Source organism: Streptomyces sp. NPDC041205, from assembly GCF_055591765.1.
Window position 1 is genome coordinate 115,344 of the sequence record NZ_JBVIZH010000013.1, and the last position, 55,987, is coordinate 171,330.

The window sequence follows — 55,987 nt, forward strand, 5'->3', positions numbered from 1 at the left end:
CGTGGGCGTCAGCCCGGAGCGGGCGACGAGCTCCGTGACGAAGGCGCGGCCCTGAGGGTCGGTGTGCAGGAGCGCGGCGAGGGTGCGGGCACGCTCCCCGGGCGCGAGGTAGCGCGTGAGGGGCTCGCGCCAGATGGCGCCCAGCAGTTCCTTGTACTGGTAGGGCACTTCCGGGAGCGAGTCGTAGACGGGGTGTTCCACGGCGACGGCGGCGACCTCTCCGAGGAGGATCACCCGGCACTCGTCTCGCAGGAACGGATCTCCGTCGCGCAGGGCGTGCACCCAGGAGGTGACGGCCGAGGCGGCGACCGTCCGCTCGGTGGGCAGACCTCGCCACACCAGGGTGTTGAGCACCGACAGCGGGAGTTTGATCGTGTGCCGGTCGGGGCGGGTGGTGTTCAGGAATGTCCGGATCGACTGCTGGGGCAGGCGCAGATCGCCGTCGCTGGGGAGCGGGACGATGGTTCCGGCGGCGACGGACGGGGCGAACAGGGGCAGCACGACGTCGTCCCACTGCCAAGGGTGCACGGGCAGATAGAGGTACTCCCGCGGGTCGAGGCCGCGTGCGCCGAGTATGGCCGCGTAGGTCTCGCGTGTCCCGGCGTCGAGCTCGCGCGCGTAGAGATCGTCCGCGGTGTCCAGGCCCGGCACGCCCCGGTAGGTGGCGATGCTGTTGTGCACGGCGATCCACGGGATGGCCGAGTCGTTGCGGGCCTCGGGTGCCCAGCGTGCGGTGTCCGTCGCGGAGAAGCCGATGCGGCCCTTGTTGAGGACGAGCCAGGGGTGACCGGTCTGATGGCCTTCGAGCTCCGCGTAGCCGAGGTCGGCGAGCTGCCCGGCGCTGAGCGCTCCGTGGTCGAGGCGGGTGTCGGCGCTCAGCGTCGCGGTCAGTTCGCGGATGAGGTGGCCGAGGGTGGCGCCGTCGAGGTCCAGGGTGCGGCGGGCGACGGTCAGGAAGTGCAGGGGGTCGGTGCAGGGGGTCGGGCTGCCGGTGCCGTCGGTGAGCGTCAGGCTCGCCGGGTCCACTCGCCAGCAGCCGTAGGCGCCGCGGCGGGCGCGGAAGCTGAGACGGGGGCGGGGCTCGCCGGGTGTGGCGGGTTCGTCGAGAAGCAGGGTGTACGTGTCCGTGGCGGGCCCTTCACCGTCCGTGACACCTCCTTCGCCCTCTGCGGCGGCTCCCCGGCTCCCCGTGACGCCCTCGCCGCCACCGACATCGACGCCCCGGCCATCGGAGCCCACTGCCCCCGCGGGGACCGGGCTCAGGATCTCTTCGTACGCGAACTCACTGATGATCTTGCCCAGAAGGCGGCGCCCGGCTTCCTCCCAGCGTTCCGCGGTCAGCTCGGGCGGGTCGTAGAGGGCGGTGGGGTCGTTGGGTGTCGCGGGGTCGGAAGGATTCGGCACGGGGACTCCTCGGGGAGGGGACCGGATCGGGTCGAGCGGTGTATCAGAAGTGAGCGGATCGCAAAGGGGCGGGCTGAGCGGGTCACAGCACGGCGCGCAGAGCCCGGTCACGGACCATGAGCGCCGCTCGTTTGTCGGGGAGGTCCACCTCGGCGGCGAAACGGAAGCCGGCGCTGAGAAAGGCGGAGACGGAGGGGGTGTTGCGCAGGTCTGGTTCGGCTACGACACGTGCGCAGGAGGGGCGGTGATCGAGTACGAGATCGGCGACGGCCCGCAGCAAGGTGCTGCCGAGGCCTCGGCCGCGGTCGGCGACACCGCCGACGAGGAGGTGGATTCCGGTGTCGTGAGGGCGTGCGGGGTAGTGGCGGGCCAGTGGGTCCAGGTCGGCGCGGTAGATCTCCCAGTAGCTCATGGGGGTGCCGTCGAGCACGCCGAGGCAGGGCACGCTGCGTCCGTCGCCGTCGAGTTGGGGGCGCAGGTGGGCCTCCGTGACGGATGCGGGTCCGGCCAGTTCCCAGAAGGCTGCCACGGCGGGGTCGTTCATCCACCTGCTGATCAGCGCCAGATCGCGTTCGATGCGCACGGGGACGAGTTGGAAGACGCCCGCGTCGGTGGTGACCGGACTCCAGGCGGCCACGTCGTCGAGCAGGTCGCCGTGGGCCGGGTCAGGCTCGGCGGCTGCCGTGTGGTCCGAGCCCGCCGTGGCTTCGGAGGTGAGGTGCGCCGTGTGCCCCCCGCAGTCGGCGATCAGCGCGACGAGTTCGTCGGGCAGCCGCAGGTCCAGGGTGTCGTCGCAGTCCGGGGTGCCCGCGGTGGCGGGATCTGTTCCGGCGTCGGTGCTCGCGTCGGTGGGAGGCACGGCGTCGCTCCTCTCGGAGGGAATGGATTCGGCAGGAGTGGGGCCTGGTCCTCAGGAAGGGGTGATGGTCATCGGCGGGGGAAGGGGGCGTGGCCCTTGGTGGCGCAAACGAAGTGGTCTTGGCCGGTGGAGAGTTGGTGGATCGGGGCGGGGTTCGGGGCGGAGCGGGTCACGTGTGGAGGGGATTCGAGATGGTGACGTAGACGGATTGGGTGTCGACGGGGCCGACGAGTTCGTCGAGTCCGTGCAGGCGGGTCAGGAGGTTGGCCTTGCACCGCAGCACGGGTGAGTCGAGCAGCCGGGCGGGCAGTGGGGTGCGGAGTCGGCCGGGGCCCGAGGCGGCGTCGAGGAGGAAGCGGCGGAACGCGGCGAGCAACAGCCGTTCGTCGGCGAGGCGTTCGGCGCCCAGGGCACCGATGAGGCCGAGGACGTTGTTGATGCCGAGGTAGTAGGCGAAGCGCTCGTCGGTCACCTCGTCGGAGACGAAGGTGTCGCTGTGCCGACCGATGCCGGGCAGCCGCTTGTCCAACTCGGCGCGGCGGGATTCGCGGAAGTAGTAGCCCTGGTTGTCACGGTAGCGACCGCCGGTGGGCCAGCCGTCGGGGTCGAGCAGCAGCAGGGTGTTCTGCTGGTGCGCCTCCAGGGCGACGCCCGCTTCGCTGTCCAGCCAGAGTACGGGGCGTACGACGTTCTGGAGGTAGCGCAGGAACCACTCTGTGGCGACGGCTCCTCGCGGGCGGCCGGTGTGTCCGGCGAGCCGGGTGATGATCGCGGCGAGCCTGGAGTGCATCGGCGGCCGTTCCTGGCCGGTGGGCTGGGCGGGTGGCCTGGGGGAGACGAGTCCGGCGATGCAGGTCGCGTCGTCGCTGGGGCGGAAGGGGTTGTGCCGGATCATCACGTCGAGTCCGGCGACGGCTTCTCCGTCGGCCCCGGTGACGGCGAGCCAGGCCGGGTCGCGGATCACGTCGAACCCGGGGTGGGCGGCCTGCCACTGCTCGGCGAGGCCGCTGCGCAGCAGCCGGTGGACCTCGACGCCGCGGTGGAGTTCTTTGCGGAGGTTCTCACGACGGGAGTTGGTGATGCGCAGGGCCAGCGACAGCTTCAGCATGGCCGGGGCGCCGGAGCGGTAGAGGGTGCGGACGGAGGAGGTGGGGTGCCAGGGTGCGCCGTGGGGACCGAGGTCCTTGAGGAGTCCGGCGTCCAGCAGGGCGGCGGTCTCGGGGCGATGGCGGAGTTCACGGATCTGCCACGGATGCGCGGGCAGCACGGCGTGGTCGTCCGGCAGCGGCAGGCCGGGGCCCGCGAGGCGGGCGGCGAGCTGGTCGGCCGGGATGGTGCGGCCGCGTTCGGTCCAGGCCGAGTCCATGGCGAGCACGGAGCGGTCGACGGCGAGCCAGTGCAGCGGGAAGGCGCCGCGCAACTCCGGTGAGTAGAGCCGGGATTCGGTGTCGGAGAGCCCCTCGCGGCTCTTCGGGGTCGGGTGCAGGGGGTGGCCGAGGAGCAGGGACTGTTCAGCGGCCAGGAACAGGTCGGGGATGTCGCCCGGGTTGTTCCTGCGGTCGGCGATGAAGTCGGCGGTGCGGCGGACGGAGTCGGCGACGCGGGCTACCAGGTCGGCGCCGTCGGCTGCTTCGCGGGGCTCGGTGGCTTCCCGGGGTTTGGTGACTTCCCCGGCCTCGGCGGCTTCGGTTTCGGTGGCTTCTTGAGGGGCTCCGACTGCCAGGTCCGTCGGCTGCGGTTGTGGCTGCGGCTGCTCCTGGTCGGGCTGCGTCTGGAGGCTTGGGTCAGCGAAGTCGCCCCGCTGGTCGCCGGGTTGGGCTTCGGCCGTGCGGGCTGTTTCGCGGCTCAGGAGGGCGGCGACGGTGACGGCGTCGACCGGTGGTGCGGTTGCGGGGCCGTCCTCCAGGCACGGGGGGCCGAAGCGGTGCCAGCCGGTCGCGGACCAGTAGTCCACGGGGACGAGGAGGGCGGTGCCGCTGGCTTCCAGGGGAATGCGCAGGGAACCGTGTTCCGGGGCGGCCATGTCGTTCTCCCGCACCCAGCAGCGCAGCAGGTTCTCGACGGCTGCGGCCTGGGCCGCGGTGTGCGGGTCGGGGTGGTCGAGGAGGTCGGTGGTGCCGTGGCGCAGTCGCTCGGCCTCCTGGCTCCTGCCTTTCTGCCGCGGGACCGTACCGGCCTCCGCCGTCTGCGGGGACTGCGCCGACTGTGTGCCGCATGCTCCCGGTGGGTGCGGTTGGGGACGGCCGTCGGGTGCGGGGGTGGCGTTCAAGAGGGTTCCTTGTGTGGTTGATCGGGCTCCGTTTGGCGACGGGCGGTGGTTGGGCGGGACGGGTCGCGCAGGGGGCGCGAGGGTGGGACGGTGACGGCCGCGCCAGGGGGGGTGATGGTGGGGCTGCGGCTGTCGTCAGATCGGTCGGTTCTTGCCCGGCTCGGTCAGGGGACGTGAGTCGCGGTGGTCATGGATGGTCCGATGCGAGTCTGCCGTCGGGGGTGCGGCGGTGGGAACGCTCCGCCGCGGTGAGGGCATCGGCGAGTCGGTCGAGGACCGCGGTCGCCTGTTCGTCCGTGATGGTGAGGGGAGGCAGGAGTCGCACGACGCTGGAGTGCCGTCCGCCGAGTTCGACGATGAGCCCGCGGCGCAGGCACTCGCGCTGTACGGCGGTGGCCAGTTCGGGGGCGGGTGGGTGCGGGCGGGTGTCGGGAAGGTCGTGCAGCCGGTGGTGCTGAAGGTGATTGTGCCGGTGCGGGTGTTGGTGTGGGTACTGGGGGGCGGCTGGCGGCGTGGCGGGCGCGGTCGTGGGGGGTGCGGAGGAGTGCGGGGTGTACCGGGCGGACGAGGCGTAGGGGGAAGGGTCCGCCGAGGATCCCAAGTGCTGGCCGGGGGAAGCGGGTTGGGCGCGTTCCGGGTCCACGAGTTCGGCGCCCAGCATCAGGCCGCGCCCGCGGACGTCGCCGACGCAGGGGTGGTCGGCGGCGAGGGAGCGCAGGGCCTCGAGCATGCGGGCGCCGAGGGTGGCGGCGCGTTCGGCGAGGCGGTTCTCTCGTACGTAGGCGAGGGTGGCGGCGCCGGCGGCCATGGCGAGTTGGTTGCCGCGGAAGGTGCCCGCGTGGGCGCCGGGGGGCCAGACGTCGAGGTCGTCGCGGTAGACCACGACGGCGAGGGGCAGGCTGCCGCCGATCGCCTTGGACAGGACGAGGACGTCGGGGACGATGCCGCTGTGCTCGACGGCCCAGAAGGCGCCGGTGCGGCCGACGCCGGTCTGCACCTCGTCGGCGATGAGGGGGATCCCGCGTGCCGCGGTGATGTCGCGCATCCGGCGGAGCCAGGCGTCGGGGGCGGGGAGGACGCCGCCCTCGCCCTGGACCGGTTCGAGGATCATGGCGGCGGGGGCGGGGACGCCGGACTTGGTGTCGTCGAGGAGGTTCTCGGTCCAGCGGGCGGCGAGTTCGGCTCCGTTCGGGCCGCCGATACCGAAGGGGCAGCGGTAGTCCTGGGGGTAGGGCAGGCGGGCGACGCGGACGTCACGGGCGCCGCCGGAGGCTTCGAGGGCTCCTGCGGTCATGCCGTGGTAGGCGCCGGTGAAGGCGAGCAGGCCCTCGCGGCCGGTGGCCGTGCGGGTGAGTTTGAGGGCCGCTTCCACCGCGTCGGTGCCGGCGGGGCCGCAGAACTGGATGCGGGCGCGGTCGGCGAGGGCGGGCGGGAGGGTGCGGAACAGCTCGGTGGTGAAGGCGTCCTTGACGGGTGTGGCCAGGTCGAGGACGTGGAGTGGGGCTCCGGAGTCGAGGACGTTGCGGATGGCTTCGAGGACGACGGGGTGGTTGTGGCCGAGGGCGAGCGTGCCCGCGCCGGAGAGACAGTCCAGGTAGCGCTGTCCGTCGGCGCCCTCGATGGTCATGCCGCGGGCGCGCACGGGCACGATCGGCAGGGCGCGTGCGTAGGTGCGCGCGGCGGATTCCCGGGCGGACTGGCGGCGCAGGATGCCTTCGTGCGCGCCCCTTCCGGGGGCGCCCGGCTGGTGCGTGCCGGATTGGTGCGCGCCCTCCCCCTGCACACTCTCTTCGTACGCGACGCCCTCGTGCGCGGACCTCTCATACGCGGAGCCTTCGTGCATGCAGCCTGCGGGCACGGCACCTTCCCTCTCGGCGCCCTCACTCTCAGCGCCTTCCCGCACACCCCCTAGGCGCGTGCCACCGTCGCCCGCAGCGCCGCCACCCCCAGCGCCCTCCCCAGCAGTTCCACGCTCCGCGGCCCCCGCCGCGCTTTCGCGCCCCGCGGGCACCACCGCGGAAGCAGGCTCGGTCACGGCCACGGCTGTTCGTCCTCCCGCTGGGACTTGACGCGGGGGCCGCCGATTTCGGTCGGGCCCGCGAGCGAGTTGGCGCGGGGGCTGAACGCGCGCGGCGTGTCCCCCGTACGTACCAACGACGGCAGGCGCGCGGGATCACGGGTGCACCGAAGATCCTTGCCGTGACGGAACCGTTGCCGTCTCGTGGGCCGTCCCCAACGGCACCGGCATAGTGTGGGGTGCCGTTCATCAGCACCAAGGTGTTCCGCACCCCGGGCGAATCCGGACGTTCAGCACCACGAACGACCGGGCGCCCGCCAGCACAGGCATCCGGGCGCCCCACAGTGGGCGCACCGTGATGGCCGACGCCGTACGGAAGGACGTACGGCACCACGATGTACGGCATTTGGAACGATTTCGAGGCCCAGGGGGATTCTCACCATGCGACCCATACGTCCGCTCTTCAGCTCCCGCAGCGGGAGGAGCGCGCGCGGCAGGACCCCCGTGGCGGCCGCCGTCGCGCTTGGCGCGGCGCTCGTTCTGACCGCGACCGCCTGCGGCCCGAGTGACGACAACGCGGGCGACTCGTCCGCGTCGCAGCCCGGCGACAAGGGCGACGACAAGATCCAGATTCCGGGCGACATCCAGGACCGGCTCAAGGAGCACGGCATCGACCTGGGCAAGTGGAAGGACGGCGCCTGGAAGAACTGGGACAAGGACGACTGGCTGCGCGAGGCGGGCGACTTCGTCAACCCGATCATCGAGGACCTCTGGGACCCGGACCGCATGCGGGACGCGGACAAGAACCCGGACCGCGGCGTCGACGAGGGTGACATCTCCGGCGACCAGGGCGTGACGGACCCGACGCCGGAGCCCGTCGAGGCGGCGGCCGTGAAGACGCCGTACCACGACCAGGTCCCCGCGGCCGGCAAGCTCTTCTTCGACGGCCCCGAGGGCTCGATGGTCTGCTCGGCCACGGTCGTCAAGGACCCGAAGAACCCGGGCAAGTCCAACATGGTGTGGACCGCCGGTCACTGCGTCCACGCGGGCGCCAAGGGCGGCTGGTACCGCAACATCGCCTTCGTCCCGTCGTACAACGACAGCGGCACGCCCACCGCGGAGCTGCAGGGCAAGCCCAAGGAAGAGGTCGCTCCGTACGGCGTCTGGTGGGGCGACTGGGCGCAGACCTCCGACCAGTGGATCGAGCAGGGCGGCCCGACGGGCGGCAAGGGCGCTCCGTACGACTTCGCGGTGATCCATGTGACGCCGGAGAAGGGCAGCGAGGGCAAGTCCCTGGAGGAGACGGTCGGCACCGCTCTGCCGGTGGACTTCGACGCCCCGGCGGTGCCGAAGATCAAGGACATGACGGCGACCGGCTACCCGGCGGCGTCGCCGTTCGACGGCCAGAAGCAGTTCCAGTGCGCGGACAAGCCGGGCCGTCTCTCCCTCAGCAAGCCCGACCCGACGATGTACCGGATCGGCTGCACCATGACCGGCGGTTCGTCCGGTGGCGGCTGGGTCACGGAGGGCCAGGACGGCAAGCCCGCCCTGGTGTCCAACACGTCGATCGGCCCGGTGACGGCGGGCTGGCTCGCGGGTCCGCGCCTCGGTGACGAGGCCAAGGGCATCTACAACGCGGTCAGCAAGAAGTTCGCGGGGCGGTAAGGCAGTACCCGGTGCCGAACCGAGCCGGAAGGCAGCCGGGCGGCACCCCGGCATGGGCGGAAGCCAGCAAGACGGCACCCCGGCCCAGCCGGAAGGCAGCAAGGCAGTGCCGCGGAGCCGAAAGGCACGCCGCGCGGTGAGTTCGCCCACAGCACCCGCTGTCGGGCGAACTCACCGCCACCGAGTCCGCCTCGCTCCCCGAGGCCGACCCCACCCGCTTCGTCCGCGTACGAGCGGCGGGGCGGCGAAACCTTCACCACCCCGCCGCCGTTCGTCCCCAATTCCACAGGCATAGTGGGAGCTCACGTCGGCCCGGGCGGCGGACGCCACGCCCACGCCTGACACGCACATGGCAAATACACGTTCCTACGGGGGTTACAGCTACATGCGTTCCATTCGTGCGCCCTTCGCGCGCAGCCGCGGCCGCCGCGCCGCGCTCGCCGTCACCGGGCTCGCCGCGACCCTGGCGCTCACCGCCACGGCCTGCGGCCCGAGCGACGACAAGGCGAGCGACAAGTCGGACAGCGGCTCGGCGCAGGAGGCGGACAAGGGTCCCGACTCCGGTGCCGGTCTGCCCGGCGACCTCGCCGACCGGCTCAAGGAGCACGGCATCGATCCTGACAAGTGGAAGGACGGTGCCTGGAAGAACTGGAGCAAGGACGACTGGCTGCGCGAGGCCAAGGACTTCGTCAACCCGGTCATCGACGGGCTCTGGAAGCCCGAGCGGATGCAGAAGGCCAAGGACCCGAACAAGACGATCGCGTCGAAGGACGCGACCGCCGACCAGGGCGCGACCGACCCCGACCCCGCGCCGGTGCAGGCGAAGCCCGAGAAGACGCCGTACCACGACAACGCGGCGCCGGTCGGCAAGATCTTCTTCGACTCCCCCAAGGGTTCGATGGTCTGCTCCGGCACGGTCGTGAAGGACCCGCGCAACCCGGGCAAGTCCAACCTCGTGTGGACGGCGGGCCACTGCGTGCACGCCGGTTCCGAGGGCGGCTGGTACCGCAACATCACCTTCGTGCCCTCGTACAACGACCTGGGCAAGTCCGAGGCGGCCCTGAGCAACGCGGCGCCGCAGGAGATCGCGCCGTACGGCCAGTGGTGGGCGGACTGGGTCTCGACGTCCGGTGAGTGGATCGACCAGGGTGCCGCTTCGGGTGGCGCCGGCGCTCCGTACGACTACGCCGTGATGCATGTGAAGCCGCAGGAGGGCACCAAGTCCCTCGAGGAGACCGTCGGCAACGCGCTGGAGGTCGACTTCACGACTCCGTCAGCGCAGAGCGTGGCGTCCATGGGCGCCTGGGGCTACCCGGCCGCGCCGCCGTACAACGGCCTGATCATGCACAAGTGCATCGACAAGCCCGGCCGTCTGTCGCTGGACCCGGCGACGCCGACGATGTACCGCATCGGCTGCACCATGACCGGTGGTTCGTCCGGCGGTGGCTGGTTCCGGGTGGTGGGCGGCAAGTCCCAGCTCGTCTCCAACACGTCGATCGGCCCGGCCGACAACACCTGGCTCGCCGGTCCGCAGCTGGGCAGCGGCGCGAAGCAGGTCTTCGACACGATGAGCGAGAAGTACGGCTCGCAGTGACCTGCCGGGCCCGGGTCCCGGTGCCCGTCGGCGGCAAGGTCCTGGTGACCCGTCGGCGGCCAAGGTCCCGGTGACTCTTCGGCACTCAAGGTCCCGGTGACCTGGAGCTTTCACGGTGAAGGCCCCGCCCCCCTACGAGAGGGGGCGGGGCCTTCACCGTGTGGTGCGCGTACGAGTCCCGCGTCAGCGCGCGGAACCGCCGCGTCCGGTCAGTGCGCCGCGGGAACGTACGGCGCGAGTTCCGCCGCGAGTTCCTCGTGCACCCGTGCCTTGAGCAGCGTGCCCTCGGGAGTGTGTTCCTCGGAGAGCACTTCGCCGTCGGCGTGCGTGCGCGACACGAGGTTGCCGTGGGTGTACGGCACGAGGGCCTCGATCTCGACCTCGGGCCGCGGCAGTTCGGCGTCGATGAGCGCGAGCAGTTCCTCGATACCGGCCCCGGTGCGCGCGGACACGGCGATCGCGTGCTTCTGCTGGCGCAGCAGCCGCTGGAGGACCAGCGGGTCGGCCGCGTCCGCCTTGTTGATCACCACGATCTCCGGCACGTCCGTCGCGCCCACGTCCCGGATGACCTCGCGCACGGCGGCGAGCTGCTCCTCCGGCGCGGGGTGCGAGCCGTCCACCACGTGCAGGATCAGGTCGGACTCGCCGACCTCCTCCATGGTGGAGCGGAACGCCTCCACGAGGTGGTGCGGCAGGTGCCGGACGAAGCCGACCGTGTCGGCCAGGGTGTACAGCCGGCCGCTGGGCGTCTCCGCCCTGCGGACCGTCGGGTCGAGGGTGGCGAACAGGGCGTTCTCCACCAGCACACCCGCGCCGGTGAGGCGGTTGAGCAGGGAGGACTTGCCCGCGTTCGTGTACCCGGCGATGGCGACCGAGGGCACCTTGTTGCGCTTGCGCTCCTGGCGCTTGATGTCGCGGCCCGTCTTCATCTCCGCGATCTCCCGGCGCATCTTCGCCATCTTCTCGCGGATCCGTCGCCGGTCCGTCTCGATCTTGGTCTCACCGGGACCGCGGGTGGCCATGCCGCCACCGCCGCCGCCACCCATCTGACGGGAGAGTGACTGACCCCAGCCGCGGAGCCTCGGCAGCATGTACTGCATCTGCGCGAGGGCGACCTGCGCCTTGCCCTCTCGGGACTTGGCGTGCTGGGCGAAGATGTCGAGGATCAGGGCGGTCCGGTCGACCACCTTGACCTTGACGACGTCTTCGAGGTGGATGAGCTGGCCGGGGCTGAGCTCACCGTCGCACACGACGGTGTCCGCTCCGGTCTCGAGGACGATGTCACGCAGCTCCAGGGCCTTGCCGGAGCCGATGTACGTCGCCGGGTCGGGCTTGTCGCGGCGCTGGACGACGCCGTCGAGCACGAGCGCGCCCGCGGTCTCCGCGAGAGCGGCCAGCTCGGCGAGGGAGTTCTCCGCGTCGTGAACCGTTCCGGAGGTCCAGACGCCCACGAGGACGACGCGCTCCAGGCGGAGCTGTCGGTACTCGACCTCGGTGACGTCCTCGAGCTCGGTGGAGAGGCCGGCGACGCGGCGCAGGGCCGCGCGCTCGGAGCGGTCGAACTGCTCGCCGTCCCGCTCTCCGTCGATCTCGTGGCTCCAGGCGACGTCCTCTTCCATCAGGGCATCGGCCCGAAGACCTTCGGGGTAGTTCTGCGCGAAGCTCTGTGCGTCCTGGGAAGGGGAAGAAGAGGAGGTCATTGGGTCCTTTACGTCGATGGGAATCCGATACGGAGAGCGCCTGGGGGCATCCTTCACCCTGCCGCACCGCGTGTGCAGCTCGCACCGCGTGCCACAGCGCCACCCGTCATGTTCGACAACGCTCACGGCCCCCCGGAGATTCCCCGGAGCAGCCGGGTCCGCCCCTGAGATGTCCCCGAGGGGATCTCCCGGACGGGCCGCGCCGTCGACCTGAAGATGGTCGCACGGTACGACCCGTCTCGTCACCCGAGTATTCGTGCCGGGTTCCGGCCCTCCCGGAACGAGGCCCCGGTCCTACTTCTTGTCGGACGCGGCCTTCTTCTCCGGCGGCATCGACGTCCAGTCGGGGTGCCCGGGCATCGGCGGCGTCTTCGCCCCGTACAGCCAGGCGTCGAAGAACGCGTCGAGGTCGCGGCCGGAGACCTCGGAGGCGAGCCGCACGAAGTCGGCGGTGGTCGCGTTCGCGTCGCGGTAGGTGTGCACCCAGGCCCGCTCCACGGCCTCGAAGGCGGGCCGCCCGATCTCCTGGCGCAGCGCGTAGAGCACCAGCGCGCTGCCGTCGTACACGACGGGCCGGAAGATGCTGATCTTCTCCCCCGGCCGGGGCCCCTTGGGCGCGGCCGGAGGGCCGCCCGCCGCGCGCCAGCTGTCGGAGAGCCGGTAGGCGTACCGCATCCGCTTCTCCAGGGGCTGGCGCGCCTTCTCCTGTGCGTACAGGGCCTCGTACCAGCTGGCGTGCCCCTCGTTCAGCCACAGGTCGGACCAGGTGCCGGGACTCACGCTGTCGCCGAACCACTGGTGCGCCAGCTCGTGCACCATGATCGATTCCACGTACCACTCGGGGAACTCGGGCCGTGTGAACAGTTCCTTCTCGAAGAGTGACAGCGTCTGCGTCTCCAGCTCGAAGCCGGTACGGGCGTCGGCGACGAGCACCCCGTACGTCTCGAACGGATAGCGGCCGACCTTGTCCTCCATCCAGGAGATCTGGTCGGGGGTCTTCTTCAGCCAGGGTTCCAGCGCCTTGCGGTCCTTCGTGGGCACGACGTCCCGTACGGGGAGGCGGTAGGGGCCGGTGCGGTGCAGCACGGTGGAGCGGCCGATGGACACCTGGGCCAGTTCGGTCGCCATCGGGTGCCGGGTGCGGTACGCCCACGTGGTGGTGTCCGCGCGGCGTTCCTCGGCCAGGGGCAGGCCGTTGGCGACGGCGGTGAGGCCCTTGGGGGCGGTGACACGGAAGGTGAACTGTGCCTTGTCGGCGGGGTGGTCGTTGCACGGGAACACACGGTGCGCGACGTCCGCCTGGTTGGCCATCGCGAGCCCGTCGCTGGTGCGCACCCAGCCGCCCTCGACGTCGCCGGACACCGGGTCGCTGGTGTGCCGCACGGCGATCCGCAGGCGCTCGCCGGGCTGCACGCGCGCGTGGGGCGTGACGACCAGGTCCTCGCCGGCGGCGCTGAAGTCGGCGGGGGCGCCGTTCACCTCGACGGAGCGGACCTTGCCGTGGGTGAAGTCGAGGTTGACGCGTTCCAGCGGGGCCGTCACCCGCGCGTCGATCTTCGTGAGCGCGTCCAGGGGCTTGCTGTTGTCCCCGTGATAGGTGAAAGCGATGTCGTACGACGTCACGTCGTACCCGGGGTTGCCGAGGTGGGGGAAGAGCCGGTCGCCGATGCCGAGCGGGGCTGCGGGCTGCGGGGCGCTCGCGGCGAGCAGGGCGGCGGAGGTGGTGGCGGCGAGGACGGCGACGGCGATCCGGACCGTCTTCGGCCGGGACGCCTTGGTGCGCGGGGTGAGGAGCATGAACTACGGCTACCAGCGCATGCCTTCCGCGTCGGGACGGCACGCGACGGGCCCACCCGAACGAGTCGGCGCCGTTTCACCGAGGAGCGCCGTCGGGCTCACCGAAGAGCGCCGCCAGGCTCAGCGGGGAGCGCGGCGCCAGGTCCCCGAGGAGCGGCCTCAGGGCGCCGCTGCCGCCCGGTGCTGCGCGCGGGCCACGTCGTACACCCCGGGCACATTGCGCATGGCGCGCATCAGGCCCGGAAGGTGCGCGGCGTCGGGGAGTTGGAGCGTGTACGTGTGGCGTACGCGCTGTTGACTCGGTGGTTCGACGGTCGCCGAGATGATCGCGGCGCCTTCGAGGGCGATGGCTTCGGTGAGGTCGGCCAGGAGGTGCGCCCGGCCGAACGACTCGGCGACCAGGGTGACCCGGCACTCCGTGGCGTCCCCCCAGCGCACGCCGACCTCCGGGCGCCCCACCTGTGTCATGCGCGCCACCGCGGGACAGGTGACGCGGTGGACGGTGACGACGCCGCCGCGTACCGCGAATCCGGTGATCTCGTCGGGCGGGACCGGAGTGCAACAGCCCGCGAGCCGTACGGTGGCGCCCTCGCGGTCGGCGACGACGTTCTCCGCCACCGGGCGCAGGGCCGCGGAGACCTGCGGCCGCGGTGCGGCGGCAGGCACCGTCACGGGGGCCGGGGGCGCCGGGTCGGCCTGCGCGGGCGGGACGGGGGCGGGCGCCGGGTGCGTGGTGAGCCAGCGCCGGATGGCGATGCGCGCGGCGGGCGTGCGCGCGTGGTCGAGCCAGTCGCGTGAGGGCCCCGACGTCAGGTCCTGGCCCATGAGCAACTGCACGGTGTCGCCGTCGCGCAGGACCGTGCTGAGCGTGGCCAGGCGGCCGTTGACGCGCGCGCCGATGCAGGCGTGGGCGTCCTCGCCGTACTGTGCGTAGGCGGCGTCGACGCAGCTGGCGCCCGCGGGCAGGCCGAGCGTGCCGCCGTCGGTGCGGTAGACGGCGATCTCGCGGTCCTGGGCCAGGTCCTCGCGGAGCGTCGACCAGAAGGTGTCGGGGTCGGGTGCGGCCTGCTGCCAGTCGAGGAGGCGGGAGAGCCAGCCGGGGCGGGTGGGGTCGGCGCGCTCGCCGTCGGCCGGCTGCTCCTCGGACGGCCCGGCGTAGGGGTTGTGCAGGGCGACGACGCCCGCTTCGGCGACCCGGTGCATCTGGTGGGTGCGGATGAGGACTTCGGCGACTTCGCCGTCGCCGCGGGCCACGGCCGTGTGCAGCGACTGGTACAGGTTGAACTTCGGTACGGCGATGAAGTCCTTGAACTCCGAGACGACCGGCGTGAAGCAGGTGTGCAGCTCGCCGAGGACTCCGTAGCAGTCGGCGTCCTCGTTCACGAGGACGAGCAGGCGGCCGAAGTCGGCGGGGCGCAGCTCGCCGCGTTTGCGGTGCGCGCGGTGCACGGACACGAAGTGGCGTGGCCGGATGAGGACTTCGGCGGCGATGCCGGCCTCACGCAGGACGCCGCGCACCTCTTCGGAGATGTCGGCCAGCGGGTCGGTCCCGGCCTTCGTCTTCGCCGAGATCAGCTCCTTGACCTCGGCGTACTCCTCGGGGTGGAGGATCGCGAAGACGAGGTCCTCCAGCTCCGTCTTCAGGGCCTGCACGCCGAGGCGTTCGGCGAGCGGGATGAGGACGTCGCGGGTGACCTTGGCGATGCGGGCCTGCTTCTCGGGGCGCATCACGCCGAGCGTGCGCATGTTGTGCAGGCGGTCGGCCAGTTTGATCGCCATGACGCGGACGTCGTTGCCGGTGGCGACCAGCATCTTGCGGAAGGTCTCCGGTTCGGCGGCGGCTCCGTAGTCGACCTTTTCGAGTTTGGTGACGCCGTCGACCAGGTAGCAGACGTCGTCGCCGAACTCCGCGCGCACCTGATCGAGTGTCACATCCGTGTCCTCGACGGTGTCGTGGAGCAGGGACGCGGTCAATGTGGTGGTCTCGGCGCCCAGTTGGGCCAGGATCAGCGTGACGGCGAGCGGGTGTGTGATGTACGGCTCACCGCTCTTGCGCATCTGGCCGCGGTGCGAGGACTCCGCGAGGACGTAGGCACGGCGCAGGGGCTCCAGGTCGGCGTCCGGGTGGTGGCCGCGGTGAGCCTCGGCCACATGGCCGATGGCGTCCGGGAGGCGGTCCCTCGTGGCGGGGCCAAGGAGTGCGGCGCGGCCGAGTCTGCGCAGGTCGAGGCGGGGGCGGGAGCGCCTTCGCTGGGTCGAGGGCGTCGTCGGGCCGGGCGTCGCGGGATTCGTCGCCTCCGCACTCATGGGCACCTCCGGCAGCTCCGACCGGCGGTGAGCGGACGGCAGCCTGCTCCGTCCGGGCCGGTGCTTGATGCTATCGAGCCCAACACGTGGTGCTGACCCGCTCTCGCCGAGCGTGAAACGGATCACCCATTCGAGCGACAGTTCTGTGGAGTGTCGTTTCGACCGGGACGAGCGCGGTTTCGACCGCGGCGCGGGCGCGCGGCCGGGCGGGCCGCCCGTGGTCGCGTGTGCGCCGTGCGGCCGAGCGCGCCATTCAGGCCGCCGCTACGGCCGCCGCCAGCCAGTCGGCGTCGATCTCGCCCTCGGCCACGATCACGGCGGGGCCCGTCTTCTCGATCTCGCCGTCCGGCCGCTCGGTGATGACCAGGCGCCCGCCGAGCACATCCACGGTGTACGCCACGGGGGCGCCGGTCACGGCGGGGTCCAGGCCGTCCCTGCGCGCCGCCGCGACGGCCACCGCGCAGGCGCCCGTACCGCACGAGCGGGTCTCGCCCGCGCCGCGCTCGTACACGCGCATGGCGACGTGGCGCGGGCCGCGGTCGACCACGAACTCCACGTTCACACCGTGCGGGTAGGCCGTGGCCGGGCTGAAGGGCGGCGGGTCCAGGAGGCGGCCCGCGTGCGCCAGGTCGGCGACGAAGGCGACCGCGTGCGGGTTGCCCATGTTCACGTTGCGCGCGGGCCACTGGTGCTCGCCCACGGAGATCGTGACGTCGCCTTCGGGGAGCACGGCCTTGCCCATGGCGACGGTGATGTCGCCGGGGGCGCCGTCCTCGGCGGGCTTGGCGATGTGCACGCGCTTGACGCCGCCGCGGGTCGCGACGGCCAGGTCACCCTCGCCGACGAGCCCGGCGCGCTCGAGGTAGCGGGCGAAGACGCGCACGCCGTTGCCGCACATCTCGGCGACCGAGCCGTCGCCGTTGCGGTAGTCCATGAACCACTCGGCCTCGTCGGCCAGGTGCCGCGCGTCCGGGTGGGCGGCGGAGCGCACGACGTGCAGCAGGCCGTCGCCGCCGATGCCCGCTCGGCGGTCGCACAGGGCGGCGACGGCGGCCGGGGACAGCTCGATGGCGTTGGCGGCGTCGGGGACGATCACGAAGTCGTTCTCGGTCCCGTGCCCCTTGAGGAAGGCGATCGGCGTGCTCATCCCTCGATCGTACGGGGTGGGTACGACAGCCTGTCGGGTGCCGCCCACGTGGGGGGGCGGCGTCCTGGGTGCGGCGTCAGGCGCCGATCCTGTCGAGGGGGTGGCCGAACCGTGCCGCGTATGACCAGCTGCCCCGCAGGCGCGGCGCGCCTCCAGTCACCCCACAAGCCTGGGCCGTCGGGGGACGTCAGCGAAGCCGGGCCACCCGCCACACCGCGAGCACCGCGACGACCCCGACGACCAGCGTGTACGCGGACACCACGCGCCAGTCCGGCCTGCGCCCGGAGCCGCGCTCCGGCAGCCCCGGCCAGGTGTGACCCACGCGGCGGGCGGCCATCATGCCCCAGCCCGCGGCGCAGGAGCTGATGAGCAGCCCCAGCATCGCGACGACGGCGCCGCCGTCGCCGAACTCGAAGGCAAGCGGGAAGGCGAACATCAGGGAGCCGACGGCGGCGAGGATCACGATCGGCGCGAGCTGCCAGATGCGCAGCCTGCGCTGCGGCCGCAGCTCGACCTCGACCTCGGGCTCCGTCGCCAGCTCCTCTTCGGTGGGGCCGTCGTCGGTCATGCCGCTCGCGGTGGTCCCGGGGCTGTCCGGTCCGTCCGGGCTGAGCCGCGCGCCGTTGTGCGCGGTGTGCTCCGCACCGTCGTGTGCGGTGTGCCGCTCGCCGTCATGTGCGGTGTCACGAGGGCCGGCCTCCATCGCCACGCGCCCTCCCACTTCGGACTCCACTGGTCGATCGATGGTCGATGATGGCACGCCGTCAGCTGCCTCGATGACCGGCGGAGCGTCCCGATGCCATCACGTGATCAGGCTGTGACCGCTCGTTCGACCAACGCCATTGCACTCCCCGGGAGTTCCCCGCGGTCGGCGACGGCGCCGCTCAGCCAGTGCACGCGTGGATCACGCCGGAACCAGGAGTCCTGTCGGCGCGCGAAGCGTTTCGTGGCGCGCACGGTCTCGGCGCGCGCCTCGTCCTCGGTGCACTCACCGGCGAGCGCCCCGAGCACTTGTTGGTAGCCGAGCGCGCGCGACGCCGTGCGCCCCTCGCGCAGCCCTTGCGCCTCCAGCGTGCGCACTTCGTCCACAAGTCCCGCCTCCCACATGCGGTCCACGCGCGTGGCGATGCGCAGGTCGAGCTCGGGGCGGGCCACATCGACGCCGATCTGCACGGTGTCGTACACGGACTCGTGGCCGGGGAGGTTGGCGGTGAACGGCTTGCCCGTGATCTCGATGACCTCGAGGGCGCGCACGATCCGGCGCCCGTTGCCGGGCAGGATCGCGCGGGCCGCGTCCGGGTCGGCGGCGGCGAGGCGGGCGTGCAGCACGCCGGGGCCGCGCTCCTCCAGCTCCTCCTCCAGGCGGGCGCGGACGGCGGGGTCGGTGCCGGGGAACTCCAGTTGGTCGACCGCCCCGCGCACGTACAGGCCGGAGCCGCCGACCAGGATCGGCCAGCGGCCCTCGCCGAGCAGCCGGTCGATCTCCGCGCGCGCGAGCTTCTGGTACTCGGCCACGCTCGCCGCCTCCGTCACGTCCCAGACGTCCAGGAGGTGGTGCGGCACCCCGTCGCGCTCGGCGGGCGTCAGCTTGGCGGTGCCGATGTCCATCCCCCGATACAGCTGCATCGAGTCGGCGTTGACGACTTCGCCGCCGAGACGCTGGGCGAGGTGGACGCCCAGATCGGACTTTCCGGCCGCGGTGGGCCCGACGACGGCGATGACCCGCGGGGCGGGAGGTGCACTTCTCACCGCCCCAGTCTCGCAAATCGCTCGACGGGTGCCCGAACGAGCTACGTGACGGCACGGCTCCGGGTTCGTTGCCTGTTGCGAGGTTCCGGCCGCCGGTTTCGAGGATCGGTGACCCGGGCGACGCAATCGGACGCACCGGGTGGCGCGGGATTTCGCCCACACGAGTAACGTATGGAGTAGATATGGGCGTTTTTAGTCGATTTCGCCGGAAGAGCAAGGACACGGACGAGGTATCGACCACCGAAGCGGCGGCCGCCACCCTGACGGCCGAGGCGGAGGACGCCGAGGCCTCCTCCGAGGCCAAGGCCGAGGACAAAGCTGAGGAAGGCACCGAGGCCGCCGCGTCCGCCACGGGCAAGGACAAGTCCGAGACGAAGGCCGCCGCCGAGGACGAGACGGAGGAATCGGCCGAGGCGGCTGCCGCTGAGGGCGTGGAGATCCCGAAGCAGCAGTCCGCGCAGGAGGCGGCCGACAACGAGGCCGGTGAGAGCGCCCGCAAGTGACTCCCCCGCGAAGGAAGGCGAATCCGTGGGCTTCCTGAACCAGCTGAAGGACAGACTCGCCCCTGCCAAGGACAAGGTCTCGGGCCTCGCGCAGCAGCACGGGGACAAGATCGACCAAGGCCTGCACAAGGCCGCCGACGTGGTCGATCGCAGGACCAAGGGCAAGTACAGCGACAAGATCCAGGCGGGGACGGGCAAGGCCAAGGACGCCCTGGACCGCCTCGCCGGGACGGACGGCGGCAAGGGCGGGGGCGGCGGCGCCACTCCCCCCGGCGACGCCCCGCCTCCGTCACCGCCGACGCCCCCTTCGGCTTCCTGAGCGGCTCTGCACAACCGGCGGACGGCCGTGAAGCGCGACTGGCTTCACGGCCGTCGGCGTGTCCGGGGGCGGCTTCCTGGGGGCGGCGTCGCCCTACGACCAGGCCGCCACCAGATAGCCCACCCCGTACGGCGCGTCGTCGAAGAGCAGCTCGCCGCGCAGGCCCGCGCCCTCGGCCGCGCCCGCGAGCACCTGCCAGGGCGCCCGGCCCGCGGCCTTCAGCTCCTGCGCCAGCTCCGCGTCCAGCGCCCTGAGCGCCGCCGCGTCCGCCGCGGCCAGCGCCCGCGCCACGTCCGCGTCGAACCCGGCGGCCCGCTCGTCCAGATAGCCGGGCGCCTTGAGCGTGCGGCACGCGCTGGCGTCGCCCATCACCAGCAACGCCACCCGGTCCGCGCGCGCGGCGATCTCCCCTCCCACTTGGATACACCGCTCGGGCGCGAGAGGTTCCCCCACGCCGAGGCCTTCGAGCGGGGCGGCCGACCACTCCGTACGTCCGAGCAGCCAACCGGCGACGGCCAACGACACCGGAAGCCGACGCTCCGCGGCCTCGCCCGTGCCGTCGCTGTCGTCCACGGGGGCCCCTCCGAGGCGCACGTCCAGGTCCACACCGAAGCCCCGGAACGAACCGCGCGTCCCCTGGGGGTGCGGTCCACGCTCCTGCTGCTCCGCGGGGCCCACGACGACGAGCCGGTCGGGCCGTGACGCGGCGAGCACCCCGATCGCGTCTGTGCACGCCACCCGCGCGGCATCCAGTTCCGGCGCCGCGCCCGCGGCGACCTCGGGCACGAGCAGGGGCGGACAAGGGCAGACGGCTGCGGCGACAAGCATGATCCGCAGCGTACAGACACGGCCGACGGACGCGGCGGACAGGAGGCAGCCGACGCGGCTCTCCGGCGGGGCCGCCAAAGGGGCACCTCGTGGGGAACGCGGCTCCCCGGGGGCCACCAGAGAGGCACCCTCCGTAGTGAACGCGGCACTCCGTAGAAGCCGCCTTGCGCCCCGGCCCGCCCCGGGAGAGCCGTGTGCGTCAGTCGATGCCGCAGCCGCCCGTGGCCGCCGGGAGCGGCTCGGGGACGCCCACCTTGGGGAGGCCGAGCAGCACTCCGGAGGGCTTCGGGGCGTCGGCCGTGTTGCGCTTCTCCCAGGCGTCGCCCGCGCGGGTGCGCCGGACGTCGAGCACGGCGCCCTCGGCGAGCAGGTGGTGCGGCGCCGCGTACGTGACCTCGACCGTCACCACGTCACCGGGGCGCACCTCGGTGTCGGGCTTGGTGAAGTGCACCAGGCGGTTGTCGGGGGCGCGGCCGGACAGCCGGTGCGTGGCGCCGTCCTTGCGGCCCTCGCCCTCGGCGACCATCAGCTCCAGGGTGCGGCCGACCTGCTTCTTGTTCTCGGACCAGGAGATCTCCTCCTGGAGGGCCACCAGGCGTTCGTAGCGCGCCTGGACGACCTCCTTGGGGATCTGGTCGTCCATCTCGGCGGCGGGCGTCCCGGGGCGCTTGGAGTACTGGAAGGTGAAGGCGTTGGCGAAGCGGGCCTCGCGGACCACGTGCATGGTCTGCTCGAAGTCCTCCTCGGTCTCACCGGGGAAGCCCACGATGATGTCCGTGGAGATCGCCGCGTCCGGCATGGCGGCGCGGACCTTCTCGATGATCCCCAGGTAGCGGTCCTGGCGGTAGGAGCGGCGCATCGCCTTCAGGACGGGGTCCGATCCGGACTGCAGCGGCATGTGCAGCTGGGGCATCACGTTCGGCGTCTCGGCCATCGCGGCGATCACGTCGTCCGTGAAGTCGCGCGGGTGCGGGGAGGTGAAGCGCACCCGCTCCAGGCCCTCGATCCGCCCGCAGGCGCGCAGCAGCTTGCTGAAGGCCTCGCGGTCGCCGATGTCGGAGCCGTACGCGTTCACGTTCTGGCCGAGCAGCGTGATCTCCGAGACGCCCTCGCCGACGAGCGCCTCGATCTCGGCGAGGATGTCGCCGGTCCTGCGGTCCTTCTCCTTGCCCCGCAGGGCGGGCACGATGCAGAAGGTGCAGGTGTTGTTGCACCCCACGGAGATCGACACCCATGCCGCGTACGCGCTCTCGCGGCGCGTGGGCAGGGTCGACGGGAACGCCTCCAGGGACTCGGCGATCTCGACCTGTGCCTCTTCCTGCACGCGGGCGCGCTCCAGGAGGACCGGCAGCTTGCCGATGTTGTGCGTGCCGAAGACCACGTCCACCCAGGGCGCCTTCTTGACGATGGTGTCGCGGTCCTTCTGGGCCAGGCAGCCGCCGACGGCGATCTGCATGCCGGGGCGCTGGGTCTTGCGGGGAGCGAGGCGGCCGAGGTTGCCGTACAGGCGGTTGTCGGCGTTCTCACGGACCGCGCACGTGTTGAAGACCACCACGTCCGCGTCGCCGTCGGAGCCCTCCGGAGCGCGCACGTAACCGGCGTTCTCCAGGAGGCCGGAGAGGCGTTCGGAGTCGTGGACGTTCATCTGGCACCCGTAGGTGCGGATCTCGTAGCTTCGCGCGACGGCCGCTTCGTCCACTGCTTCGTCCACTGCTCCGGTCCGGACACTGCTGCTGGTCATCCCTCAAGGGTACGGGGGCAGCGACAGTGGGCTCTCACCACCTGGTCCCCGCCTCGCCCCGCCCAATTCGGGTGCGGTCCGCGGGGCGGTCCCCATAGCTTCGGCTCATGAGTTCTTCCTTCGTCCCCGACGACTTCGCCGTCCCCTTGGAGCTGGTCACCCCGGAGTTCCGCCTGGAACCCCTGGGTGCCCAGCACAACACCGAGGACCTCGCCGCCTGGACCGGCAGCATCGAGCACATCCGTGCCACCCCGGGCTTCCAGGGCCGGAGCTGGCCCCCGGTGGCCGGGATGACGCCGGAGGAGAACCTTCGCGACCTGTGCGAGCACGCGGAGGACTTCGCCCGGCGCGGCGGGTTCACGTACACCGTGATCGAGACGGCGAGCGGCGAGGTCATCGGGTGCCTCTACATCTATCCGCCCCATGTCGACGACTCGCGTACCGACGCCTCCGGAGCCGACGATTTCGACGCCGACGTCCGGTCCTGGGTCCGGGCCGACCGGGCCGGTCTCGACGCCCCCCTGTACGCGGCCGTGAGCGCGTGGCTGGCCGCGCGGTGGCCCTTCGGGAGGGTCAACTACGCGGCCCGCTGACCTCGCGCCGCTACACGACCCCGGTCACCGTCACCTTGACCCGCGCGGAAGCCGCATGCGGCGCCTGCTCTTCCAGGGCCGCCACGACCGCCGAGCGCACCGCGCGGGTCACGTCCAGGGCGCGGTGCCCCCGGCTCAACACCACATACACCTCGATGTCCAGCCCCTGGGAGCCCTTCCTGCGCTCCACGCGCACTCCGGACACCCCGCCTGCCCCGGACGTGCCACGGCCCGCTCCCAGGCCCACGGAGGTGCGCAGGAGCTCGGCGAGGCCGGGGCGCAGGAAAGCCACGCCACGGGTGGCGAGGACGGCGGTGCCGACGACGTCCGCGAGTGCGCCCGGAGCCTGCTGTTGCGTCATCCCTGCCGCCCTTCGATGCCCGCGCCCCGGTCCGTGCCCCGGCCCGCGTCCGTGCCCGCGTGTGTGCCCGCGTGTGTGTCGACGTCCGTGTCCGCGTCTTCGAGCAGGTCGGCGATCACCACGTCGACCGCCGCGACCCGCATGCCCAGCTCGCGATCCGCGGCCGCGACGATCCGGGCGCGCACCTCGTCCGCGACGAGCTGCAGGTTCCAGGAGAGGCCCACCTGCACTTCGATACGGACCCTGGCCGGTCCGCGCGGCAGCCGCCCCGGGGGCGGGGCCGAGGCCGGGCGGCCGGTGTCCTGGGGGTCGGCCTCTATGCGGCAGCTGCCCGCGCGGACGCCCGGCAGGGAGTCCACGGCGGCCCGGAACGTCCGCGCGGCCGCCGCCTCCACGATCCACGCGTCCTCGTCGGCCTCCCCCAGCGGGAGGGTGCGTCCCGGCCGCAGTTCGAGGCGTACGACGTCCATGACGCGGCCGGCGAGCGCGGCGGTGTCCCACACGCGCTCCTGGGGCTCGTCGTCGCGTGCCCGGGCGACGACGTCCTCGAGGGACCGCAGCGCCCGCAGCGCGTCGGCACAGTACGGGCAGACGGCCGTGTGCGGATCCGGCTCGCCCGTCTCCGCCCGCTCCCACACCTGCGCGAGTTCCCGGCCACAGGGCAGGATCTCCTCCTCGGGCACGTCCTCGAACGACGTCTCGCCCGGTGCCCCGCCTTCGTTCATCGCCATCCGGCCATCGCCTCCGTCAGATAGCGCCGGGCCCTGAAGACGCGGCCTCGGACCGCCTCCTGGCTGATGCCGACCGACTCGGCGATGGACTCGTAGGGCACGCCGTCGAGTTCCCTGAGGACCCAGCACACCCGCTGCTCCGGTGAGAGCCCCTCTATCGCCCGTGACAGGTCCTGAACGGCGGCGTGCGCCTCGGCGGCCCGCGGCGGGGACACCTGGTGCTCTGGAGCCTGCGGCTCCGGAACGCTGTCCAGGGCCGTCACCGGCTGCCGCGAACGCAGCACGTTGAGACAGCGGTTGGTGACGATCCGGTGCATCCAGGTGCCGAACCGGGCGTCCCCGCGGAACTCCGGAAGCTTGCGCCAGGCGCTCACGAAGGCCTCCTGCACGGCGTCCTCCGCCTCTGTCGGGCTGCCGAGCAGCCGTGTGGCCAGGCGCAGCAGGACGGGCGCGTGCCGGTGCACGAGCGCCTCGAAGGCCTCGTCGTCACCTTCGGCGGCGCGCACCACCAGCAGCGCGTCCTCATGCGGCAACGACGCATCCGTATCCTCCGGCGCTCTGCCCCGGTCCCCGGGCACACGCGGCTCCTCTCGCTTCGGTCGTCCTCTTACGACACACGACAAGCCGCCCGCGTTACGCGGCGCAGGCACGTTACCCGTCCGGGGAAGAAATTCCCGAGAGGCGCGTAACGGATCCGGGGCACCCGTGTCAGTGGAGGTGAAGGGCGCGACACGAAGTGGTCCGGCGCGGCGAGCGTCGTACGACACGGAACGCGCGACGGGGGCAGCACACCAACACGGTCGGCACGGCGTGCACGGCCGGTGAAGACCCGCACGACCAACGAGACCAACGACTAGGAGATGCCGATATGGCGACACAGGAGCTCACCTCGAAGTCGGCCACTTCCAGCAGCACGGAGAAGGACCTCGTCGGCGGCACGAAGAGCACCGAGGGAGCCACCACCCTCACGGGCCGCACCGGCGCGAGCGAGCCGGCGGCGACGCGCGGCAAGACCTCGATCGCGGATGTCGTGGTCGTCAAGATCGCCGGCATGGCGACGCGCGAGATCCCCGGAGTGCACGACATGGGCGGCGGCCTGTCCCGCACCATCGGCGCCGTGCGCGACCGTGTGCCCGGCGGGCGCCCGAACGTGGGCCGCGGCGTGAAGGTCGAGGTCGGCGAGCGTCAGACGGCGATCGACCTCGACATCGTCGTCGAGTACGGCGTGCCCATCACGGACGTCGCCCACGACGTGCGCGAGAACGTCATCGCGGCCGTGGAGCGCATCACCGGCCTGGAGGTCGTCGAGGTCAACGTCGCGATCAACGACGTGCATCTGCCCGACGACGACCGTGACTCCGCCGCGGAGACCCGCGTGGAGTAGGGCGCGACCCCGTGCCCGGCGGCTCCGATGTCCCTTCTGCGGTGTGAGGTGAGTGGTGAACAAAGCCCTGGTGGGCCTGTTTTCGGGGATGGCACTGGGATTCGCCGGATGGTTCGGCGGCTTCGGGGCTTTCCTGCTGGTCGCCGCGCTCGGCGCGGTGGGCTTCGTCCTGGGACGCCTCGTGGACGACGGGACCGACATCCGGGAGTTCCTGTCCGGGCGTGACCGGGAGCGGCGATGAGCACCCCCGCCGCGGAGCGCGGCGCGACCACCGTCGCGGACCGCGCGGTGCGCCGGATCGCGGAACGCGCCGCCACGGAGGCACTGGGTCCGGGCGAGGTCCGGGTCAGCCGGGGCTCGGCGGCCGTGCGCGGCCGCCGGGCCCGGGTGGGTGTCACCGTGGCGGTGCCCTACCCGGGCGTGCTGGACGACACGGGCGAGAGTGTCCGCTCGCACGTCACCGACCGCACTGCCCACCTGACCGGTCTCTCCGTGGACTCGGCCCGCGTCCACGTAAGGGAGTTGTCCCTGCGGGGGCGCCCTACGGAGGGGGAGCGCCCTACGGAGAAGGTCGATCACACGGAGGGTGCTGGGTACGCCGAGGGCACTGGGTACGCCGTAGGCCCCGCAGACTCCGGGGGCGTCGAAGCGACGTCTACGGAGGCGACGGTCGCGCGCGGCGGGCGGCGCCCGTGGTCCGAACGCCGTCTGCCGGTGGCCGTGTTGGCCCTGGCTGCGGCCGTCGCCTCCGGGGTGCTGCTGTACGACGTGGTGGCGGTGCACGCGGCGGACCGGTCGCCCGCGCGGTGGCGGGTGCGGCTCGTGGACTGGCTGGCCACGCACGGACCGGACGGCGGTACGGCGGTGAACATCGCCGCCGCGGCAGCCGTGTTCGCCCTCGGCGTGTGCCTGCTGGTCCTGGCGATCACTCCGGGGCAGCGACGGCGTCTCCCGATGGCGCCGCCGCTGCCAGGGGTGCACGCGGTGCTCGAACGCGGTGCGGCCGCGGCCCTGTTGCGGGACGCCATGGTCCAGGTTCCCGGCGTCACGCGGGCGCGGGTGCGGGTCGGGCGCCGCCGGGCGCGGGCGCGCGTGGGGCTGGGGTTCGGCGACCCCGCCACGGCCCGCCAGGAGGTCCTGAGGGCGGCCCGGGCGGCCTTGGCGGAGTGCGGGCTCAGCAGGCCGCCCCGGCTGCGTGTACGGCTGCGTACGGAGCCCACGTGGCGCGAACCGGCGCCGCCGCCCGCCCCGGACCCGGGCCCGCCCGGGACGACGCCACAGACCGCCGCCCAGGAGCCCACGCCGGGGAGCGACCCCTCATGAGCGCGCTCCGGCGAGGCGTGAACCGCGCGACGCTGCTGTGCGCCGCGGCGGTGCTGCTCGGTTCGGGGGCCGCTCTGGCCACCACGGCGACCCCCGTCCGGGACCGGCTGCCGTCCGGCTGGCCGCGCCTGGGCACCGACCGCGTGTGGCTGGACGGCGCCGCGCTCGGGCGCTGGCGCGACCACGGCTGGTGGCCGCCCGTCGTGATCGCGGCCCTGGCCGTAGCCCTGTTGCTGTTCCTGTGCTGGGCCGCCCTGGAGTTCCGCGCGGGGCGCCTGCGGGTGCTCACCCTGGGGCGGGACGGGGTCACCCTCGCCGGCCCGGCGCTGGCGGCGGCGATGGCCGAGCGCGTCCAGGCGGTCGACGGTGTGGCCCGCGCCCACGTACGGCTCCTCGGCCGCCCCCACCGGCTGCGGGCTCGCATCACGCTGGTCCTCGCGGCCGACGGCTCGCCGCGCGCGGTCCTGCGCCGGCTGGCCGAGCAGGCCGTGGCGGAGGCCCGCGCGGCGGCGGCACCGCGCACCCTGGAGGCGGAGGTGCGGATCGGCGTCCGGATGCACAGGCCGCGCCGCCGCATCCGCTGAACGGCGTCCCGCGCTCGAAGGACACCATCTCCGCAGCGCTCACGCCATCTCGAAAACCGCCCTTCCGTAAGGGCGTTCAGGGGTGCTGCGGCGCGAGTGTGAGATGGACGCTCGCATTCCGCGACTAGATTGCCTCCAGGCGCATCAGCGGCCGCGCGCGTCACGGCCCCCACCCCGCCGCAACCTCACAACGTCACACGTAAAACGTCACGCCAGGAGGCGATCACGTGACCGCGAGCCCTTCTCCGCAGGAGCCGTCCCCGCAGGACTCGGCCGACGCGGCCGACGCCGTACGGAACCGGATCAACACCGCGCAGCCGCACACGGCCCGCATCTGGAACTACTGGCTCGGCGGCAAGGACAACTACGCGGTCGACCGTGAGGCGGGCGACAGCATCCGTGAACTCCACCCGGGAATCGGCGACTACGCGCGCGCGGACCGGCTCTTCCTCGGCCGCGCGGTACGGCACTTGGTGGCCGACTGCGGCGTACGCCAGTTCCTCGACATCGGCACCGGACTGCCGACCGCGGACAACACCCACGAGGTGGCCCAGCGGATCGCCCCGGAGTCACGCATCGTCTACGTAGACAACGATCCGCTGGTCCTCACCCACGCGCGCGCCCTGCTGACGAGTTCCCCCGAGGGCCGGACGGACTACCTGGACGCCGACATGCGTGACGTCGAGTCCGTCCTGGAACACGCCTCCCAGACGCTGGACTTCAGCCGTCCGGTCGCGTTGATGCTCCTGGGAGTCGTGATCTTCATCGAGGACGACAAGGAGGCCCAGGGTCTCGTGCGCCGCATCATGGACGCGCTGCCCTCAGGGAGCCATCTCGTCCTCTCGCACACGATCACCAGCCCGGCGATGCCGGACGTCGACGCGGCCGTGGCCTTCTGGAACGAACACGGCACGCCGAAGCTGACGCAGCGCACTCCGGAGCAGGTCGCCAGGTTCTTCGACGGCCTCGAACTGCTGGAGCCCGGCGTGGTCTCCTGCTCGCGGTGGCGTCCGGAGCCGACGGAGCTCGGCGAGCCGGACGAGGTGGCGATGTTCGGCGGTGTGGCCCGCAAGCACTAGAACGCGCGGCGCGCGGGTCACAGGTGACGGGCCGCCCGGGCCGACGCACCGCACGGGTCACGGCAGCGGGACCCAGGCCGTCCGCCCCTGGGCGTCCCGCTCGGCCCGGCCGAACACCACGTCCGCGAAGTGGATGCCGAAGCCCAGCGTGCCGGGCTTGCCCAACTCGTCGACAAGGCGATGGCGCTGCTCGGCGGACTCCACCGGGTCGAGGTCGACCACCGCCGACCACTCCGGGTGGGCGATCTGGACCGGGCTGTGCAGGGCGTCACCGAACGCGAGGAGCCGTTCGCGGTTCGACGTGATCTCGAAGACCAGGTGGCCCGCGGTGTGACCGGGCGTCATGAGGGCGCGCACGCCGGGGAAGACCTCCTCGCCGTCGGTGACCGTGCGGACCCGGTCGGCGAAGGCCGCCAGGCGCTCAGGGGTCGCCCCGTGCGGGGCGGCGAGGTGGCGGTGCTCCCACTCGGGCGCGGAGACGAGGTGGGGGGCGTGCGCGAACGGCGGCAGGTCGCTGCCGGGGGCGCGGTGCCAGGCCCAGCCGAGGTGATCGCCGTGCAGATGCGTGAAGGTGACCGCCTCGATGTCCTCGGGGCGCCGGCCCACCTGGCGGAGGCTGTCCAGGAGTCCGCCGCTCGTGAGCGCGCCGATGCGCTCGTCGGCCGGGTCGTCCGGCGAGACCTGGGGGCCGAAGCCGGTGTCTATCAGCAGGGCCCGCTCGCCGTGCTCGACGAGCAGCCCACCGACGCTCGCGACCAGGTGCCCCCGCTCGTCGAGGTGGTCGGCGTACGGCTCCCAGTCGTCCGCGGTCGTCGCGGGCAGCCAGCCACGCGGCTTCAGGCCCACCGCGCCGTCGGCCAGATAGCTGACGCGCAAGTCGCCGACGTGGATGGTGCGGGTGCGCGCGGGACGGCGGAACCGGTCGTCCCAGCTGTTCCCCGGACGGAAGTCCGAGGTGGTCTCCGAACTGGTCTCCGGACTCGTCTCCGAGCTGGTCATGGCACTCCTAGGACGTCGTGTGGCAGTGGTGGCGCAGGTGAGCGGGCAGGCGGAACCACGCGGACCGGATGGCTTCCGTGCCGCACCAGAACGTTAGAGCTGCAATCATTCGAGTTGCAACTATTACAGTTCGATGCGATTGCGTAAGCTGGGCCACATGACGACATCGCGCGGCGGTGCCGCCGAGACGGAGCCCCACGCCGCAACCACGGGGCCTCCCGACCGCGCGGAGCTCCAAGCCGCCGCCGACCGCCGCCTCTGCGGCCTCGTGGGCACCCTGGCCCGCCGCATCGACGCCCATGTACGCGACCGCGCCACCACCCTGGGCCTCACCGCCGCGCAGGCCGTCGCGCTGCGCGAGCTCACCGGCCCGCTGACGCTGCGCGAGCTGGCGGGGCGCATGTGCTGCGAGCCGTCCAACGCCACGTTCGTCTCCGACCGCCTGGAGGAGCAGGGGCTGGTAGAGCGCCGCCCGCACCCCAGCGACCGACGCGCGAAGCAGCTCGTCCTCACGCCCGAGGGCACCGCCCTGCGCGAGCGCCTCATGGCCCTGCTCTCCGCCGAGTCGCCGCTCGCGCCGCTGACCCAGCAGGAGCAGGACACCCTCCAGGACCTGCTCCAACGCGCCGTCGACCGCTGAGAATTCGGTTTCGCCCCGGCGGTGCGGCAACGAAGAATGCCCACATGACGACGCCCACCGACGAGCCTCACCGGAACGGCAAGCTGCACGCCGGGGAGCCGGACATCGACGTACCTCTGGTCCGGAAGCTGCTCGCTGCCCAGTTCCCGCAGTGGGCGCACCTGCCCGTCGGGCAATTCCCGTCGGCCGGGACCGTCAACGCGGTGTTCCGGCTCGGCGACGACATGGCCGTACGCCTCCCCCGCATAGCCGGGGGCGCCGCGGACGTGGCCAAGGAGAGCCGCTGGCTGCCCTGGCTCGCGCCTCAGCTCCCGGCGACGATCCCCGCCGTGCTGGGCCGTGGCGAGCCTTGCGAGGAGTATCCGTGGGCCTGGTCCGTCCACAGCTGGCTCGACGGCGAGAACCCTGCCGTCGGGGCACTCACCTCACCCGACGCGCTCGCCGCGGACCTGGCCGCGTTCGTCACGGCCATGCGCCGCGTCGACCCCACGGACGGACCGCCCGCCTATCGCGGGGCCCCGGTGGCGACGGAGGACGCCGAGACCCGTGCGGCGATCGAGGAACTGCGGCGGCTGGGGCAGACGGGTCACACGGGTCACACGGGTCACACGGGTCACACGGAAGTGAACACCACCAACGCCTCCCCCACCGTCGACACCCGCATCGACGTCGAAGCCGCCACCGCCGTCTGGGAGGCCACCCTCCAAACCCCCGACTGGGACGCCCCACCCGTCTGGGTCCACTCCGACCTCATGCCCGGCAACCTGCTGGTCCGCGAAGGACGCCTCCACGCGGTGATCGACTTCGGGACGGCGGGCGTGGGCGACCCCGCCTGCGACCTGATCGTCGCCTGGAACCTGCTGCCCGCCGACGCACGCGAGACGTTCCGCGCCGCGACCGGCGCAGACGACGCGACGTGGGCGCGCGGGCGCGGCCGCGCGCTGTCCATGGCGCTCATCCAGCTGCCGTACTACGCCGTCACCAACCCGGCGCTCGCCGCCAACGCGCGCCATGTGATCCACGAAGTGCTCGCCGACCACGCGCGCGGGGCCTGACACGGGCGCCCGAGCCCCGGCCCCGTACCGGCACAGCCCGGCGCCCCGGCCCCGGACCGCGTACCGCCAAAGGCCGGAGCCCCCGCCCCGTGCCCGCACGGCCCACCCTGGCCAGCACGCCGCGTGAGGTGGCAGGATCGCGCCCATGTTCGCGGCCCTGCCCCACCTCAGCCGGCGCCGGGCCCTGCAGGCCTCGGCGGCGGCCCTTGTGGTGTTCGGGCTGCTTCTGTGGTGGCTGCTGCCGGTGGGCGAGAGTTCTCCGCAGGGGCGGATGACCTTCAGTACGGGAGTGAAGGGCGCTGTCTACGAGACGTACGGGAAGCTGCTGCGCAACGCCGCCGCCGACGACATGCCGGACGTCGACATCGACCTGCTCAACAGCCAGGGCTCGCAGCAGAACGTCGAGCGCGTCGCGACGGGCAAGGCCGACTTCACCATCGCGGCGGCCGACGCGGTGGAGAAGTACCGCCTGGAGGACCGGCCGGGGGCGGACCGGCTGCAGGGCTGCGCGCGGCTGTACGACGACTACGTACAGCTCGTCGTGCGGCGCTCGTCCAAGATCGAGGAGGCGCGGGACCTGCGCGGTCGGCGGGTCGCCGTGGGGCAGCCGCGCTCGGGCGTGCGGCTGATCGCCGACCGGGTGCTCAAGGCCGCGGGGCTGCGGCTCGACAAGGACATCAAGGCGCTGCCCGCCGGCATAGACACCGCCCCCGAGTTGCTGCGGAACGGCGACATCGACGCGTTCTTCTGGTCGGGCGGGCTGCCCACCAGCTCGGTGCGGGAGCTGTCAGAGGGTCTCGCCATCCGCCTCGTACCGCTCGGTGACCTCGTCGACGCGCTGCACAAGCAGGGCGGCGCGTCCCGCTACTACCGCGCCGCCACCATGCCGGCCGACGCCTACCCGCAGGCCCAGCAGAGCGCGTCCGTGCCGACGCTGGCCGTGGCGAACCTCCTGGTGACCACCGACCGGGCCGACCCGGAGCTGACGGAGGGGCTGACCCGGACCGTCATCGACAGCCGGGACCACATCGGCGCGCAGGTGCACGCGGCCCAACTGGTGGACCTGCGCACCGCCCTGTACACCGACCCCCTCACCCTGCACGAGGGCGCGCGGCGCTACTACCGCTCGGTCAAGCCCTGAGGCACCGCTCGGCCGAACCCGACAAACCCTGAGAGACCGCTCGGCCGAACCCGAGCGGCCCCCGGCCTACTTCCGGGCCGACCCCTCCGGCGCCTGCCGCGGAACGCCGACCGTCACCTTCAGGCCCTGGGGTTCATGGCGTTCGTACGCCATGGTGCCGCCGCCGGACGCGAGCAGGGCCCGTGAGATCGACAGGCCGAGGCCCGAGCCCTTGACGTTCTGGTGGCGGTTGCTGCGCCAGAAGCGGTCGCCGATGCGGGACAGTTCGTCGTCGGAGAGGCCCGGGCCGCCGTCCGTGATGACGATGGTGGTCCTGGAGTCGGCGGCGGCGACCCGCACCCGCACCTCCGCTCCCTCCGGTGTGAACTTCAGGGCGTTGTCGATCACCGCGTCCAGGGCGCTGGACAGGGCGATCGGGTCCGCCCAGCCGGTGGTCGCCGGGCACTCCCCGGCCAGCCGCACGCCCCGCTCCTCGGCCAGCGGCCGCCAGGCTGCGACGCGCTCGGCCGCCAGCTCGCCGATGTCGGTGAGCTGGAGATCCGCCGCCGCGTGTTCCGCGAGCGCCAGGTCGAGCAGGTCGTCGAGGACCTGCGCGAGGCGCTTGCCTTCGGTGCGCACCGAGGCGATCTCCTCGTTGCCCTCGGGCAGTTCGAGGGCCAGGAGCTCGATGCGGAGCAGCAGGGCGGACAGCGGGTTGCGCAGTTGGTGCGAGGCGTCGGCGACGAAGGCGCGCTGCTGCTCGAGGACGTCTTCGACGTTGTCCGCCATCTCGTTGAACGACCGGGCCAGGCGTCTTAGTTCCGGCGGACCGCCGGCGGCCGCGACGCGGGAGGCGAGGCGTCCGGTGGCGATGTCGTGGGTGGTGGCGTCCAGGACCCGCACGGGGCGCAGGACCCAGCCGGTGAGGCGGAGCGCGGCGCCGACCGCGAGGAGCATGGCCGCGGACTCTCCCGCGCCGATGAGCAGCCAGCCGTGCAGGGTCTTCGCGCGCATGCGTCCGGTGGGCGAGTCGGTGACGACGACGGCCACGACGTCGCCGTCGCGGATCACCGGTGAGGCGACGACGATCCGCCCGCCCTCGTTCCAGGGCCACACCTGGGGCGGGTTGTGGCTGCCACGGGAGCGCAGGGCCTCTTCGAAGGCGTCGCTCACGTCACCGCCGCCGGTGGGCAGGTACCAGTCGCCGGGGGCGTGCGCCATGGGGAAGCGGTCCCGGAAGAACACGCCCGCCTTGATGCCGTACACCTCGTGGTAGTAGTCGAGTTCCTTCTGCAGGGTCTCGCGCCGCTCGTCCTTGTCGCGCACCCGTGAGCCCGTGGGGCGCTGGGTGACGAACTGTGCGAGCGCGGCGAAGCGCGCCGTGTCGTCGATGCGGTCGACGACCACCTTCTGCTGCTGCGCCGACGCCACGCTGACCGCGAGCGGGAAGCCCAGGGCGAGCAGCACGCCGGCCATCAGGACGATGAGGAGCGGCAGGAGGCGGGCGCGCACCTGTGCCCGCTACGACGCCGGGGCGACGAGCCGGTAGCCGACTCCGCGCACGGTCTCGATCAGGGCGGGCATGTGCAGTTTGGCGCGCAGGGACGCCACGTGCACCTCCAGCGTGCGCCCCGTGCCCTCCCAGCTCGTGCGCCACACCTCGCTGATGATCTGCTCGCGCCGGAAGACGACTCCGGGGCGCTGTGCGAGCAGCGCGAGCAGGTCGAACTCCTTGCGGGTCAGCTGGACCACGTCGCCGTCCACGCTGACCTGCCGGGTGGGCAGTTCGATGCGGACGCTGCCGAGCCGCAGCTCGGTGTCGGCGGACTTCTTCGCGGCACCGGCCGAGGGGCGGCGGATGACGGCGTGGATGCGGGCGATGAGTTCCCCGGTGTCGTACGGCTTCACTACGTAGTCGTCGGCTCCGAGGTTGAGGCCGTGGATGCGGGAGCGGACGTCGGCGCGGGCGGTGACCATGATGACGGGGATGGAGGTGCGCTTGCGGATCTTGCCGCAGACCTCGTAGCCGTCCTGGTCGGGCAGGCCGAGATCGAGGAGTACGACTCCGAAGGGCGCCGCCTCGCCGGGCAGCAGGGCCTGCAGGGCCTCCTCGCCGCTGCGGGCGTGGGTGACGGCGAAGCCGTGCCGGGCCAGGACCGCGGACAGGGCGGCGGCCACGTGGTCGTCGTCCTCGACGAGCAGCAGTCTCATGCGGTCTCCCCCCAGCCCATCGGCCCTCCCCACTCGTTCATCGGTCGTTCCGTTCCCGCTCACGCGGCCCCGCATGTGTGTTCGCGGCCGCCGGGCACGCGCGCGTACGCGCGGTTTTCAAGCGGCATACGGGCGCACGAAAGCACCCAAGGCATCCACGCCGATGGATAAGGACCGCGTCAAGGCCCTTAGGGTCACGGACACGTTCCGTTATGCACCCGGTACGCAGCCGGGGCGCCCCCTTCACGCGGAGTGTCCGGTTGCGGCCGGATCGTTATGCTCAATTTCCCCTCAGATGTAATGACGCTGGTCGCACCGGGTTACTACTGTCCTCCCAACCCGAGGAGGATGGAGCAACAAGCCGTGACCGAAGTATCGGTGACCAAGGACGCCAAGCCCGCGGCGGACGACCTTGTCGTGCTGAAGGGTGTCAACAAGCACTTCGGCGCCCTGCACGTCCTCCAGGACATCGACCTGACCATCACCCGCGGCGAGGTCGTCGTCGTGATCGGTCCCTCCGGGTCGGGCAAGTCGACGCTGTGCCGCACCATCAACCGCCTGGAGACCATCGATTCGGGAGCGATCTCGATCGACGGCAAGCCGCTGCCCCAGGAGGGCAAGGAACTGGCCCGGCTCCGCGCGGACGTGGGCATGGTCTTCCAGTCCTTCAATCTCTTCGCGCACAAGACCGTGCTCGAGAACGTGATGCTGGGCCAGACCAAGGTGCGCAGGACGGCCAAGGCGGAGGCGGAGGAGAAGGCCCGCACCCTGCTGGACCGGGTGGGTGTCGGCTCCCAGGCCGACAAGTACCCGGCGCAGCTCTCCGGCGGCCAGCAGCAACGCGTCGCGATCGCCCGCGCGTTGGCGATGGGCCCCAAGGTGATGCTCTTCGACGAGCCCACCTCGGCCCTCGACCCCGAGATGATCAACGAGGTCCTCGAGGTCATGCAGCAGCTCGCCCGGGACGGCATGACCATGGTCGTCGTCACGCACGAGATGGGCTTCGCCCGGTCGGCGGCCAACCGTGTCGTCTTCATGGCGGACGGCCGCATCGTCGAAGAGGCCGTTCCGGACCAGTTCTTCAGCAATCCGCGCAGCGACCGCGCCAAGGACTTCCTGTCGAAGATCCTGCATCACTGACGCGCACCCGCGTGCGACCCGCCGGCGCGGCCTGTGCGCCGAGGACGCCGGGTATGCCACCTCGATGTCAGGACGCACCACAGCGTCTCCCCCAACCTCCGCCGAAACAAAGGATGTCCACCATGAAGGTTCGCAAGTCCGCCGCCGCGGCGGCGGTGATCGCCGCTCTCGCCCTGACCGCCACCGCCTGCGGCGGTGACTCCGGGACCGCCGGTGACAAGCCGAAGGGCGGCACCGGCGGCAAGGACCAGCCGAAGCTGCCCACGTACGCGGTCGCCAAGAACGTCAAGATCGACTCCCCGACCCTGAAGAAGGCGCAGAAGGACGGCGAGATCGTCTTCGGCGCCAAGAACGACCAGCCGTTCCTGGGCTTCGAGGACACCGACGGCAAGCGCTCCGGCTTCGACATCGAGATCGCCAAGATGGTGGCGGCGGACCTCGGCTTCCCCGCGGACAAGGTCAAGTTCGAGACGATCGACTCGAACGTGCGTGAGACGGCCATCTCCAAGGGCCAGGTCGACCTCTACGTAGGCACGTACACGATCAACGACGAGCGCAAGAAGCAGGTCGGGTTCGCCGGGCCGTACTTCATGGCCGGTGCCGACCTGCTCGTCCGCAAGGACGAGAAGGGCATCACGGGTCCGAAGTCCGTCAAGGGCAAGACGGTCTGCTCCATCAAGGGCTCGACGCCGCTGCAGGAGATCAAGAAGTCCAAGTACGGCGCCAAGACCGTCGAGCTGTCCAAGTACTCCGAGTGCGTTCAGCAGCTGCTGAACAAGGAGGTCGACGCCGTCACCACCGACGACGCGATCCTCAAGGGCTACGCCGCCCAGCGCCCGGAGAAGCTGAAGGTCGTCGGCGACCCCTTCACGAAGGAGCCGTACGGCGTCGGCATGAACAAGGACGACAAGGCCCTGCGGGACGCCGTCGCCGACGCTCTTGAGGCGCACCAGAAGAACGGTGACTACAAGAAGGCGTACGAGGCGACCCTCGGCCTGTCCGGATCCCCGTACCAGGAGCCCCCGGCCCTCGAGCGTTACTGATCTCTCCGTCCGTTCCACCGGCACTGAGCGTCGCGCCCTGTGGGTGCCGTCACGGCACGCGCAGGGCGCGGCAGCTCCGCCCGACAGCAGCCGCCGCTAGGACATCTCCGTGAATGTTTTGCTCGATCATCTCCCGGAATTCCGGGAGGGGTTCATAGGAACCATCCTGCTGACCCTGGCCAGCGGAGCCCTCGCGATGGTGCTGGGGATCGTGATCGCCGGGTTCCGCGTGTCTCCCGTGCCCCCGCTGCGCTTCTTCGGCGCGGCCTGGGTCACGCTCTTCCGGAACACCCCGCTCACGGTGCTCTTCCTCGTGGCGTGGTTCGTCGTTCCCGTGATCTTCATGCCGGGTCTCAGCCCCTGGACCAAGGCGCTGCTCGCACTCGGCTTCTACACCTCGGCGTTCGTCTGCGAGGCCATCAGGTCCGGCATCAACACTGTGCCCCTGGGCCAGGCGGAGGCAGCCCGCTCCATCGGCATGACGTTCTTCCAGACCCTGCGTCTGATCGTCCTGCCCCAGGCCACCCGCACGGTGATCCCGCCGCTCAGCTCGATCTTCATCGCCCTGACGAAGAACTCCGCCATCGCGGGTGCGTTCAGCGTGACGGAGCTGTTCGGCGTGCAGAAGCTGCTCAGCGACAAGGGCTTCGACATCGCCTGGATCTTCCTCTGGGTGGCCCTCGGCTACCTGATCATCACCTTCACCATCAGCGGTCTCTTCCGGCTGCTTGAGCGCCGCTTGGGGGTCGCGCGATGAGTGCGAGCGTCCTGTACGACGCGCCGGGACCGAAGGCCCGTCTGCGCAACCGCATCTACACGGTCGTCGGCTCGCTCGCCGTGCTCGGCCTGATCGTCTTCGCGGTCTTCCGACTGCACGACAAGGGCCAGCTGGAGCCCGAGGTCTGGGACATCTTCAACAACGCGGGCGTGCGGAACAAGATCCGCGACGGCCTGGTGAGCACCCTCAAGGTGTTCGCCCTGGCGGGGGTCCTCTCGCTCCTCCTCGGCCTGCTGCTCTCCGTCGGCCGGCTCTCGGACCACCGGGCGATCCGCTGGTTCGCCACGGGCTTCATCGAGCTGTTTCGCGCCGTCCCGCTGCTGATCACCATCTACGCGCTGTGGGTGCTGATCCTCACCTACCAGAACAACCTGGGTGTGATCGGCGAGAACAGCTCCTTCTGGGCCCTGGTCATCGGCCTCACCGTGTACAACGGCTGCGTCCAGGCCGAGGTGTTCCGCGCGGGCGTCAACGCCGTGCCCCGTGGTCAGGTCGAGGCCGGGTACGCGCTCGGCCTGCGCAAGTCGCAGGTCATGATCACCCTCCAGATGCCCCAGGCGATCCGCGCCATGCTGCCGACGGTCATCAGCCAGTTGGTGGTGACGTTGAAGGACACGTCCCTCGGCTACATCATCACGTACGACGAACTGCTCTTCGCCGCCCGCACGATGGCGAACAACATCATCGTCAACGGCGAGAACCCGATCACCCCCGTGGTGATCGTCGTCGGCGCCATCTACATCGTGATGTGCCTGGCCCTCTCGTCCCTCGCCACGTGGATCGAGCGGCGCGGCAGGCGGGCGAAGACGGGCATCAAGGTGGCGGCGGCCGCAGAGCCCGCCGAGGCCCCGCAGGTGCTCGACAAGCCCGTGTCGCCTGTCGTCCCGCCGACGGCGGACGGTGCGGCCGCGGCTGACGGCGGTGCCACCGAGCCGCCGGAGGACACCCCGCCTCCGGACTTCAAGAAGTAACGCGTTCGCGCACGCACACCGCGATGGCCCGCCGGAACACCGGCGGGCCATCGTCGTTCCGGTGCCCCGCCCAGTCTCCCGAAGGGGTGTGCCCCGAGCGTCCGCTTGACGGGGTGCCATGCAGTCTGTTGCATACGTTCTGTGATCGTGCACCGGGCTCCAACTGCCATTTCCTGTACGTACGTCCAGCGCCCCCGGACCGTCCTGGCAGGAGGCCGCGCGCCGTGGACCCGGTGATCGTCGTCGGCGCGGGTCCCGTCGGCCTCACCCTCGCCCTGGCCCTCGCACGTCACTCCGTGCCCACCGTCGTCCTCGACGAAGGGCCCGGCAAGGACGAGCAGCGGCCCGCGCGGACCGCCGTCCTGCGCGAGGACACCACGGCGCTCGTCGAACGGCTCGCCGGGCACTCGTTCGGCGACGTGGAGACCGGCGCGCGCTGGACCGGATGGCGTTCGATGCGCCGCAAGCAGGTGATGCGGGAGCTCACGTTCAGTGACGAGCTGCCCTCTCCGCTGCACGTCCCGCAGCACGAGCTGACCGGCGCGCTGCGGGCCGCCATCGCCGACGAACGCCTCGTCAAGGTCGCCGTGGAGAGCAAGCTCGACGCCCTGGAGCAGGATGCCTCCGGGCTCACCGCCCACACGCGCGGACTCAAGGACACCTGGTGGCGTGGCAGTTATCTGGTGGGGTGCGACGGGCCCCGTTCGACCGTGCGCAAGCTGCTCGACGTCCGCTTCCCGGGGCGCACGGCGGTGGAGCGGCACGCGGTCGCCGCGCTGCGCACGGAACTTCCGTGGCCCGGCCAGGCGTTGTTGCATCGGAGCCCCCCTTGGCGCGGTGGCGGTGCCGAGGTGACGGGACGTCCGCTGGCCGACGGCGCGTGGCGGATCGACTGGCTCCTGCCGCCGCGCGGCGAGCTGGTGACACCCGACGTCCTCGTGACCCGCATCCGCGAGACGCTCGCCGGCTGGTGCGGCGGCGCCACCCCGGCGTACGAACTGCTCGACACCGGCGTCCACACCGTCCACCACCGCCTCGCCCGCCGGTGGCGCGTCGGCCGCGCCTTCCTGGCCGGGGACGCCGCGCACCTCCTCGGCGCGCTCGGCACCCACGGCCTGGACGAGGGCCTGCGCGACGCGGACAACCTCGCCTGGAAGCTCGCCCTGGCCTGGCACCACGGCCCGCGCGACACACTGCTCGACAGCTATCAGGCCGAGCGCCGGGGCGCCGTCTCAGCGCGTCTGCGCGCCGCCGACCAGGCGCTGCCCGCGCTGCGCGGAGGCAAGGGCCTGCGGGCATACGTCCCCGGGACCGCGCGCGGGCAGGACGCCCTGCTCATGGACGGCCATGTGGGCAACGGACAGCTGGGCGGGCCCGGCAGGTACACCGACTCGCCGCTGGCTCCGGAGAGTTCGGACTCCGTCGTGGCGGTGGACACGGAACCGGGCAGTCCGGTCATCGACGTGGGCGTGACCGCGCCCGACGGCACCTTCGTGCGGCTGCGGGACCGGCTCGGCCGCGGCCATCTGCTCGTCGTGCTCGTCGCGCCGGGCACCGTCGTGTGGGAGCGGCGGCACTGGGTGACGGCCGGGATCATGCCCCGGCTCGCCGCCGCGGTCACCGCGCTCCCCCATCCCGCCGAACTCCTCGTCGCGGAGGGCTACCCGGGCGCCCCGGCGCACTCCGTCCTTCTCGTACGCCCCGACGGCCATCTGGTCACCGCGCTCAGCGGGGTGCGTCCGGCGGAGCTGTACGCGGCGGCTGAGGCGGCGCTGGGCGAGGGTGCGGGAGGTCGGGCTTCGGGAGGTCGGGCTCCCGGGGGGCGGAATTCGGGCGGTCGGGGCGGGGCGGACGGGAGCAGTGCGGGCGAGGGCGATGCGGGCGGGGGTGGTGCGGGCGAAGGCGATGTGGATTCCCGTTCCGCTTCCGCTTCCGGCGAGGTGTCCGGCACTTCGCCCGAGCACCTGTCCGACTCCGCGTCCAGCGCCCCCTCCCGTGCCCCGTCCAACGCTCCGACCAGCGGAAAGCACGACCCCAAGAAGCCCGGTGGCTCATCCTGAGACGACCGACCGACCGGATGCTGAACATGAGTTGACCGTCTCCCGGTCGCATGGTCTACTCCCGACCATGACCGACACCGCTGTTCGCCTGTGGCGGAGGGTCCATATGGACCTCGTCCGCTACGCGGGCTGCGTGTGTCAGCCGTCCTGCTGAATTCGCCATTTCCCTTTTCCGCGCATGCCGTACGCCGGTGTGCGCTTCCGCGAACTCACTGGACGGACCCCATGTCTGCCTCCGTACCGGCCTCTGCTCCCGTACCCGCCGCGCTGCACACGACGGCCCGGCCGACGGCCAAGCCCACCTCGGCCGAGCTCCTCGACTTCGTGCGTCGCGCCGCGGCCGACACCGACCTCATCGCCTCGCTGCCCCTGGACGCGCAGGGCCGCACCTGGGTCCGCCTCGAAGGCCCCCAGGGCAGCGAGGCCTGGCTGATCGGCTGGCCGCCCCGCACCGGCACCGGCTGGCACGACCACGCCGAGTCGGTCGGCGCGTTCACCACCGCGGCGGGCACCCTCAAGGAGAACTCGCTCGCCGCCCGCCTGCCCACCGACGGCTGGAAGACCCTGGAACTCACCGAGGGCGTCGACCGCGAACGCCGGCTCGCCACCGGACAGGGCCGGGCCTTCGGCCGCAACCACGTGCACGAGGTGCTCAACGAGTCCACTGACCAGCACGCCATCTCCGTGCACGCCTACTACCCCCCGCTCCCCCAGATCCGCCGCTACAGCCGCACCGGCGCCGTGCTGCGCCTCGAGCACGTCGAGCGTCCGGAGGACTGGCAGTGAGCGCGGGCCTGGAAGTGAACGGCGTCCCCGGAGTCCCCGCGGAGCAGCATCCCTCCGGAGAACCTCAATCCCCTGTAGGCATCGACGAGTTGCTGGAGCGGGTACGGCGCGGACTCGACCGGGTCACCCCTGAGCAGGCGTACGAGATCGCGGACTCGGGCGGGCTGCTCGTCGACACCCGGTACGCGGAACTGCGCGAGCGGGACGGTCTGATCCCCGGCGCCCTCGTCGTCGAGCGCAACGAACTGGAGTGGCGCCTGGACCCCCAGGGCAGCCACCGCGCAGCCGAGGCCACCAGCCATGAGCTGCGGGTCGTGGTGTTCTGCAACGAGGGCTACGCGTCGAGCCTCGCGGCCGCCTCCCTGCGGCAGTTGGGGCTGCGGCACGCGACGGACCTCATCGGCGGATTTCAGGCGTGGAAGGCGGCGGGGCTGCCGGTCGAGTAGACCGCGAGCGGTCGGGTGAGACCGGGTACCGGTCGGGGAGGTCGAGCATGCCGAGCAGGCCGAGTAAGGGGCGTCCGCCATTGCATACCGCCCCTTACTCCTTGGCCAGCCAGCTAGCTCGCTCCTCCCCCTCGCCCCTCACCCGCCCTCACTCCCTGGCCGTCGCGAGCGTGACGGGGCGCGGCTTCAGGGCCGCCCGGCCGGGCAGTGCCGTCGCCGTCGGGGCTAGCAGTCCGGCGATGCCGACCACGGCCGCGAGGACGAGGAGCAGGACGGTCGGGCGCCGCGGTGCCGGTCATGCCGACGCTGAAGCCGGTCAGGACGGCGAGGGCGATGCCGCTGCCGCTGCCGAGCACGGTCGCGAGGAGCAGGACGGCGAGCGCCTCGGTGCGCAGCATCCGCAGGGTCCCGCGGCACGATGCGGCTGACAGTGGCCGAACAAGGCACTGCCCTCACCGAGCGCGGCGTCGTCGTCAGTGGTGCTCTCGTCCTGAGCCATGCGTACACACTCGCCTGTGCACAGATTCCTGTGCACTGAGGCGACCAGGCATGTTCAAGCTGGGGACAACTCCACCTTTCGACCGGGTCCCAGGTCAGTACGCCTCGTACCCCAGGTCCTCCGTGTCTTCCCCCTCTTCCTCCAGCGCCTGTCGCACGACCCGGAGCGCCAGGCCTTCCGCGTACCCCTTGCGGGCGAGCATGCCGGCGAGGCGGCGGAGTCTCTTGTCCCGGTCGAGGCCTCGAGTGGAGCGGAGCTTGCGGGCGACCAGCTCGCGGGCAGTGGCTTCTTCCTGGTCCGCGTCCAGTTGCCCGACGGCCTCGTCGATCACGGCCGAGTCCACGCCCTTGGTGCGCAGCTCCCGCGCGAGCGCCCGCCGCGCCAGGCCCCGGCCGTGGTGCCGGGACTCGACCCAGGCGTCCGCGAAGGCCTCGTCGTTGATGAGGCCGACCTCTTCGAAGCGGGACAGCACTTCCTCCGCCACGTCGTCGGGGATCTCCCGCTTGCGCAACGCGTCGGCGAGCTGTTTGCGCGTGCGCGGGGTCCCGGTGAGCAGGCGCAGGCAGATGGCCCGTGCCCGCTCAGCCGGGTCCCCCGTGGGCGGTTCCCCGTCCTCGGCCCTCGACGAGGACGGGGAACCGCTGTCCTGTTGGCCGAAGCCGCCGCGCCGCCGACGGCCACCGGCCCGACCGCCCCTGCCGCCACGACCGCCGCCGTGCGGGCCGCCGCTCTCGTCGTCGTCCGGGAGTCCCGGGGCGACACCGGCCGGGGCGCGGCCGTCCGGGCCGACGGTCTCGGGGCGGCTGCGCCCCGCGGGGTCGGCACGGTCCGCCCAGTCGGTTCGTCGCGTCATGGCCTAGCTCTTGGCCGCCGCGGCCTTGGACTTGGTGGCCTTGACCGCGGGGGCGGGCACGGTCTTGGCGGCGTCCTCCTCCGTGGGGGCCGCGCCGACCGCGGCGTCCGCGCCCGGCTCCGCCGGGGTCTCCGGGCGCACGCCGACGCCCAGCTTCTCCTTGATCTTCTTCTCGATCTCGTTGGCGAGGTCGGGGTTGTCCTTGAGGAAGTTGCGGGCGTTCTCCTTGCCCTGGCCGAGCTGGTCGCCCTCGTACGTGTACCAGGCACCGGCCTTGCGGACGAAGCCGTGTTCCACGCCCATGTCGATCAGGCCGCCCTCGCGGCTGATGCCCTGGCCGTAGAGGATGTCGAACTCGGCCTGCTTGAAGGGCGGCGCGACCTTGTTCTTGACGACCTTGACGCGGGTGCGGTTGCCCACCGCGTCCGTGCCGTCCTTGAGGGTCTCGATGCGGCGGATGTCCATGCGCACCGAGGCGTAGAACTTCAGGGCCCGGCCACCGGTCGTGGTCTCCGGGGAGCCGAACATCACACCGATCTTCTCGCGAAGCTGGTTGATGAAGATCGCGGTGGTCTTGGACTGGTTGAGCGCGCTGGTGATCTTCCGGAGCGCCTGGCTCATCAGGCGGGCCTGCAGACCCACGTGCGAGTCGCCCATCTCGCCCTCGATCTCCGCGCGCGGCACCAGGGCGGCGACGGAGTCGATGACGATCAGGTCGAGGGCACCGGAGCGGACGAGCATGTCGACGATCTCGAGGGCCTGCTCGCCGTTGTCCGGCTGGGACAGGATGAGGTTGTCGATGTCCACGCCGAGCTTCTTGGCGTACTCCGGGTCGAGGGCGTGCTCGGCGTCCACGAAGGCCACCGCGCCACCGGCCCGCTGGGCGTTGGCCACGGCGTGCAGGGTGAGGGTCGTCTTACCGGAGGACTCGGGGCCGTACACCTCCACCACGCGGCCGCGGGGGATGCCGCCGACGCCGAGGGCGACGTCGAGTGCGGTCGACCCGGTGGGGATGACCTCGATGGGCTCGTTCGGCCGCTCGCCCATGCGCATCACTGCGCCCTTGCCGAATTGCCGTTCAATCTGTGCGAGCGCGGCGTCGAGCGCCTTCTCGCGGTCGGTTCCTGCCATGGGTTCCACCCGATTTGCTTGAGTCGATCGCTTCACGTCAAAGACGCTAACGCCTGCCACTGACAATGCGCCCCGACGCCCGCCCGGCCTGTGGATAACTCCGGGCGATCCGCCCTCCTCGAGCCACCGGCGCGGCCCGGGGATCCCCCCGTGAACCCCCGGGAACGCGCCACCAGAACCCCTATATGAATGGATGTTCGATTTTACTGTCAAGCGCACCACGCGGGGGCCTGCCAGTGAGCTTCAGCTCGGGCGACCTTCACCGAGCTTCATCTCGGCAGACCTTCGGCGAAGCCGCCCGACCAGTCCAACCGACCCCACAGGTCCATCGACCCTCCAGAGCTTCAGGAGCCCCTCCCACTTGACATGCAGCCAATAGGCTGCCCATTATGAAAAGGCAACCACTTGGCTGCATGACTGGGGGTGGCGGAACCATGGACGCGGTGTTCAAGGCACTGGCCGATCCCAGTCGTCGGCGGCTGCTGGACCGGCTCCGGGACCGCAATGGACAGACCCTGCGGGAGCTGTGCGCGGGACTGGACATGGCCCGGCAGTCGGTCAGCAAGCACCTGGCCGTGCTGGAGGCGGCCGAGCTGGTGACCACGGTGCGGCAGGGGCGGGAGAAGCTGCACTACTTGAACGCCGCTCCGATCAACGCCATCGCGGAGCGATGGATCAGCCAATTCGACCGCGAGCGGGTCAACGCGCTCGCGGACCTGAAGAGAGCACTGGAGCAACCTCCCATGGACAGCAAGACCTTCGTCTACACGACCTACATCCGCACCACTCCCGAGCGGCTCTGGCAGGCCCTGACCGACCCGGCCTTCACCAACCGCTACTGGGGCATCGGCTTCCGGACCGACTGGGCCAAGGGATCCCCCATGGCCTGGAACCAGGTCGGCGGCAGCGTCACCGAGGACCCCGAGCAGGTCGTCCTCGCCCACGAGCCCCACAGCAAGCTGTCCTACACCTGGCACACCTTCACCACGGAGTGGGCCGAGGCCAACGGCATCAGCGAGGAGACCCGCGCCCAGCTGGCCGAGGAGCGCCGTTCCCAGGTCACCTTCGACCTCGAGCCGCACGGCGATCAGGTCAAGCTGACCGTCACCCACGAATTCGACCCGGCCGGCGTCCTGCACTCGATGTGCAGCCAGGGCTGGCCGGCCATCCTCTCCAGCCTGAAGAGCCTGCTGGAGACGGGCGAACCGCTCGCCGACGCGCACAAGGGCTGACTCCGTAGCCGACGGCACCGGCAGGAAGGTGGCCGCCGTCGACTCGGCGACACCATCAGCCCGGCGACGACACCGGACGCGACGCCCAACACCCCTCCCGCAGCTCCTGGGAGGGCTGTCGGCAGCCTGTCGGCGATGACGACGAACCATCGCCGGAGTGTCGGCGGCGGCTGCGACGGTGAACGCGTCGATGTCGCCCTCAAGAGCGGCACCCGAGCGCAAGGAGCCTGCTTCCGCCGTGTCGTCGCCGCCCCAAGAACCCCAGGAACCGCAGAAACCCCGAGCACCCCACGACTCCCCGATCACCCCGGAACCCCCGCTCCAGCCCTGGAACGTCCATGACCTGCCGCCCGTCCCGGAGCGGACCTTCCTGATCACCGGAGGCAACGCAGGCATCGGCTACTTCGTGGCGGAGCAGCTCGCCGCGACCGGAGCCCGGATCGTGCTCGGCAGCCGGGACCCCCGGAAGGCCGAGGCCGCCATGGCCTCGATCCGCTCGTACGTCCCCGGGGCCCGCCTGCACCACCTGCCGCTGGACCTCGCCGAACCGGCATCCCTGAAGGCCGCCGTGGACACAGGAGAACTCGACCGCCTGGACGCGGTGGTCCACAACGCCGGGATCGCGCTCGACGATCCACCGCGTCGCGAGACCCGGGACGGCCACGAGCTCATGTTCGCCACGAACCACCTCGGCCACTTCGCGCTGACCAGGTGGCTCGCACCGCTCCTCGCCGCGGCACCGGCGGGCCGTGTCGTGACGGTCGGCAGCTTCGCGGCCCGGTCCGAGCGCCTTGACCTGGACGATCTGCAGTGCGCCCACGACTACCGGCCCAAGCGCGCCTACGGCCGCTCGAAGCTGGCGCAGATGTCCTTCGGCTTCGAGCTCGACCGCCGCCTGCGTGCCGTCGGCAGCTCGGTACGCAGTGTGGTGGCCCATCCCGGGGGCGCGCTGGACGCCCTCACGCCCTCCCGGCCACCGGTGCACACCCGGAGTTTCGGGGAGCGGCTGCGCGGCCTGCCCGCCGGGCTGCTGGTCCAGGGCAAGGACGCGGGAGCGTGGCCCCTCGTACGGGCCGTCCTCGATCCGGACGTACGAGGGGGGCAGCTGTGGGGGCCGAGCGTCTTCGGCCTGCGCGGCAGGCCCCGCCTTGAGCACGTACCGGCGCACATGGCCGACCCCGCCGTCGCGGCCCGGCTGTGGGCCGCCAGCTGCGAGCTGGTGGGCGTCGACCCGGGCCTCGGCCTGACGTAGCCGCGCTCCGCTAGCGCGGACCGGGCGGCGGCTCGTCCCCGGGCCCCGACACCAAGCGCCGCACGCGCGCGAGGAGAGGCGATCCGCCGCGGCGACGGTGCCCGTGCACGCGTGGGTCGTCCATGACGTCATACCGCTTCACATACGCCCCCAGGAAGGCCTGCAGCGTCGCGACCGCAGGGATGGCGATCAGGGCCCCGACCGCGCCGAGGAGCGCCGTGCCCGCGATGACCGACCCGAAGGCGACCGCCGGGTGGATGTCGACGCTCTTAGCGGTGAGTTTGGGCTGCAGGACGTAGTTCTCGAACTGCTGGTAGATCACGACGAAGATCAGCACCCACAGCGCGTACCAGGGGTCCACGGTGAAGGCGATCAGCATCGGCAGGGCGCCCGCGAGGTACGTGCCGATCGTCGGGATGAACTGCGAGACCAGGCCGACCCACACCGCGAGCACGGGGGCGTAGGGCACTTCGAGGACCTGCAGCAGGATGTAGTGCGCGATCCCGGAGATCAGCGCCATCAGACCGCGGGAGTAGAGATAGCCGCCGGTCTTGTTGACCGCGATCTCCCAGGCGCGCAGCACCTCGGCCTGCTTGGCGGGCGGCAGCACGGAGCACAGCGCGCGCCGCAGCCGCGGCCCGTCGGCGGCGAAGTAGAACGAGAACAGCAGGATCGTCAGAAGCTGGAAGAGGCCGCCGAGCACCTGCGCGGAGACGTCCAGGACGCCGCTCGCGCTGTTCTGCACGTACTTCCGCAGCCAGTCGGAGTGGATGAGGCTGTCCTGGACCTCGACCCGGGACAGGTCCGTGTCGAAGGTCATGTTGATCCAGCGGATGACCTTGTCCAGATAGTCGGGGAAGTCCTCGACCATGTCGACGATCTGGCCCGCGAGCATTGATCCCATCATGGTGATGAAGCCCGCACTCGCGATCATGACGCCCAGGAAGACGATGGCCGTGGCCAGGCCCCTGCGCAGCCCGCGGGCCGCCATCCAGCTCACGGCGGGCTCGACGGCGAGTGCCAGGAAGAACGCGATCAAGATATTGATCAACAGTCCGGTGAGCTGGTGGAAGGCCCAGCTGCCGAGCTGGAAACAGGCGACCAGAGCGAGCGCGAGCACCATGGCGCGCGGCAGCCAGCGCGGCATGCCGGTGCCACGGGCCTGCTCCGCCGAGGGGGGCTGGGCGGGCGGGGTGGTGCCGGGCGGTGCTGCCTCGGGGGTGATCTGTGCGGTCTCGTCTGTGGGTGCCACCGTGCCAGTCTCACCCACGCCACGACCATTCGGCCGCCGCCCCCGGATTTCATGGCCCTACGCGCGCGTGGAGTACGTCACCGCGCACGTAGAACGCACGCCCCCGCGACAGAGCTGCCCCGTGTCAGCGGTTTTCAGCCGGTACGTTCATGGCCGAGCACACCGCCCGCCACACGTCCTTCGCCTCCCAGCCCGCGTCCAGTGCCTGGTGCACCGTGCGCCCGCCGAGCTCCGTCATCACGTGATCGCGCGCGAAGGTCTCGGCGTACCCCGCGCCGAAGTGAGCCGCCATCCGCTGCCAGAAGACCGTCAACCGCATGCCTCCAGTATCGCGCCCCTGAGAGTGCAGCCCCGCACAGAGGGCTTCCCCGAGCCGCGTTCCGCCCTACCTTCGGAACATGGCCGAAAACGGAGCGTCCCCGCACGCCGCTTCCTCCCCGTCGCCGTCCTCCCCGCTGCGCCGCGCCGAGCAGTTCATCTGGCTCACCGCGCGCGTGCTCGAACAGCGACGGTTCGCGTACCACTTCCTGGACGGCGGCACCGGGAGCGCCGATGCGGTGGAGACAGCGCTGGCCGCGTACGGCAACGAGGACGGCGGGTACGGCCACGCGCTGGAACCCGACCTGCGCGGGCCCGTCAGCCAGCCGCTGCACACCGGGCACGCGCTGCGCGTCCTGGACTCCATCCAGCGCTGCGGCGGCATGCGCGTGGAGCGGGTGTGCCGCTATCTGACCGCGGTGTCGACACCGGACGGCGCGCTCCCGGCGATCCATCCCAGCCAGCGCGGCTACCCCTCGGCGCCGTTCGTGCCCGTGGTGACCGACCCGCCCAGCGAACTGCTCGCCACCGGGCCGGTGGTGGGCCTGCTGCACCGCAACGAGGTGTGGCACGCCTGGCTGTTCCGGGCCACCGACTTCTGCTGGCAGACCGTGGAGACCCTGGAGAAGTCGCATCCGTACGAGATCCAGGCCGCCGTCGTCTTCCTCGACGGCGCGCCCGACCGCCCGCGCGCGGAGGCGGCCGCCGACCGGCTGGGCCGACTGGTCCGCGAGCAGCGCCTCGCGGTCCTCGACCCGGATCACGCCGACACCAACCCGGTCGCCCCGGGGTACGGCCCCGGGGAGCACCACTTCGCGTACGACTTCGCCAAGGCGCCGGAGTCGCTGGCCCGCGCGTGGTTCACGGATGAGGAGATGGCGCGCTCCCTGGACTTCCTCGCGAACGAGCAACAAGAGGACGGCGGTTGGCCGATCCGGTGGCGGCAGTGGGCACCCGGCACGTCCCTTGAGTGCCGTCCGATCGTCACGGTGGAGGCGCTGCGGACGCTGCGGGCGTACGGGCGGCCCATCAGCTGACGGACCGCCCGAGCGCACTGCGCGGTTCGCTGCCCGGGCCCGCCGCGGCTCACCCCGCCAGGGCCCGCGCGCCCGCCGTGACGACGACGGCCGCCCCGATGACCACCAGGAAGGGCGCGCGCAACAGCAGCGCCAGGGCGGCTGCCGCCAGGCCTGCCGCCTTGGCGTCGAGCACGAGCACCCGGCCGTCGGCGAAGGCCTGCTGGGCCGTGAGGGCGGCGAGCAGCGCCACCGGCAGCAGGGCGGCCGTGCGCTGGACGAGCGGTCGTTCCAGGGTGCCCGCGGGCACGAGCAGGCCCGCGAGCTTGACGGCGTAGCAGCCGACGACGGTCACGGCGATGGCGATCCAGATGTTCAACGGTCTTTCCCTTGCGTGCTGTCGGGCGGTGTCTGCTGTGCTCGCTGTGCTTTGCGGCCCTCTACGTAGAGGACGGCAGGGACAGCGAGGGCAGCCGCGAGGACCGGCACCCCCGAAGGCAGCACCGGCAGCAGTCCGAGCCCCAGAAGGACGGCGACGGCCGCGACCGCCCGTTGCGTCGTGGTCCGCACCATCGGCGCGAGCAGCGCGAGGAACACGGCGGGACCTGCGGCGTCGAGCCCCCAGGTGGCGGTGTCCCCGATGGCCTCCGCCCCGAGGGCACCCAGGAACGTGGAGAGGTTCCACAGGAGGTAGAGGCTGACTCCGGTGACGACGAAACCGATCCGTGCCGCGCGCCGCCCCTGCTGCGCCAGCGAGACGGCCGTCGTCTCGTCGATCACCATGTGCGCGGCGAGCGGGCGCACCGCGCGCGGGAGGGCGAGCAGTTGGGAGAGCCTGATCCCGTAGAAGGCGTTGCGCATGCTGAGGAAGACGGCGCCCACGGCGGCCGTGAACGGGCTCCCGCCCCCGGCGAGCGCGCCGACCAGGGCGAACTGGGAGGCGCCGGTGAAGGCCAGCAGACTCAGCACGCAGGTCTGGAGCACGGTGAGGCCGCTGCCGGCCGACGTCACCCCGAAGGCGAAGCCGGAGAGGCCTACGGCGATTCCGACGCCGAGGGCGTCGCGGACGACAGCGGAGTCGGGACGGGCCGCCGGACCGGGACCGGCGCTGTCCACGGGGACCGGAACCTCGGGGGCTCCTTCGGAGTACCCGGGTATGTCTGGGGATGATGTTCGCTCTGCCACCCCCCGGACGCTACGAGGGGCAGGTCAGGACGGTCTTGTACGTTCTTGCGCTCCCTCTGATAGGCGCCCGGGGGCACGCCGACGATCCGCGCGAAGTGCCGGTTCAGATGCGGCTGGTCGGTGAAGCCGACGGCGACGGCCGCCTCGGCGGGGCTCGTACCGGCGTCCAGGAGGTGGCGGGCGCGCCGCACGCGCGCGTCGGTGAGCCAGGCGTGCGGCGGCATGCCGTACGCGTCGCGGAAGGCCCGCAGCAGGGCGAAGGAGCTGACGCCGAGACCGGCGGCGAGGCGCTCCAGGCTCGGCGGGTCGACGAGCCGTTCCTCCAGGACGGCACGCGCGCGTGCCGCGACCCGCGCGCCCGCGGAGCGCACACTGCGCTGCGGCAGGTTGCCGCCGTTCGACCGCAGCAGCCGGGTGACGGCGACCCGCAGGAACGTGTCGGCGGCGAGCGCGTTGCCCTCCTCGGCGGCCCGCAGGACCCGGTGGACCAGGGCCACGGCGTACGGATCGTCGAGGACCGGCAGGACGAAGCCGGGCGCTCCCCGCAGGGTGGTCGTCTCCTTGGCGATGGCGGCGACCACGTCGGGGGCCGGGTAGACGGCCCCGTAGCGCCAGCCCTCGGGGGCTCCGGCGCGGCCGGTGTGCGGGGTGTCGGGGTTGATCAGGGCGATGCTTCCGGGTCCGGCGTGCCGGTCGGTGCCGGTGTGCTGGAACACGTCGACGCCCTCGCGGATCGCCGCCATCACGAAGTGCTCGTGGGTGTGGCGCGCGAACGTCTTGCGGACGTAGTGGGCGCGCAGCAGGTCGACGCCGGGCAGCTCGGCGTACGTCCAGTGCCGTGCCTGCTCCGCCGAACCAGCCATACCTCCATTCTGCGCCCCTTCCGCTCCTCGGCCGCAAGCCCTTTTTCGCAGGTCGGAGCCAATGTCAGTGGCGGGGTGCACGATGGGGTCATGGTCAGGTCCGCACGCAGTCACGACGATGCCCTCGACGGCTTCTCCCCCGCGACCCGCGGCTGGTTCACGGGGGCCTTCTCCGCGCCCACGTCCGCCCAGGCCGGGGCGTGGCGGGCGATCGCGGAGGGCTCGGACGTCTTGGTGGTCGCCCCGACGGGCTCCGGCAAGACCCTGGCCGCCTTCCTCGCCGCTCTGGACCAGCTGGCCTCGACCCCGCCCCCGGCCGACCCCAAGCAGCGCTGCCGCGTGCTGTACGTATCGCCGCTGAAGGCCCTCGCGGTCGACGTGGAGCGCAATCTGCGCAGCCCGCTCACGGGCATCCGCCAGGAGTCGGTGCGCCTCGGCCTGCCCGAGCCCGAGGTGCGCGTGGGCATCCGCTCCGGGGACACCCCTGCGGCCGAGCGCCGGGCCCTGGCCACGCGCCCGCCGGACATCCTGATCACGACGCCGGAGTCGCTGTTCCTGATGCTCACGTCGGCCACGCGGGACGCGCTCACGGGCATCGAGACGGTGATCCTGGACGAGGTGCACGCCGTCGCGGGCACCAAGCGCGGAGCTCACCTGGCGCTGTCCCTGGAGCGGCTCGACGCGCTCCTGAAGCGCCCCGCCCGCCGGATCGGCCTGTCGGCGACGGTCCGCCCCGCGGACGAGGTCGCCCGCTATCTGTCGCCGCAGCGCCGGGTGGAGATCGTCCAGTCGGAGTCGGGCAAGGAGTTCGACCTCTCCGTGGTGGTGCCGGTCGAGGACCTGGGGGAGCTGGGCGGCTCGCCGGCGGCGGACTCCGACCAGGGAGCGGAGCGCCCGTCGATCTGGCCGCACGTGGAGGAGCGCATCACCGACCTCGTGCAGGCGCACCGCTCGACGATCGTCTTCGCCAACTCCCGCCGCCTGGCGGAGCGCCTGTGCAACCGCCTCAACGAGATCGCCTACGAGCGCGCGACGGGCGAGGCCCTCCCGGACGACCACAGCCCGGCGGAGGTGATGGCGCAGTCCGGCGCCGCCCAGGGCGCGCCGCCCGTCCTCGCCCGCGCGCACCACGGCTCGGTCTCCAAGGAGCAGCGCGCCCAGGTCGAGGAGGACCTGAAGGCGGGCCGCCTGCCCGCGGTCGTCGCCACATCCAGCCTGGAGCTGGGCATCGACATGGGCGCGGTGGACCTGGTGGTGCAGGTGGAGTCGCCGCCCTCCGTGGCGTCCGGCCTGCAGCGGGTGGGCCGCGCGGGGCACCAGGTGGGCGCGGTCTCCACGGGTGTCGTCTTCCCTAAGTACCGCGGCGACCTGGTCCAGGCCGCGGTCGTCACGGAGCGGATGCGCACGGGCGCCATCGAGTCGCTGAGGGTCCCCGCCAACCCCCTGGACGTGCTGGCCCAGCAGTTGGTCGCGATGGTCGCTCTGGACAGCTGGCAGGTGGACGACCTGCTGGCCCTGGTGCGCCGTGCCGCGCCGTTCGCCTCGCTCCCGGAGTCGGCGTTCACCTCCGTGCTCGACATGCTCGCCGGCCGCTATCCGTCCGACGCGTTCGCGGAGCTGCGCCCGCGCGTGGTGTGGGACCGTGTCGCGGGCACGGTCACCGGACGGCCGGGCGCACAGCGCCTGGCGGTCACCTCCGGGGGGACGATTCCCGACCGCGGCCTGTTCGGGGTCTTCCTCGCGGGCGCCGACCCGAAGCAGGGCGGCGGCCGCGTAGGCGAGCTCGACGAGGAGATGGTCTACGAATCCCGTGTGGGCGACGTCTTCACTCTCGGGACGAGTTCCTGGCGCATCGAGGACATCACGCGCGACCGCGTCCTGGTCTCCCCCGCGCCCGGCGTCCCCGGAAGGCTGCCGTTCTGGAAGGGCGACCAGCTGGGCCGCCCGCTCGAACTGGGCCGCGCCCTGGGCGCGTTCCTCCGGGAGATCGGCTCGCTGCCCGAGGCCGACGCGCGCGACCGGCTCCTCGCGGCGGGCCTCGACACCTGGGCCGCGGACAACGTCCTGACGTACCTCACCGAGCAGCGCGAGGCGTGCGGCCACATCCCGGACGACCGCACGATCGTGGTGGAGCGCTTCCGCGACGAGCTGGGCGACTGGCGCGTGGTGGTGCACTCCCCGTTCGGCGCCCAGGTGCACGCCCCCTGGGCCCTGGCCCTCGGCGCCCGCCTCACCGAGCGGTACGGCATGGACGCCCAGGTCATGCACGCCGACGACGGCATCGTGCTGCGCCTGCCCGACGCCGACCTGATGGGCCTCGATCTGCTCGACCAGGACCCGGCAGACCTCGGCACGACCGTGGACTCGACGCTCGACCCGGAGAAGGCACCCGTGGGCGCGGGAGACGTGGCCTTCGACAAGGGCGAGGTCGGCCAGATCGTCACCGACCAGGTGGGCGGCTCGGCGCTGTTCGCCTCCCGCTTCCGCGAGTGCGCCGCCCGCGCGCTGCTGCTGCCGCGCCGCAGCCCCGGCAAGCGCACGCCCCTGTGGCAGCAGCGCCAGCGCGCCGCCCAGCTCCTGGAGGTCACCAGCGAGTTCGGTTCCTTCCCGATCGTCCTGGAGGCGGTCAGGGAATGCCTCCAGGACGTCTTCGACGTACCGGGCCTGACGGAGCTGATGGGCGACATCGAGTCCCGCCGCGTCCGCCTCGTCGAGGTCACCACCCCGGAGCCGTCCCCCTTCGCCCGCTCCCTCCTGTTCGGGTACGTGGCGCAGTTCCTGTACGAGGGCGACTCACCGCTCGCCGAGCGCCGCGCCGCCGCCCTGTCCCTGGACTCCCGCCTCCTGGCGGAGCTGCTCGGCCAGGCGGAGCTGCGCGAGCTCCTCGACGCGGACGTCCTCGCGACCCTGGAGCAGGAGCTCCAGTGGCTCACCGACGACCGCCGCGTCAAGGACGCCGAAGGCGTGGCCGACCTGCTGCGTCTCCTCGGCCCGCTCACGGACGCCGAGCTGGCCGAGCGGGGCGCGGAGCCCGTGTGGGCCGAGGAGCTGGCGGGCGCCCGCCGGGCCATCCGGGTCCGCGTCGGCGGGGCCGACCACTGGGCGGCGATCGAGGACGCGGGCCGCCTGCGGGACGCACTCGGCACGGCGCTGCCGGTCGGCATCCCGGAGGCCTTCACCGAACCCGTCAAGGACCCCCTGGGCGACCTTCTCGCGCGCTACGCCCGCACGCACGGCCCGTTCACGTCCGCCGCGGCCGCCGCCCGCTTCGGCCTGGGCGCGGCGGTCACGGACGGAGCCCTGCAGCGCCTCGCGGCGAACGGCCGTGTCGTACAGGGCGAGTTCCACCCCGCGGGCATCGGCCAGGAGTGGTGCGACGCCACTGTCCTGCGCCGTCTGCGCCGCCGCTCGCTGGCCGCCCTGCGGCACGAACTGGAACCGGTGCCACCGGCCGCCCTCGCCCAGTTCCTGCCCCAGTGGCAGCACTTGAGCGGGCACGGGCTTCGCGGTGTCGACGGTCTGGTGCGCGCCATCGAGCAGCTCCAGGGCGCGTCGGTCCCGGCGTCCGCCCTGGAGAAGCTCGTCCTGCCCTCCCGGGTCACGGGGTACGCCCCCGCGATGCTCGACGAGCTGACGGCGGCCGGGGAGGTGGTCTGGGCGGGCGCCGGAGCACTCCCGGGCAAGGACGGCTGGATCAGCCTCTACTTGGCGGACGCGGCCCCTCTCCTGCTCCCGCCGCCGCACCCCCTGGAGCTGACCGCGCTCCACCAGTCCGTCCTGGACACCCTCTCCGGGGGCTACGGCCTGTTCTTCCGGCAGATCGCCGACCAGATCCGCGCGACCACCCACCCGGACGCCTCCGATCCCCAACTGGCCGACGCCGTCTGGGACCTGGCATGGTCGGGCCGCCTCACCAACGACACGCTCGCCCCGATGCGCTCCCTCCTCGGGTCGGGGCGCACCGCCGGTTCCACGGCCCACCGCGCGAAGCGCAGTGTCCCGCGCGGGCGGTACGGCTCGCTGACGGCCGCGGCCCGCCCCACTTCCCGCACGGGTCCGCCCACGGTCGCGGGCCGCTGGTCCCTGCTGCCCGCCCGTGAGCCCGACCCGACGCTGCGGGCCCACGCCCTGGCCCGCACGCTCCTCGACCGGCACGGTGTGGTGACCCGCGGGGCGGTCGGGGCCGAAGGCGTCGAGGGCGGCTTCTCAGCGGTGTACCGCGTCCTGTCGGCCTTCGAGGACAACGGCCAGACCCGGCGGGGATACGTGGTGGAGGGGCTCGGGGCCGCGCAGTTCGCGATGGACGGCGCGGTGGACCGGCTGCGGGCCGGGGCCAACGCCCGTGAGCGCGGGGACGGTTCCCGGCCGTCCGACGCCCAAGCCGTCGTCCTGGCCGCCGCCGACCCGGCCAACGCCTACGGCGCCGCCCTGCCCTGGCCCGAGCCACCGGCCGAGGCCGGCCACAAGCCCGGCCGGAAGGCGGGGTCGCTGGTGGTCCTGGTGGACGGCGAGTTGACCCTGTACATGGAGCGCGGCGGCAAGTCGCTGCTCGCGTGGTCCACCAGCACGGACGGCTCCGCCCCGTCGGAGGACCCCCGCCTGCCCGCGGCCGCCTCGGCGTTGGCGTCCGCGGCGAAGGCGGGCACACTCGGCACGGTAACCGTGGAACGCATCAACGGCTCCCCCGCCCTGACGTCCCCCTTGTCCCTCCTCCTGGAAAACTCAGGCTTCCACGCGACCCCCCGCGGCCTCCGAATCCGCCCCTAACCCCCACCACAGCCACCACCGGCCTGGGGCCGTACCCCTACCCCCTCCCTGCACATCACAGCCACCTTCGACCTGGGTCCGTACCCCTCCCCCACATCAAGGGCACCGTCGGCCTGGGCTGCGCCCACCCTCCCCCAAGCTCTCGGCTTCGCTCGATCAGAGAGGACCCCCATCACCCTCTGCGCAGCCCAGCCGCCCACAGAGCGGGACGGCCAGCGGCCGCAACCCCCACCGAACCGTTAGCCGAACGGGAACCCCCACCGAACCGTTGGCCAAATGAGGAACCCCCACCGGACCGATCCCCGCAAACGAACCGGAGGGGACGTGCCGGTATGTCCGCGCGCAACTCGGCCCACCACGAAGGACGTAAAGCAAAACGTTGGCGATGAGGCACACGCGAGCACGGACATACCGGC

The 55,987-nt window shown here is 72.1% G+C and carries 51 protein-coding genes (1 of these 51 running past the window's edge); 25 read left to right on the forward strand and 26 right to left on the reverse strand.

Annotation, left to right across the window (positions count from 1 at the left end; genetic code table 11):
- The 4 genes from ACZ6BG_RS36195 to ACZ6BG_RS36210 all read right to left on the reverse strand — a co-directional run.
- Positions 1–1,404, reverse strand: the 5' portion of a protein-coding gene (locus ACZ6BG_RS36195; RefSeq protein ID WP_469009799.1) for an IucA/IucC family protein. It extends 552 nt beyond the left edge of the window; only the first 1,404 of its 1,956 coding nucleotides appear in the window; it begins with the start codon at positions 1,402–1,404; the stop codon falls past the left edge of the window.
- An 82-nt stretch (positions 1,405–1,486) separates the two neighbouring features.
- A complete protein-coding gene (locus ACZ6BG_RS36200) occupies positions 1,487–2,263 on the reverse strand; it encodes a GNAT family N-acetyltransferase (RefSeq protein WP_469009800.1) in 777 nt (258 codons plus the stop codon).
- A gap of 169 nt (positions 2,264–2,432) precedes the next feature.
- A complete protein-coding gene (locus ACZ6BG_RS36205; protein ID WP_469009802.1) occupies positions 2,433–4,532 on the reverse strand; it encodes an IucA/IucC family protein in 2,100 nt (699 codons plus the stop codon).
- 187 nt (positions 4,533–4,719) lie between these two features.
- Positions 4,720–6,375 carry a diaminobutyrate--2-oxoglutarate transaminase family protein gene (locus tag ACZ6BG_RS36210; protein WP_469009954.1) on the reverse strand — a complete coding sequence of 552 codons (1,656 nt, stop codon included), beginning with the start codon at positions 6,373–6,375 and terminating at the stop codon, positions 4,720–4,722.
- Positions 6,376–6,990: 615 nt separating this feature from the next.
- On the opposite strand from ACZ6BG_RS36210, the gene ACZ6BG_RS36215 reads away from it, so the two are divergent.
- Together ACZ6BG_RS36215 and ACZ6BG_RS36220 are read left to right on the forward strand one after the other, a co-directional pair.
- Positions 6,991–8,214 carry a trypsin-like serine peptidase gene (locus tag ACZ6BG_RS36215; protein ID WP_469009805.1) on the forward strand — a complete coding sequence of 408 codons (1,224 nt, stop codon included), beginning with the start codon at positions 6,991–6,993 and terminating at the stop codon, positions 8,212–8,214.
- A gap of 385 nt (positions 8,215–8,599) precedes the next feature.
- The gene (locus tag ACZ6BG_RS36220) at positions 8,600–9,808 is read left to right on the forward strand and encodes a trypsin-like serine peptidase (RefSeq protein ID WP_469009807.1); all 1,209 of its coding nucleotides are present in this window, start codon (positions 8,600–8,602) and stop codon (positions 9,806–9,808) included.
- Between the two features lie 209 nt (positions 9,809–10,017).
- On the opposite strand, the gene hflX is transcribed toward ACZ6BG_RS36220, so the two are convergent.
- The 6 genes from hflX to miaA form a co-directional block, all read right to left on the reverse strand.
- Positions 10,018–11,508, reverse strand: coding sequence for a GTPase HflX (gene hflX / locus ACZ6BG_RS36225; RefSeq protein ID WP_469009809.1), 1,491 nt, complete (start codon positions 11,506–11,508; stop codon positions 10,018–10,020).
- 294 nt (positions 11,509–11,802) lie between these two features.
- The gene (locus tag ACZ6BG_RS36230; protein WP_469009812.1) at positions 11,803–13,305 is read right to left on the reverse strand and encodes a M1 family metallopeptidase; all 1,503 of its coding nucleotides are present in this window, start codon (positions 13,303–13,305) and stop codon (positions 11,803–11,805) included.
- Between the two features lie 159 nt (positions 13,306–13,464).
- Positions 13,465–15,612, reverse strand: a complete 2,148-nt coding sequence (locus ACZ6BG_RS36235) for a RelA/SpoT family protein (protein WP_469009814.1) — start codon at positions 15,610–15,612, stop codon at positions 13,465–13,467.
- Between the two features lie 253 nt (positions 15,613–15,865).
- Entirely contained in the window at positions 15,866–16,759 is an 894-nt protein-coding gene (gene dapF, locus ACZ6BG_RS36240) for a diaminopimelate epimerase (protein ID WP_469009817.1), read from the reverse strand.
- Between the two features lie 187 nt (positions 16,760–16,946).
- A complete protein-coding gene (locus ACZ6BG_RS36245; RefSeq protein WP_469009956.1) occupies positions 16,947–17,462 on the reverse strand; it encodes a hypothetical protein in 516 nt (171 codons plus the stop codon).
- Positions 17,463–17,569: 107 nt separating this feature from the next.
- On the reverse strand, positions 17,570–18,508 hold the full coding sequence (gene miaA, locus ACZ6BG_RS36250) for a tRNA (adenosine(37)-N6)-dimethylallyltransferase MiaA (protein WP_469009820.1): 939 nt from the start codon (positions 18,506–18,508) through the stop codon (positions 17,570–17,572).
- A gap of 182 nt (positions 18,509–18,690) precedes the next feature.
- Between miaA and ACZ6BG_RS36255 the strand changes: the two genes are divergently transcribed.
- Both ACZ6BG_RS36255 and ACZ6BG_RS36260 read left to right on the forward strand, forming a co-directional pair.
- On the forward strand, positions 18,691–19,011 hold the full coding sequence (locus ACZ6BG_RS36255) for a hypothetical protein (RefSeq protein WP_469009822.1): 321 nt from the start codon (positions 18,691–18,693) through the stop codon (positions 19,009–19,011).
- A 25-nt stretch (positions 19,012–19,036) separates the two neighbouring features.
- Entirely contained in the window at positions 19,037–19,330 is a 294-nt protein-coding gene (locus ACZ6BG_RS36260) for an antitoxin (protein WP_469009824.1), read from the forward strand.
- A 93-nt stretch (positions 19,331–19,423) separates the two neighbouring features.
- Here ACZ6BG_RS36260 and ACZ6BG_RS36265 read toward each other — a convergent pair whose 3' ends face one another.
- Both ACZ6BG_RS36265 and miaB read right to left on the reverse strand, forming a co-directional pair.
- Entirely contained in the window at positions 19,424–20,158 is a 735-nt protein-coding gene (locus ACZ6BG_RS36265; protein WP_469009826.1) for a class III extradiol dioxygenase subunit B-like domain-containing protein, read from the reverse strand.
- A gap of 199 nt (positions 20,159–20,357) precedes the next feature.
- Positions 20,358–21,899, reverse strand: a complete 1,542-nt coding sequence (gene miaB / locus ACZ6BG_RS36270) for a tRNA (N6-isopentenyl adenosine(37)-C2)-methylthiotransferase MiaB (protein ID WP_469009827.1) — start codon at positions 21,897–21,899, stop codon at positions 20,358–20,360.
- Between the two features lie 107 nt (positions 21,900–22,006).
- On the opposite strand from miaB, the gene ACZ6BG_RS36275 reads away from it, so the two are divergent.
- Positions 22,007–22,492 (forward strand): GNAT family N-acetyltransferase, encoded by a 486-nt coding sequence (locus ACZ6BG_RS36275; protein ID WP_469009830.1) that lies wholly within the window; start codon positions 22,007–22,009, stop codon positions 22,490–22,492.
- 10 nt (positions 22,493–22,502) lie between these two features.
- Here ACZ6BG_RS36275 and ACZ6BG_RS36280 read toward each other — a convergent pair whose 3' ends face one another.
- The 3 genes from ACZ6BG_RS36280 to ACZ6BG_RS36290 are packed head-to-tail and all read right to left on the reverse strand — an operon-like array spanning position 22,503 to position 24,117.
- Positions 22,503–22,853, reverse strand: coding sequence for an Asp23/Gls24 family envelope stress response protein (locus ACZ6BG_RS36280; protein WP_469009832.1), 351 nt, complete (start codon positions 22,851–22,853; stop codon positions 22,503–22,505).
- Positions 22,850–23,584: a hypothetical protein gene (locus ACZ6BG_RS36285; RefSeq protein WP_469009834.1), complete on the reverse strand. Its 735-nt coding sequence runs from the start codon at positions 23,582–23,584 to the stop codon at positions 22,850–22,852. The genes ACZ6BG_RS36280 and ACZ6BG_RS36285 overlap by 4 nt, the downstream gene beginning before the upstream one ends.
- Positions 23,575–24,117 (reverse strand): RNA polymerase sigma factor, encoded by a 543-nt coding sequence (locus ACZ6BG_RS36290; RefSeq protein WP_469009836.1) that lies wholly within the window; start codon positions 24,115–24,117, stop codon positions 23,575–23,577. Before ACZ6BG_RS36290 ends, ACZ6BG_RS36285 begins: the two co-directional genes overlap by 10 nt.
- Before the next feature lie 335 nt (positions 24,118–24,452).
- Between ACZ6BG_RS36290 and ACZ6BG_RS36295 the strand changes: the two genes are divergently transcribed.
- From ACZ6BG_RS36295 to ACZ6BG_RS36315, 5 genes are all read left to right on the forward strand, one after another.
- Complete coding sequence (locus ACZ6BG_RS36295) at positions 24,453–24,968, forward strand: Asp23/Gls24 family envelope stress response protein (protein WP_469009839.1); 516 nt, start codon at positions 24,453–24,455, stop codon at positions 24,966–24,968.
- A gap of 55 nt (positions 24,969–25,023) precedes the next feature.
- On the forward strand, positions 25,024–25,209 hold the full coding sequence (locus ACZ6BG_RS36300) for a hypothetical protein (RefSeq protein ID WP_468456292.1): 186 nt from the start codon (positions 25,024–25,026) through the stop codon (positions 25,207–25,209).
- The gene (locus ACZ6BG_RS36305; protein ID WP_469009842.1) at positions 25,206–26,291 is read left to right on the forward strand and encodes a DUF6286 domain-containing Asp23/Gls24 family envelope stress response protein; all 1,086 of its coding nucleotides are present in this window, start codon (positions 25,206–25,208) and stop codon (positions 26,289–26,291) included. Before ACZ6BG_RS36300 ends, ACZ6BG_RS36305 begins: the two co-directional genes overlap by 4 nt.
- A complete protein-coding gene (locus ACZ6BG_RS36310) occupies positions 26,288–26,875 on the forward strand; it encodes an alkaline shock response membrane anchor protein AmaP (RefSeq protein ID WP_469009844.1) in 588 nt (195 codons plus the stop codon). The genes ACZ6BG_RS36305 and ACZ6BG_RS36310 overlap by 4 nt, the downstream gene beginning before the upstream one ends.
- Before the next feature lie 302 nt (positions 26,876–27,177).
- The gene (locus tag ACZ6BG_RS36315) at positions 27,178–27,954 is read left to right on the forward strand and encodes an SAM-dependent methyltransferase (RefSeq protein WP_469009960.1); all 777 of its coding nucleotides are present in this window, start codon (positions 27,178–27,180) and stop codon (positions 27,952–27,954) included.
- Positions 27,955–28,011: 57 nt separating this feature from the next.
- Here the strand turns inward: ACZ6BG_RS36315 and ACZ6BG_RS36320 are convergent, their stop codons facing one another.
- Complete coding sequence (locus ACZ6BG_RS36320; RefSeq protein WP_469009846.1) at positions 28,012–28,953, reverse strand: MBL fold metallo-hydrolase; 942 nt, start codon at positions 28,951–28,953, stop codon at positions 28,012–28,014.
- 157 nt (positions 28,954–29,110) lie between these two features.
- Here ACZ6BG_RS36320 and ACZ6BG_RS36325 point away from each other — a divergent pair, with 157 nt between their 5' ends.
- The 3 genes from ACZ6BG_RS36325 to ACZ6BG_RS36335 all read left to right on the forward strand — a co-directional run bounded on the left by ACZ6BG_RS36325 (position 29,111) and on the right by ACZ6BG_RS36335 (position 31,789).
- A complete protein-coding gene (locus tag ACZ6BG_RS36325) occupies positions 29,111–29,593 on the forward strand; it encodes a MarR family winged helix-turn-helix transcriptional regulator (protein WP_469009848.1) in 483 nt (160 codons plus the stop codon).
- Between the two features lie 44 nt (positions 29,594–29,637).
- Positions 29,638–30,648 carry an aminoglycoside phosphotransferase family protein gene (locus ACZ6BG_RS36330; protein WP_469009851.1) on the forward strand — a complete coding sequence of 337 codons (1,011 nt, stop codon included), beginning with the start codon at positions 29,638–29,640 and terminating at the stop codon, positions 30,646–30,648.
- A 145-nt stretch (positions 30,649–30,793) separates the two neighbouring features.
- The gene (locus ACZ6BG_RS36335; protein WP_469009853.1) at positions 30,794–31,789 is read left to right on the forward strand and encodes a TAXI family TRAP transporter solute-binding subunit; all 996 of its coding nucleotides are present in this window, start codon (positions 30,794–30,796) and stop codon (positions 31,787–31,789) included.
- Between the two features lie 66 nt (positions 31,790–31,855).
- Here the strand turns inward: ACZ6BG_RS36335 and ACZ6BG_RS36340 are convergent, their stop codons facing one another.
- Together ACZ6BG_RS36340 and ACZ6BG_RS36345 are read right to left on the reverse strand one after the other, a co-directional pair.
- Positions 31,856–33,280, reverse strand: a complete 1,425-nt coding sequence (locus tag ACZ6BG_RS36340) for a sensor histidine kinase (protein ID WP_469009855.1) — start codon at positions 33,278–33,280, stop codon at positions 31,856–31,858.
- Between the two features lie 9 nt (positions 33,281–33,289).
- Complete coding sequence (locus ACZ6BG_RS36345; RefSeq protein ID WP_030362834.1) at positions 33,290–33,979, reverse strand: response regulator transcription factor; 690 nt, start codon at positions 33,977–33,979, stop codon at positions 33,290–33,292.
- 363 nt (positions 33,980–34,342) lie between these two features.
- Here ACZ6BG_RS36345 and ACZ6BG_RS36350 point away from each other — a divergent pair, with 363 nt between their 5' ends.
- The 8 genes from ACZ6BG_RS36350 (at position 34,343) to ACZ6BG_RS36385 (ending at position 41,203) form a co-directional block, all read left to right on the forward strand.
- Positions 34,343–35,119, forward strand: a complete 777-nt coding sequence (locus tag ACZ6BG_RS36350; protein WP_469009862.1) for an amino acid ABC transporter ATP-binding protein — start codon at positions 34,343–34,345, stop codon at positions 35,117–35,119.
- Positions 35,120–35,241: 122 nt separating this feature from the next.
- Positions 35,242–36,162, forward strand: coding sequence for a glutamate ABC transporter substrate-binding protein (locus ACZ6BG_RS36355; protein ID WP_469009865.1), 921 nt, complete (start codon positions 35,242–35,244; stop codon positions 36,160–36,162).
- 109 nt (positions 36,163–36,271) lie between these two features.
- Positions 36,272–36,919 carry an amino acid ABC transporter permease gene (locus tag ACZ6BG_RS36360; RefSeq protein ID WP_190119349.1) on the forward strand — a complete coding sequence of 216 codons (648 nt, stop codon included), beginning with the start codon at positions 36,272–36,274 and terminating at the stop codon, positions 36,917–36,919.
- On the forward strand, positions 36,916–37,911 hold the full coding sequence (locus tag ACZ6BG_RS36365) for an amino acid ABC transporter permease (protein WP_469009870.1): 996 nt from the start codon (positions 36,916–36,918) through the stop codon (positions 37,909–37,911). The genes ACZ6BG_RS36360 and ACZ6BG_RS36365 overlap by 4 nt, the downstream gene beginning before the upstream one ends.
- Positions 37,912–38,135: 224 nt before the next feature.
- Positions 38,136–39,971, forward strand: coding sequence for an FAD-dependent monooxygenase (locus tag ACZ6BG_RS36370; protein WP_469009874.1), 1,836 nt, complete (start codon positions 38,136–38,138; stop codon positions 39,969–39,971).
- A 67-nt stretch (positions 39,972–40,038) separates the two neighbouring features.
- A complete protein-coding gene (locus ACZ6BG_RS36375; protein WP_361832679.1) occupies positions 40,039–40,125 on the forward strand; it encodes a putative leader peptide in 87 nt (28 codons plus the stop codon).
- A 71-nt stretch (positions 40,126–40,196) separates the two neighbouring features.
- Positions 40,197–40,757, forward strand: coding sequence for a cupin domain-containing protein (locus ACZ6BG_RS36380; protein ID WP_469009877.1), 561 nt, complete (start codon positions 40,197–40,199; stop codon positions 40,755–40,757).
- Between the two features lie 14 nt (positions 40,758–40,771).
- Complete coding sequence (locus ACZ6BG_RS36385) at positions 40,772–41,203, forward strand: rhodanese-like domain-containing protein (RefSeq protein ID WP_469009961.1); 432 nt, start codon at positions 40,772–40,774, stop codon at positions 41,201–41,203.
- A 113-nt stretch (positions 41,204–41,316) separates the two neighbouring features.
- On the opposite strand, the gene ACZ6BG_RS36390 is transcribed toward ACZ6BG_RS36385, so the two are convergent.
- The 3 genes from ACZ6BG_RS36390 to recA all read right to left on the reverse strand — a co-directional run bounded on the left by ACZ6BG_RS36390 (position 41,317) and on the right by recA (position 43,686).
- Positions 41,317–41,601 (reverse strand): hypothetical protein, encoded by a 285-nt coding sequence (locus ACZ6BG_RS36390; protein WP_469009880.1) that lies wholly within the window; start codon positions 41,599–41,601, stop codon positions 41,317–41,319.
- Positions 41,602–41,796: 195 nt separating this feature from the next.
- Complete coding sequence (gene recX / locus ACZ6BG_RS36395; protein ID WP_469009884.1) at positions 41,797–42,555, reverse strand: recombination regulator RecX; 759 nt, start codon at positions 42,553–42,555, stop codon at positions 41,797–41,799.
- A gap of 3 nt (positions 42,556–42,558) precedes the next feature.
- Complete coding sequence (gene recA / locus ACZ6BG_RS36400; protein WP_469009889.1) at positions 42,559–43,686, reverse strand: recombinase RecA; 1,128 nt, start codon at positions 43,684–43,686, stop codon at positions 42,559–42,561.
- 434 nt (positions 43,687–44,120) lie between these two features.
- On the opposite strand from recA, the gene ACZ6BG_RS36405 reads away from it, so the two are divergent.
- Entirely contained in the window at positions 44,121–44,918 is a 798-nt protein-coding gene (locus tag ACZ6BG_RS36405; RefSeq protein ID WP_469009893.1) for an ArsR/SmtB family transcription factor, read from the forward strand.
- Positions 44,919–45,219: 301 nt separating this feature from the next.
- Entirely contained in the window at positions 45,220–46,170 is a 951-nt protein-coding gene (locus ACZ6BG_RS36410) for an SDR family NAD(P)-dependent oxidoreductase (RefSeq protein ID WP_469009964.1), read from the forward strand.
- Positions 46,171–46,180: 10 nt separating this feature from the next.
- On the opposite strand, the gene ACZ6BG_RS36415 is transcribed toward ACZ6BG_RS36410, so the two are convergent.
- Both ACZ6BG_RS36415 and ACZ6BG_RS36420 read right to left on the reverse strand, forming a co-directional pair.
- Positions 46,181–47,422 (reverse strand): AI-2E family transporter, encoded by a 1,242-nt coding sequence (locus ACZ6BG_RS36415; RefSeq protein WP_469009897.1) that lies wholly within the window; start codon positions 47,420–47,422, stop codon positions 46,181–46,183.
- A 124-nt stretch (positions 47,423–47,546) separates the two neighbouring features.
- Positions 47,547–47,741 carry a DUF3046 domain-containing protein gene (locus ACZ6BG_RS36420; RefSeq protein ID WP_030362849.1) on the reverse strand — a complete coding sequence of 65 codons (195 nt, stop codon included), beginning with the start codon at positions 47,739–47,741 and terminating at the stop codon, positions 47,547–47,549.
- 79 nt (positions 47,742–47,820) lie between these two features.
- On the opposite strand from ACZ6BG_RS36420, the gene ACZ6BG_RS36425 reads away from it, so the two are divergent.
- On the forward strand, positions 47,821–48,777 hold the full coding sequence (locus ACZ6BG_RS36425) for a hypothetical protein (RefSeq protein WP_469009903.1): 957 nt from the start codon (positions 47,821–47,823) through the stop codon (positions 48,775–48,777).
- Between the two features lie 49 nt (positions 48,778–48,826).
- Here ACZ6BG_RS36425 and ACZ6BG_RS36430 read toward each other — a convergent pair whose 3' ends face one another.
- The 3 genes from ACZ6BG_RS36430 to ACZ6BG_RS36440 are packed head-to-tail and all read right to left on the reverse strand — an operon-like array spanning position 48,827 to position 50,804.
- The gene (locus tag ACZ6BG_RS36430) at positions 48,827–49,135 is read right to left on the reverse strand and encodes an AzlD domain-containing protein (RefSeq protein ID WP_469009906.1); all 309 of its coding nucleotides are present in this window, start codon (positions 49,133–49,135) and stop codon (positions 48,827–48,829) included.
- Positions 49,132–49,872, reverse strand: a complete 741-nt coding sequence (locus tag ACZ6BG_RS36435; protein ID WP_469009910.1) for an AzlC family ABC transporter permease — start codon at positions 49,870–49,872, stop codon at positions 49,132–49,134. The genes ACZ6BG_RS36430 and ACZ6BG_RS36435 overlap by 4 nt, the downstream gene beginning before the upstream one ends.
- Positions 49,791–50,804, reverse strand: a complete 1,014-nt coding sequence (locus ACZ6BG_RS36440; protein WP_469009914.1) for an AraC family transcriptional regulator — start codon at positions 50,802–50,804, stop codon at positions 49,791–49,793. The genes ACZ6BG_RS36435 and ACZ6BG_RS36440 overlap by 82 nt, the downstream gene beginning before the upstream one ends.
- 90 nt (positions 50,805–50,894) lie before the next feature.
- Here ACZ6BG_RS36440 and ACZ6BG_RS36445 point away from each other — a divergent pair, with 90 nt between their 5' ends.
- The gene (locus tag ACZ6BG_RS36445) at positions 50,895–55,571 is read left to right on the forward strand and encodes an ATP-dependent helicase (RefSeq protein ID WP_469009918.1); all 4,677 of its coding nucleotides are present in this window, start codon (positions 50,895–50,897) and stop codon (positions 55,569–55,571) included.
- Positions 55,572–55,987: the final 416 nt, after the last annotated feature.

Bases quoted from the DNA above. Each gene is read 5' to 3' on its own strand.
- ACZ6BG_RS36345 (WP_030362834.1), bottom strand. From the start codon at position 33,979: ATGAGACTGCTGCTCGTCGAGGACGACGACCACGTGGCCGCCGCCCTG.
- miaB (WP_469009827.1), bottom strand. From the start codon at position 21,899: ATGACCAGCAGCAGTGTCCGGACCGGAGCAGTGGACGAAGCAGTGGAC.
- ACZ6BG_RS36325 (WP_469009848.1), top strand. From the start codon at position 29,111: ATGACGACATCGCGCGGCGGTGCCGCCGAGACGGAGCCCCACGCCGCA.
- ACZ6BG_RS36215 (WP_469009805.1), top strand. From the start codon at position 6,991: ATGCGACCCATACGTCCGCTCTTCAGCTCCCGCAGCGGGAGGAGCGCG.
- ACZ6BG_RS36420 (WP_030362849.1), bottom strand. From the start codon at position 47,741: ATGCGGTTGACGGTCTTCTGGCAGCGGATGGCGGCTCACTTCGGCGCG.
- ACZ6BG_RS36255 (WP_469009822.1), top strand. From the start codon at position 18,691: ATGGGCGTTTTTAGTCGATTTCGCCGGAAGAGCAAGGACACGGACGAG.
- ACZ6BG_RS36375 (WP_361832679.1), top strand. From the start codon at position 40,039: ATGACCGACACCGCTGTTCGCCTGTGGCGGAGGGTCCATATGGACCTC.
- ACZ6BG_RS36285 (WP_469009834.1), bottom strand. From the start codon at position 23,584: ATGGCGATGAACGAAGGCGGGGCACCGGGCGAGACGTCGTTCGAGGAC.
- hflX (WP_469009809.1), bottom strand. From the start codon at position 11,508: ATGACCTCCTCTTCTTCCCCTTCCCAGGACGCACAGAGCTTCGCGCAG.
- ACZ6BG_RS36405 (WP_469009893.1), top strand. From the start codon at position 44,121: ATGGACGCGGTGTTCAAGGCACTGGCCGATCCCAGTCGTCGGCGGCTG.
- dapF (WP_469009817.1), bottom strand. From the start codon at position 16,759: ATGAGCACGCCGATCGCCTTCCTCAAGGGGCACGGGACCGAGAACGAC.
- ACZ6BG_RS36425 (WP_469009903.1), top strand. From the start codon at position 47,821: ATGGCCGAAAACGGAGCGTCCCCGCACGCCGCTTCCTCCCCGTCGCCG.
- ACZ6BG_RS36330 (WP_469009851.1), top strand. From the start codon at position 29,638: ATGACGACGCCCACCGACGAGCCTCACCGGAACGGCAAGCTGCACGCC.
- recA (WP_469009889.1), bottom strand. From the start codon at position 43,686: ATGGCAGGAACCGACCGCGAGAAGGCGCTCGACGCCGCGCTCGCACAG.
- ACZ6BG_RS36305 (WP_469009842.1), top strand. From the start codon at position 25,206: ATGAGCACCCCCGCCGCGGAGCGCGGCGCGACCACCGTCGCGGACCGC.
- ACZ6BG_RS36235 (WP_469009814.1), bottom strand. From the start codon at position 15,612: ATGAGTGCGGAGGCGACGAATCCCGCGACGCCCGGCCCGACGACGCCC.
- ACZ6BG_RS36390 (WP_469009880.1), bottom strand. From the start codon at position 41,601: ATGCTGCGCACCGAGGCGCTCGCCGTCCTGCTCCTCGCGACCGTGCTC.
- ACZ6BG_RS36210 (WP_469009954.1), bottom strand. From the start codon at position 6,375: ATGCACGAAGGCTCCGCGTATGAGAGGTCCGCGCACGAGGGCGTCGCG.
- ACZ6BG_RS36320 (WP_469009846.1), bottom strand. From the start codon at position 28,953: ATGACCAGCTCGGAGACGAGTCCGGAGACCAGTTCGGAGACCACCTCG.
- ACZ6BG_RS36245 (WP_469009956.1), bottom strand. From the start codon at position 17,462: ATGGAGGCCGGCCCTCGTGACACCGCACATGACGGCGAGCGGCACACC.
- ACZ6BG_RS36440 (WP_469009914.1), bottom strand. From the start codon at position 50,804: ATGGCTGGTTCGGCGGAGCAGGCACGGCACTGGACGTACGCCGAGCTG.
- ACZ6BG_RS36335 (WP_469009853.1), top strand. From the start codon at position 30,794: ATGTTCGCGGCCCTGCCCCACCTCAGCCGGCGCCGGGCCCTGCAGGCC.
- ACZ6BG_RS36280 (WP_469009832.1), bottom strand. From the start codon at position 22,853: ATGACGCAACAGCAGGCTCCGGGCGCACTCGCGGACGTCGTCGGCACC.
- ACZ6BG_RS36265 (WP_469009826.1), bottom strand. From the start codon at position 20,158: ATGCTTGTCGCCGCAGCCGTCTGCCCTTGTCCGCCCCTGCTCGTGCCC.
- ACZ6BG_RS36220 (WP_469009807.1), top strand. From the start codon at position 8,600: ATGCGTTCCATTCGTGCGCCCTTCGCGCGCAGCCGCGGCCGCCGCGCC.
- ACZ6BG_RS36445 (WP_469009918.1), top strand. From the start codon at position 50,895: ATGGTCAGGTCCGCACGCAGTCACGACGATGCCCTCGACGGCTTCTCC.
- ACZ6BG_RS36230 (WP_469009812.1), bottom strand. From the start codon at position 13,305: ATGCTCCTCACCCCGCGCACCAAGGCGTCCCGGCCGAAGACGGTCCGG.
- ACZ6BG_RS36295 (WP_469009839.1), top strand. From the start codon at position 24,453: ATGGCGACACAGGAGCTCACCTCGAAGTCGGCCACTTCCAGCAGCACG.
- recX (WP_469009884.1), bottom strand. From the start codon at position 42,555: ATGACGCGACGAACCGACTGGGCGGACCGTGCCGACCCCGCGGGGCGC.
- ACZ6BG_RS36310 (WP_469009844.1), top strand. From the start codon at position 26,288: ATGAGCGCGCTCCGGCGAGGCGTGAACCGCGCGACGCTGCTGTGCGCC.
- ACZ6BG_RS36365 (WP_469009870.1), top strand. From the start codon at position 36,916: ATGAGTGCGAGCGTCCTGTACGACGCGCCGGGACCGAAGGCCCGTCTG.
- ACZ6BG_RS36380 (WP_469009877.1), top strand. From the start codon at position 40,197: ATGTCTGCCTCCGTACCGGCCTCTGCTCCCGTACCCGCCGCGCTGCAC.
- ACZ6BG_RS36275 (WP_469009830.1), top strand. From the start codon at position 22,007: ATGAGTTCTTCCTTCGTCCCCGACGACTTCGCCGTCCCCTTGGAGCTG.
- ACZ6BG_RS36355 (WP_469009865.1), top strand. From the start codon at position 35,242: ATGAAGGTTCGCAAGTCCGCCGCCGCGGCGGCGGTGATCGCCGCTCTC.